Here is a 55,472-nt window from a genome sequence, read left to right on the forward strand (position 1 = left end):
GAGGAGGTCGATCCAGGCGACCGAGTAGCGGTAGTGGTGGTCGGTGGCGGTGAGCCGGGCCATCAGGTCGTCGAGGTCCGTGGCGCGTTCGGTGTCGACGGACATCAGCGAGGTCTCGACGGGGAGCAGCCGCAGGGTCGCCGAGAGGATGACACCCGTCAGGCCCATGCCTCCGGTGGTGGCGTCGAAGAGGTCCGTGCCGGGGACGACGGTGTGGATCGCCCCGTCGGCGGTGAGGAGTTCGAGGGCGGCCACATGGCGGCCGAACGATCCGGAGACGTGGTGGTTCTTGCCGTGGATGTCGGCGCCGATCGCGCCGCCGACGGTGACGTACCTGGTCCCGGGGGTGACGGGGACGAACCAGCCGAGCGGGAGCAGCACCTCCATCAGCCGGTGCAGGCTGACGCCCGCGTCGCAGACGACGACCCCCGCGACGGCGTCGACCGAGCGGATCCGGTCGAGGCCGGTCATGTCGAGGACGGAGCCGCCGGCGTTCTGCGCGGCGTCGCCGTAGGCGCGGCCGAGACCGCGCGCGATGGAGCCGCGCGCACCGCAGGCGCGGACGACCTCCGCCGCCTCCTGGTAGCTGCGGGGGCGGTGCACGCGCGCGAGGGTGGGGGCGGTGCGGCCCCAGCCGGTGAGGGGCTCGGCATCGGTGTGGACAGCCATGAAGGTGACCGTATCGCCCGGTGTGCTGGTTATGTCGGGTTTGCTCTTCGGTTCGCCGAATGGGTGATTAAAGGAGTGTCAGGAAAGATTGCCGTGCGGTCGCCGCGCCGCCGGGTCAGAGTCACCCCTGGTCGACCAGCTGGACGGAGGAGTCGACCGGGATCCGGGGAGGCGGAGCGAATGCGAGACGCGGACGTGGCCGTGGCCGGGGCCGGGGTCGAGAGGAGACTCCTGGCCGTCCTGCGCGACTGCGGGCGCCACGCGCGCGTGGCGACGGCCGCCCGCGCGCTGTCCTTCGGCGGCGAGCACGGCGCGCTCTGGCTCGCCGCCGGACTCGCCGGCGCGGCGGTGGACCGGAACCGCCGGGCCGGCTGGCTGCGCGGTACGGCCCTGATCGCCGGGGCGCATCTGGCCAGCATGGGCGTCAAGCGGGTGGTGCGGCGGCCACGGCCGGCGGCGGTGGAGTACGAGCCGCTGGTCCGCACGGCGGGCCGGCACTCCTTCCCCAGCTCCCACGCGACCTCGGCCGCCGCGGCGGCCGTCGCCTTCGCCGCCCTCCGTCCGGCGGCCGGCCGCGTCGCCGTCCCGGCTTCTGCCGCGATGTGCGTCTCCCGGCTGATCGTCGGCGTCCACTACCCGACGGACGTGGCGGCGGGCGCGCTCCTGGGCGCCGTGACGGCCGCCCTGGGCCGCGCCTGGCTGCGAGCGCCTGGCCCCGCGCTCCCCGGTGGCCGCCGTGGCTGAGCGGACCGCGACCGGCCTCGCCGCCGTTCTCGGCGAGCCCCTCGTCGTACGGGAACGGCCGCAGCGGGCGCGCGCCGGCCGGCAGGCGGTCGCCGTCGGCGCCGGGCTCGTCAGGACCGCGCGGCCCCGGCAGTGGGTCAAGAACGTGCTCGTCGTCGCCGCGCCCGTCGCCGCCGGGCAGCTCGTCTCCTGGCACACGGCCGCCCGACTCGCCCTGGTCTTCGCCCTGTTCACGGCCGCCGCCTCCGCCGTCTACCTCGTCAACGACGCCCGTGACTCCGCCGCCGACCGCGCCCACCCGGTCAAGTGCCGCCGACCCGTCGCCGCCGGCCTCGTCCCCGTACCCCTCGCGTACGCCACCGGCGCCCTCCTCGCCCTCGGGGCCGCCACCGCGAGCGCGGTCCTGTGCAACCCGATGACCGCCGCGCTGCTCATCGCGTACCTCGTGATGCAGTTCGCGTACTGTCTGCGCCTCAAACAGGTCCTCGTCGTCGACCTGGCCGTCGTCACCACCGGCTTTCTGATGCGGGCCATGATCGGCGGGGTCGCGCTCGGGATCCCGCTCTCCCGCTGGTTCCTGATCACCACCGGCTTCGGCGCCCTCTTCATGGTCGCCGCCAAGCGCTACTCCGAGGCCGTCCAGATGGAGGGCGTGCAGGGCGCGACCCGGGCGCTGCTCACCCAGTACACGACCGGATATCTGCGCTTCGTCTGGCAGCTGGCGGCCGGCGTCGCCGTCCTCGGCTACTGCCTCTGGGCGCTGGAGAGCGGTGGCGTCGCCACCGGCTCGCTGCTGCCCTGGCGCCAGCTCTCCGTGATCGCGTTCATCCTCGCCGTCCTGCGGTACGCCGTCTTCGCCGACCGCGGCACCGCCGGCGCCCCCGAGGACGTCGTCCTGCGCGACCGCCCGCTCGCGGTCATCGGCCTGGCCTGGGCGGCGATGTACGGCATGGCGGTCGCGGACCTGTGAGTCCGTCGGAAGCACGCGATAGCGGCACGAGATCAAGGGGTACGGGTACGACATGGACTGGTTGACCAAGCTCCCCGTCATCGGCCCCTGGGTCACCAGGCTCATGAAGACGCATGCCTGGCGTTCGTACGAGACACTCGACGCCGCCCGCTGGACCCGGCTCGCCGCCGCCATCACCTTCATCAGCTTCCTGGCGCTGTTCCCGCTGATCGCCGTCGCCGCGGCGGTCGGCGCCGCGCTGCTCAGCAAGGAGCAGCTGGACAAGATCGAGGACAAGGTCTCCGAGCAGGTCCCCGGCATCTCCGACCAGCTCAACATCGGCGGGCTCGTGGACAACGCGGGCACGATCGGCCTCGTCGCCGGCGCGCTGCTGCTCTTCACCGGCATCGGGTGGATCGGCTCGATGCGGGACTGCCTGCGCGCGGTGTGGGGGCTCGACGACCAGGACGAGGGCAACCCCGTCGTGCGCAAGGGCAAGGACGCGCTCGTGCTGCTCGGGCTCGGCGGGGTCGGGCTCTGCTCGCTCGCCGCGTCCTGGCTCGGCTCCACCGCCGTCGGCTGGAGCGCCGACCGGGTGGGGATCTCCGGCGAAGGGGCCACCGGGATCCTGCTCCAGGTGGCCTCCGTCGCCGTCGCCGCCGTCGCGGGCTTCCTGGTCCTGCTGTACCTGCTGACGCTGCTTCCCGGCGTACACCCGCCGCGCCGCCGCCTGGTGGTGGCCGCGGTGATCGGCGCGATCGGCTTCGAGCTGCTGAAGCTGCTGATCGGCGGCTATATGCGGGAGGTCGCGGGGAAGTCGATGTACGGCGCGTTCGGCGTGCCGGTCGCGCTGCTGCTCTGGATCAACTTCACCGCGAAGCTGCTGCTGTTCTGCGCCGCCTGGACGGCTACGGGGTCGCGCTCCGATCCCGGGCGTCAGGAGAAGCAGGAGAGTCAGGAGAGTCGGGAAGGGTCTCCGGCTCCTGGGAGCCAGGGGAGTCAGGGGACTCCGGAGCCTCCGTCCGAGGGCCGCGCAGCGGCCAGCGGCGGTTGACGAGGAAGACGGCGCCCGCGAGCAGCAACAGCACACCGCCGATCACGGCGAGCGCGATCCCGATGCCACCGGACCGCTCCCCGGCGGCGACGTTCCTGGCGGCGTCCGCGCCCGGGGCGTTCTTGCCGGGCGCCGGCGTCGAGCCGTCGCTCCCGGTGCCGGGGTTCGTCCGGGCGGACTTCGGCGCGACCAGCTCGCCGACCGGCTTCACCTTCCCGGTCGAGGCGAAGCCCCAGTCGAGGAGCCGGGCGGTCTCCTTGTAGACCGCGTGCTGCTCCTTGGAGGACGGGTTCATCACCGTCACGAGCAGGACTTTGCCATTACGTTCCGCAACGCCGGTGAACGTGGAGCCGGCGTGCGTCGTGCTGCCGTTCTTGACGCCGGCGATGCCCTGGTACGGCGCGACGCCGAGGTCGCCGGTGAGCAGCCGGTTGGTGTTCTGGATGTCGAAGGTCTCGCGCTTCTTGCCCGGCTTCTGCTCGCCGGGGAAGGCGGCCCGGGCGGTCGCCGCGTACTCCCTGAAGTCCGCCTTCTGCATGCCGCTACGGGCGATCAGTGTGAGGTCGTACGCGGAGGAGACCTGGCCCGGGGCGTCGTAGCCGTCCGGCGAGACGACGTGCGTGTCGAGGGCCTGGAGCTCGTCGGCGCGGTCCTGCATGTCCCGTACGGTCTTCGGGATGCCCTGGTTCATCGCGGAGAGCACCCGCACGGCGTCGTTGCCGGAGCGAAGGAAGACACCGAGCCAGAGGTCGTGGACGGTGTAGGTCTGCTTCTCCTTGATCCCGACGAGACTGGAGCCCGCGCCCAGCCCCGCCAGGTCCTGCGCCGCGACGGTGTGGGTCGCCGTCCTCGGGAACTTGGGCAGCACCGTGTCCGCGAAGAGCATCTTGAGCGTGGAGGCGGGGGCGAGCGGCCAGTGCGAGTTGTGTGCGGCGAGCACCTGACCGGTCTCGGCGTCCGCGACGATCCACGACCGCGCGCTGACCTCCTTGGGCAGCACCGGCGCCCCGGGCCCGAGCTGGACCTGCGTACCTGGCCTGCTGAGCAGCGACCCTCCGACAGAGGACATGAGGGCGGGCGGCTTGGGTTGCTGGTCCTCCTTGTTGTCCACCTTGTCCGCGTGGGCGGGGGCGGCGGCGAGGAGGGGGAGCAGCGCGGCGGCGACGACCGTCCGAGCGGTCTTCTTCGAAGCAGACACGATCGAAAACGTACAGGTACCGCTCAACGAACCGAACCCCGGCGGGCTGTTCGGCCGAACGTGACCACTCGTACGTACTTTCGGGCGCTCGTGCGCGTCCCGGCCGTCCTGGCGGCCCCGATTCCCGGGCCGCCCCGGCGCCGGGGCCGCTGGGACGGGTGGTGATACTGGGGATATGAAGCTCAGCCGGCCGGTCTCCTGGTTCCTGCTCGCGTTCGGGGTGTGGAGCTGGTTCATCTGGATCACTTTCGTCAAGAACCTGTGGAACGACGGGAGCGGTCTCGCCTTCGACGACGCGGGCGGCCCGACGGCCTACTTCTGGGTTCATCTGCTGCTCGCCATCACGTCCTTTGTTCTGGGGACGGTGGTCGGCGTGATCGGGTTGCGTGGCGTGCGCGCATTGCGCCGCGAGCGCGGATAAGGGGTGGGGCGCGTGCTCGGCTTTCTTCTGGTGGCCGTCGTGGCCCTCGGTGTCCTGGGCGGGGTTCACTGGTATGTGTGGCGGCGCCTCGTGCGCGATGTCACCGCCCGGGGGAGCGTGTCGCGGCGGCTGGGGACCGGCGCCGCGTTCGTCCTGCCCGCGCTGTCGGTCGCCGCGCTCGTCTCGTCGCGGGCCGGCGCCCCGTTCTGGCTCCAGCAGGTCGTGGCCTGGCCGGGCTACCTCTGGCTGGCGCTGCTGCTGTACGTGACCCTCGCCCTGGTGGTCGGGGAGGCCGTCCGCCCGCTGCTGCGGCGCGTCCTGGAGCGCCGGGCGGCCGGGCAGGCCCCGGTCGCCGTACAGGCACCCTCCCCGGCCCCGGCCCCGGCGACCGTGCCAGCCACCGACAGCCCCGTCGCGAGCCCCGCAGAGACCCCGGCCGACAGTGCCCCGCAGAACCCCGCCGAGACCCCCGGCGCCGACTCCGGTGTCACCGCCGTCTCCCGGCGCCTCTTCGTGGCGCGCGTCGTCGGCGGCGCCGCGGCGGCCGCCGCCGTGGGGACCGTCGGCTACGGCACGTACGGCGTCCTGCGCGGCCCGCGCGTCAAGCGGGTCACCGTGCCGCTGGCGAAGATTCCGCGCGCGCTGCACGGGTACCGGATCGCCGTAGTCTCCGACATCCACCTCGGGCCCACCCTCGGCCGCGCCCACGCCCAGCGCATCGTCGACACCATCAACTCCACCCAGCCCGATCTGATCGCCGTCGTCGGCGACATGGTCGACGGCACCGTCGAGAACCTCGGCTCCGCCGCCGAGCCGCTCGCCCGGCTCAAGGCCCGGCACGGCTCGTTCTTCGTGACCGGCAACCACGAGTACTTCTCCGGTGCCGACGCCTGGGTCGACCACGTGCGCGAGCTCGGGATGCGCCCGCTGCGCAACGAACGCCTGGAGATCGCGGCCGGTTTCGACCTCGCCGGGGTCGACGACATCGCCGGCGAGAGCGAGGGCCAGGGCCCCGACTTCGCCGCCGCGCTCGGTGACCGCGACCGCGCGAAGGCCGCCGTCCTCCTCGCCCACCAGCCGATCGTCATCGACGACGCAGTCCGCCACGGCGTCGACCTCCAGCTCTCCGGTCACACCCACGGCGGTCAGCTCTGGCCCGGCAACTACCTCGCCGAGCTGGCCAATCCGACCGTCGCCGGTCTGGAGCGGTACGGCGACACCCAGCTCTACGTCTCCCGCGGCGCGGGCGCCTGGGGTCCCCCGGTCCGGGTCGGAGCGCCCTCCGACATCACCGTCGTCCAGCTGGCCTCGAAGCAGGCATGACAAGCAGGGAAGGCAGCGGGCAAACCGTCGCATAAGGGTCGGGTCGGCGGAACACGTCACTCATCTCGCAGGGGGCGATACGTACCGCTCGCGCCCGGGAAATCGCATCCCGGACATATGCCTGCACTGTGAAGGTTTCCTCTTCCGCTTGTGAAGCCCGTGTGATTGGGTGACGCCATCGCGGCATGGCTGGGCGCCGCCGCGGCAGGGGTGGGCTCGACTTAAAGGAAGCACGGCGATGCGGTCGACGGTCCGTCTTCGGATCCTCATCACATGTGGAGTTCTGGTGGCCGCCGGGGTGGGAGGCTGGCAGCTGCTGCCCTCCGACGACGTCCGGACCGACCCGATCACCATCGGCACGACGGACGAGGTGACCTCGCTCGATCCGGCCGGTGCGTGGGACGCCGGCTCCTGGGCGATGTACAGCAACGTCTACCAGACGCTGCTGACCTTCAAGCCCGGCGTCACGACTCCCGTTCCGGACGCGGCGAAGAGCTGCAAGTTCGTGGGCGCCAGGCTCACCACGTACGAGTGCGAGCTCCGGGACGACCTCACCTTCTCCAACGGCCGCAAGGTCACCGGCGAGGACGTCGAGCACTCCTTCGAGCGGATCCTGGACATCAAGGCGGACGCCGGTCCCGCGCCGCTCCTCCCGACCCTCAAGGACGTCGTCGCCGACGGTCAGAAGGTCACCTTCAACCTGAACAGCCGGGACGCGACCTTCCCGCTGAAGCTCACCACCGGCGCCGGTTCGATCGTCGACCGCAGCACGTACCCGGCCAAGAAGGTGCGCGAGGGCAGCACGGTCGACGGCTCGGGGCCGTACGTCATCAAGGAGTTCAAGCCGGGCGAGAGCGCCCGCCTGGAGCCCAACCCGAAGTACCGGGGCGCGGCCAAGTCCGGACCGGCGGTCGTCGTGCGGTACTTCACCGAGTCCGAGCAGCTGGCGACCGCCTGGAAGACCAAGCAGATCGACATCGCGCACCGGCAGATGCCGCCGGAGTTCCTCTCCACGGTGGGGAACGACAAGGACTCCGCCCGGATCACCGAGGCGCAGACCGCCGAGGTCCGCAATCTCTACTTCAACGTGAAGTCCGGCTCGCCGATGGCGAAGAAGGCGGTCCGGCAGGCCGTCGCCGCCGTCATCGACCGCCCGGCGATCGTCACCGGCGCGTACCACGGCACGGTCGAGCCGCTGTACTCCCTCATCCCGCAGGGCTACAACGGCCACAGCACCTCGTTCTACGACGCCTACCCCGAGCCGTCCAAGAAGAAGGCCAAGAGCCTGCTCAAGGACGCGGACGTCGAGACGCCCGTGAGCTTCACCCTCGGCTACCGCAGGGACGCCACGTACGCCGCCGAGGCGAAGGAGATGAAGCGCCAGCTGGAGGCGTCCGGCCTCTTCAAGGTGAAGCTCGTCGAGGCGGAGTGGCAGGAATTCCAGAAGGGGTACGCGAACGGCGAGTACGACGCGTACCCGGTTGGCTGGCTGCCCGACTTCCCGGACTCCGACAGCTTCACCGCCCCGCTGGTGGGCGCGGGCAACGCCATGCACAACGGCTTCTCCAGCAGCAAGATCGACTCGCTGATCGCGGCGACGCAGCAGTACAGCGACCGGGCGGCGGCGGCCAACGACTTCGAGGACATCCAGACGGAGGTCGTGAAGGAGGTCCCGCTGATCCCGCTCTGGCAGAAGAAGGACTACGTGCTCGCGACGACGGAGGTCGCGGGCTCGCAGTACCTGACCGACGGCACCGGCGTCTGGCGGCTCTGGGAGCTGGGCTGGATCTGACGGGATCCGACGCCCGTCCGCACATGAACGAGGGGCCCCGAGCCGTGCACCGGCTCGGGGCCCCTCGCTCGTTCGTCAGCTGTCCTTCGGGGCCTTCGCACGCTTGGGCTTGCCCGAGGCCGCCATGCCCGCCGCCGTCGGCATGAAGTCGGCGAGGAGGTCGTGGGTCTCGCGCACCAGGGGGCGCAGCAGCCGGAAGCGGGAGAGCGAGATCGCCCGGGCGGTGACGGGGGCGAGCCGCTCGACGAGCCGGCGGCTGTTGGCGCAGCCCTCGGAGCGGTCGTACACCCAGAACAGCACCAGGCCCATCTGCTGGAGCCAGAGCAACTGCGGGAGCGGCTCGGCCAGTTCGGGGTCGATCTTGACGTTCGCCCCGGCGATGACCCGGCGGTGGACCTCGATCGCGGCCTCCCGCGGGCCCTCCGACTCGGGGGAGAACGGGCTGAGCGGGCTGTCCGGGTCGGCGGCGTTCTTGAAGAACTGGGACGCGAACTCGTGGTACGGCTCGGCGATGTCGAGCCAGCCGAGCAGGACCCCGCGGATGCGTGCCGTGAGGTCCTTCTCGTCGCTGTCCAGGATGCCTTCGACGGCCGACTGGTGTTCCTCGGCGATCCGGTCGTAGAAGCCCTGGACGAGGTGTTCCTTGGAGGCGAAGTAGTAGTACGCGTTCCCGACGGAGACCCCGGCCTCCTGGGCGATGGCCCGCATGGTCGTCTTGTCGTAGCCGCGGTCCTTGAAGAGCCGGAGGGCGGTTTCGAGGATGACCGTGCGGGTCTGTTCGCTCTTCGCGGCCTTGGCCGGGGCCTTGGCCTGGGCCTGGGCCGGGGCATTGGCCGGGTCATTGGCCTCGGCGGCGGCCCCGGTGGGCTCGGACTCGGTGGGCTCGGGCTCGGCGGGCTGCACTTCCTTCACGTCCTTCACAGTCCCCGAGCCTAACCGGGCGCGCCCGGCACTCCGCAGTGCCCGTCCTCGCAGGCCGGGCCGGCCCCCTTGATCGCCTCCCGCCACCTGGCGGCGGCGAGGACGGTGGCCCGGGCGAAGGGCTGTCCGGCCGGCGTGGCCAGCCAGTGGGCCTTGGGGCGGTGCTCGGCCAGGGCCCAGAGGCAGACGATCCACGCGGAGGTGGCGCGGTAGACCTGCCCCCGGTCCCCGATCACGGTGATCTCCTTGAGGGTGGAGGCGTGGTCGAGGCCGGGGAAGCGGCGCACGGCCTCCTGGGAGGCGGCCGGGACGAGGTCGAGCGGTACGAGCTGACGCTGCCGCAGCAGCCAGGCCCGCAGGTGGACGCAGAGCGGGCAGTCGGCGTCGTACAGCACGGTGAGGCGGTGCACGGGGGTGACGGGCCGGCTCATCCGTCCCACCTCACGCTTCGGCGACGGGCGGAGCCCAGGGGCCCTTGGCCGCGGGGCCGGTCCAGCCCTGCGGGGGTACCGGCGGGACCTGCTCGCGCTCCATGACGCCGCGGCGGCGGATCTTGTTGAGGACGTAGACGTTGCCCAGGTGCATCACGCCGAGGACGAGGAGGACCACGCCGAGCTTGACCGACAGGGCCTCGAAGAGCGCCCGGGCGTCGACGACGGCCTCGTCCTGGCTGAGGTAGAGGGCGACGAAGCCGAAGTTGACGAGGTAGAAGCCGACCACCAGGAGGTGGTTCACGGCCTCGGCGAGCTTCTCGTTCCCGTGCAGGACGTCGGCGAGGAAGATCCTTCCGTTACGGCTGAGGGTGCGGGCGACCCAGATGGTCAGAGCCACGCTGATCAGCAGGTAGGCGATGTACGCGACGACAGTGAGGTCCATGCCCCACGCTCCCTTGAACGTGTTCAAAAGCTTCTTGGGAATGACTGTAGACCTCGACTTGAACATGTTCAAGTGGGAGTGGAGGCGATACGGAGCGAGGGTGAGGTCCGCGCGGAAAAGGGCACGCGGTCGTCACGCCCAGCCGCCTAGGGTGGCGCGTGATGCTCTCTCATGACCTGGCCGGTGAAGGCCCTTCGACCGTTGTCCTGCTCCACTCCGGCGTCTGCGACCGGAGGATGTGGGACGCGCAGTTCGCGGCGCTGGCCGCCGCCGGTGTCCGTGTGGTGCGCTGCGACCTCCGCGGCTTCGGCGAGACCCCCGTCGACCGCCCGCACACCCACTGCGACGACCTCGTGGAGCTCCTCGACGCCCTCGGCATCGAGCGGGCCGCCGTCGTCGGCTCCTCCTTCGGCGGCAAGGTCGCCCTGGAGGTCGCCGTCCGCCACCCGGGCCGGGTCTCCGCGCTCGTCCTGCTCTGCGCCGTCATGCCCGGATTCGCGGCGAGCGACGCGCTGCGCGCGTGGGGCCGCCGCGAGGACGACCTGATCGAGGCGGGCGACCTCGACGGCGCGGTCGCGCTCAACGTCGACACCTGGCTCGGCCCGGAGGCCGGGGCCGAGGCGCGCGAGCTGGTACGGGTGATGCAGCGGCGCGCCTTCGACGTACAGCTCGCCGCGCCGGAGGAGTTCGGCCCGGTGGACAGTGGCGTGACGGCGGGGGACTTGGCGGGCGTGGTGGTGCCGTGCCTGGTGGTCTCCGGGGCGCATGATGTGCCGGACTTCCGGGAGATGGCCCGCCGGCTGGCCGCGGTCCTGCCGGACACCCAGCACATCGACCTGGACTGGGCGGGGCACCTCCCGGCCCTGGAACGCCCGGAGGAGACGGGGGCGCTCATTGCGGAGTTCGTGACGGCGGTCGCGGGTACGGCCGCTGCCGCGTCAGGGGGCTGATCGGACGGGGGCGCCCCCGCCGCCCGCGTTGTGGGTGTGGCCCCGCTCGGGCGGTTCCCACCCCGGCTCCACCCGCCGCTCACACGGTGGTGGGCGGGTGCCGCTCACACGGTGGTGGGCGGGTGCGGGCGTCGGTTACGCGGTGGGTGGGGCGTCGTCGGCCTCGCGGAGGATCTGGGGGAAGGGCTGGCTGAGCTCCCGTGCGGTCGCCTCCGTCCGCCACTCGGCAAGGTCGTCGGCGTCGGCCCGTACCGGATGCCAGAGCCGTATCCGCGCGCCCTCGCCCACCGGCGTCGCCGTGCCGTCCGGGCCGGCCAGGGCCCAGCCGCCCCCGATGCGCTCCGGGAGACCGGCCGTCCACCGCTCGCCGTCCGTCGTGGCCTCCCACACCAGGGCGCGGGCGGCGGCGCCGGTGACCGGTTGGTCGATGTAGTACCGCTCCCAGTCCGCCCCGGACCAGGTGGTCCCGCCCGTCAACTGGTCCTCCAGGCGTGCCCGCTCGACCACCACCAGGGCGCGCAGCTCCCTCAGGGCCGCCCTCAGCTCGCCGAGCCGGTCGCCGTACGCCTCCCGTACGGCCTTGGGCGCCGACTTGAGCACCCGCCCCTGTGGCCCCCGGAACGACAGCGCCGGCACGCCCGGCTCGCGCAGCGACAGCACCCCCGTGTAGTCGCCGAGCGCCACCTCCCGTACCCCGCGCCCGTCCAGGCCGAGCGTCGGGACGCCGCGCTCGCGCAGCATGGCCGGGGTGAGCCCGGCCCGCCCGGCGACGGCCTCCAGGGCCTTCGCGATGCCCTTGGCCACCGTCCGGTTGCGCACCTTGCCCTGGAGGCGGCCGAGCCACGCCACGGCGTCGGCGGCCCGCTCCTCCTCGCACGCGCCGAGGAAGGCGACACCGGCCGAGGCGAGCTTGGCGCTGCGGCAGACCCCGCCCGAACCGCCCGTGCCCGTACCGGCGTTCAGTGCCACCGCACCCACGGCGGGCACCACCCAGGCACCGGTCAGGCCGGCCGCCGTCCACAGTGCCCCGCGCACCACCGCCGCATTGCGCTCGCCGACCAGGCCCCGCTCGCGGTGGACGCCCAGCGAGTGCGGCGCCACCACCAAGTGCTCGGCCTGTCCCGCGAGTCCGTCGAGCAGCGCCCGCACGAGCACGTCGCCGCGGTCCACAGCGGCCAGCAGCTCCCCGGCCGCGGCCTGCCACTTCCGGGTCGGCCGGGCCTTGTCGAGCGCCGCGCAGTGCGCCAGGAACGCCGGCACACCGTCCGCCGCGAGCAGCTCCGGGTGCTCGGCCCGCATCCGCGGCCCGTACGCGTCCTCGTCGTCGAGCAGCGACCACGGCAGCCCGGTGGCGTCGGGCACCTCCGGGCCGATCAGCCGGTCCAGGGCCTCCCGTATCGCGGCGTTCTCCGAGCCCTCCGCCTGGTCGCCCCAGGCCGACAGGGACGCCTTCCTGGCGGCCCGCAGCAGCGCCCGGTCGCAGGCGCCCGCCTCGCCGGCCGCGGCCTCGCGGACGGCGGCCAGCGGGAGACGCATCAACGGCCCGTACTCCTGGAGCAGTTGCAGGGGATCGACCAGCGCCATCACACCGACCAGTCGCTCAAGCAGCTCCTCCGCCTGGGAGAGCGACCACCCCAGCTCCTGCCCGGCCAGCCAGGACACGCTCCAGTCGGAGACCCGGTCCGCGCCGCCCCGGCACTGGTTCCGGTGTATCCACAGCGCGGCCCGGCGCAGCTCGTCGGGCGCGAGCCCGTGCAGCAGGTCCCGGACGGCCGTACCCCCCTGGGTCCGCTGCCGCACCCCCGCCTCGTACAGCCTGACTTCCAGCTTCGTCCCCACCATGCCCACGACGGTACGGGTTCGCACTGACAGCCGGGTCGTCATGAGGTCGTCAGCCGAACCTCCGCACCCCCGGCACAAGCGCCGTCCCCAGGCAGCAGCCGCCCACCAGGACCGCCGCGGCGATCAGCGGGACCTCCGGTCCCCAGGCGGAGGCCGCGAGGGGCGCGAGGGCGTAGCCGAGCGGCATGGCGGCCAGCGAGAGGAGCCAGTCGTAGGAGGTGACGCGGGCCAGGGCATGGGCCGGGACGGCCCGTTGGACGGCGGTCTCCCAGACGGGGGACAGGAAGCCGAGGCCCGCCTGCGCGACCCCGTACGCGGCGATGGTCACCGGCGCGGGCGCGGCGACCGCCAGGAGGACCAGGGGCAGGGCGTACGTGGCGAGGCCCAGGTTCGCCGTCAGGACCGGGCGGCTGGGGCGCAGCCGGTCGGCGAGCAGCGCACCGCCGAGGAAGCCCACCGCGCCGACCTGGAGGAACACCATCCACACGGTCGTGCCGCCCAGTCGGGTGAGCGCGATCCCCGGGCCGAGGGTCATCAGGACGGCCGCGGCGGCGTTCCAGGCGCTGTGGCCGACGAGGCTCGTCCAGTACCAGTCACGCGACCTGACCTCCCGCCAGCCCTCCTTGAGGTCGGCGAGCAGCGAGGCGCTCGGGATCCGCACCCGCTCCACCCGTACGGCGAGGAGCAGCGCGGCACTGGCCGCGAACGTCGCAGCGTCCAGGGCGAACGCCCAGCCCGCACCCACCGTGAGGACCAGCGCCCCGGCGAGGGCGGGCCCGGCGAGCCGGCTCGCGCTCACCGCGACGCCCATGGCCGCGTTGGCGCGCTGGAGCGCCTCGGGGGCCACCGTCCCCCTGATCAGCGGCGCGCTGGTGGGCATCGCGAAGGCGGCGGCCGCTCCGCCCGCGAACTCGGCGCCGGCGATGACCCCGAGGGACGGCGTCCCGCCCAACAGCTCGACGGCGACGAGGGCTTGGGCCGCGCACCGGACGAGATCGGTGACCAGCGCGACCGTACGGGCGTCGAACCGGTCCCCGACGACTCCGCCGACGGGCAGCAGGAGCAGCTTGGGCACCATCGCGCAGGCCAGCACGAGCGCGAGCGCGGAGCTCGATCCGGTGGCCTCCCAGACGGCGATGGCGAGCGCGGCGGGGACGAGGGCGTCACCGACGAGGGAGAGGGCGCGGCCGGTGAACAGGAGCCGGAAGGACCGGGTGCGCAGCGGGTGCGGGGCGGGCGCCTTCGGATACGGGGTCGCCGCGTCCGAGCCGACGGGGGCGATGGGCATGGAGGCGAGATTATTTCGGTACCGAATGATTCGTCAACGAAATATTCGACCCCGAAGAATCGCCGTCGGCGACGTACGATCGATCCATGGAGCCGACCGAGCCCACGCCGCGCGACTGGACCGACGAGCACGTGGAGCGTTGGCAGCCCGTCCTGCCCGGCCTCGACCCGGTCGTGGAGGGCGCCGTCACCCGGATGAAGAAGCTCTCCGTCCACCTACGGCGGGTACGCGAACAGTCCCTCGTCGACTTCGAACTCGAACGCCACGAGTTCGACACGCTCCACAAGCTCGCAGGCCGCGGCGGCAGCGCCGCCCCCTCCGAGCTGGCCCAGGACCTCGACCTCGCCCCCGCCTCGGTCACCGGCCGCCTCGACGCCCTGGAGCGGCGCGGCTTCGTCCGCCGTACACAGTCCACCACCGACCGCCGCCGGGTCGTCGTCGAACTCACCGCCACCGGCCGGGAGACCTGGCTCGGCGCGATGGACGTCCTCGGCCACGAGGAGGACCGGCTCCTCGGCGTCCTCGACGAGGACGAGCGCACTCTCCTCAACGACCTCCTCCGCCGGATCATGGTGCTGGCCGAGGAGGGCACGACCACCCCACCCTGGCACGGCTGAGCCTCTCGGCCGCCTCCGCTACACGCCCCCGGCCCCCCGCTCCCCGGCCACCTCCCCGTACCCCTTGAACGCCGCCCCCACGATCCGCAGGACCCGGTCCGTCTCCTGCGTGGCGTCCTTTCCTGTCGTGAGCGTGGAGTAGACGACGACACGGTCCGCGCCGGGCGTGGCGAACACCCCGCTCGTGTACCCCCGGTTGGTCCCCGTCTTGCCCCAGACCAGCGGGCCGCCACCCGGCGCGGGAGTGCGCATCAGCCCGCCGTAGCTGAAGTTCGCGCCCGGTATGGGCGGCACGGTGAACAGCGACGTCCGCTCGGCCGGGCGGTGCAGCCCGCCACGCATCAGCACGTTCATGAAGCGCCGCAGATCGCCGGCGGTGGAGACCAGACCGCCCTCGGCCCACGCCCAGTCGTCGGCGGGAAGAGAGGTGTGGCGCAGTCCGAGCGGCCGCACGACCCGGTCGCGCAGTTCCTCGCCGTACGACCGGCCGGTCACCTCCTCGATGACGAGTCCGGCGAGGAAGTAGTTGATCCCGTTGTACTGGACGGTCGCCCCGGGGGCCTTCGGCGTCCCGCACGACACCGCCGAGGTCACGACCTCGACCGGCGTCCCCGGCCGGGCGCACTCCGGCTTCTGCAGCCCACTGCTGTGGCTCAGCAGCTGCCCGACGGTGATCGGCGCGTAGGAACTCGGCAGCAGGCCCGGGAGGAGGTCCTGGACCGTGTCGTCCAGGGACAACCGGCCCTCGCCGACGAGTTGGAGCGCGATGGCGGCGGTGAACAGCTTCGTGACGCTGCCGACGGCGAACTGTCCGTCCACCGGAGCCGTCCACTCCCCGGCGGTCCCCGTCCACCGGCCGTCCCGTCCGGTGACCGTGACCATCGCCCCGCGTACGTACGGGTCGGGCAGCCCGCCGAGTGCGGCCCGCAGGGCGGCGGCGTCGATCCGGCCGTGCGCCGGGGCCGTGGCAGTCGTGGCCGAGCCAGTGGTGGCGGTGGTGGCCGTGGCAGTAGTGACGGTAACGGTGGCGGCGCTCGCCGGCGCGCTCGCCGCCACCAGGCCCACCATGCTCGCCAGTGCAGCACCCGTCGCCAGCGCCGCCGTCCAACGCGCCGTGCTCATCCGTGAGTTCGTCATGGATCAAGGTTCCCGCCCGCAGGCCCGCCCGGACCATCGGGGACACCCCTGGCCGGCCCCTGACGCGACCCGGACCCCAACCCCCGTGAACCCCTAAACCGCGCTCACATGCTCAGCGAGCGCGCGTAGTTCAGCTGGCCCATCACCCGGTGGATGGTGTCCGGACCCGTCGCCGGGATCATCGTGGAGTGGTGGCGGCCGCCGCTCGTCACGGTGACCTGGATGAAGCCTGTGGTCGTCTTCTCCTTCATCAGCAGGAACAGCAGACCCAGCAGGCAGAAGATGAAGAAGATGACCGCGAGCACGATCGCGACCGTGGGCATCTTCTCCTCGGTCCGCGACATGTCCATCGGGTTCCACACCGCGCCCTTGAGCGGCATCGCACCGGCCGGCGTGATGATCTGGTCCCCGACCACCGTGATGTCCCCGAGCGCCAGCAGCGGCGCGCCGCCGCCCTGGGCCACCGGCGGGTGCTGCGGCGGCACCGGCACGCCGGGCAGGGTCGGCTGGTACCCGGGCACGCCCGGGGAGCCCGCCTGCGGATACCCGTAACCGGGCGTCCCCGCCTGCGGATAGCCGTACGCCGGGGTTCCCCCCTGCTGCCCGGGCCCCCACTGGTACTCACCGTCCGCGTATGGGTTCGGCTCACTCATCTCTACCCCGTCCTCCACAACGAAAAGCCCGCTCCTGCACGCAGAGCGTACAGAAGCGGGCTTCCCCACTGTGACCAGCTGTCAGAAGACCGGAACTGTCAGAAGACCAGAACCGTCAGAAAACTAGAAGCGGCGCGTGATCAGCGCGCGCTTCACTTCCTGGATCGCCTTCGTGACCTCGATGCCACGCGGGCAGGCATCCGTGCAGTTGAACGTCGTACGGCAACGCCACACGCCGTCCTTGTCGTTCAGGATCTCCAGGCGCTGCTCGCCCGCCTCGTCACGCGAGTCGAAGATGAAACGGTGCGCGTTGACGATCGCGGCCGGGCCGAAGTACTGCCCGTCGTTCCAGAAGACCGGGCAGGACGACGTGCACGCGGCGCACAGGATGCACTTGGTGGTGTCGTCGAAGCGCTCGCGGTCCTCGGCCGACTGCAGACGCTCACGCGTCGGCTCGTTGCCCTTGGTGACCAGGAACGGCATGACGTCCCGGAACGCCTGGAAGAAGGGCTCCATGTCGACCACGAGGTCCTTCATCACCGTGAGGCCCTTGATGGCCTCCACCGTGATCGGCTTCTCGGGGTTGATGTCCTTGATCAGCGTCTTGCAGGCGAGCCTGTTCTTGCCGTTGATCCGCATCGCGTCCGAACCGCAGATGCCGTGCGCGCACGAGCGGCGGAAGGTCAGCGTGCCGTCGACGTCCCACTTGATCTTGTGAAGGGCGTCGAGCACACGCTCCTTCGGGTCGATCTCGATCTGGAAGTCCTCCCAGACCGACGCGTCCGACACCTCGGGGTTGAAGCGGCGGATCCGCATCGTGACCGTGATGTACGGGGAGGCGGCGGACTCCGCCTCGACCTTGTCCAGTACGGGGGTAGCCATCAGTACTTACGCTCCATCGGCTGGTAGCGGGTCTGGACGACCGGCTTGTAGTCGAGACGCACGGTCTCGGAGCCGTCCTCGCCGACCTCGCGGTACGCCATCGTGTGGCGCATGAAGTTGACGTCGTCGCGGTTCGGGTAGTCCTCGCGGTAGTGACCGCCGCGGGACTCCTTGCGCGCCAGGGCCGAGACGGCCATGACCTCGGCCAGTTCGAGCAGGTTGCCCAGCTCGACGGCCTCCAGCAGGTCCGTGTTGAAGCGCTTGCCCTTGTCCTGGATGGACACGTTCTCGTAGCGCTCGCGCAGTTCGGCGATCTTCTCGACGGCCGTCTTGATGGTCTGCTCCGTACGGAACACCATCACGTTGGCGTCCATCGTCTCCTGGAGCTCACGGCGGATGTCGGCCACCCGCTCGCTGCCCGTGGAGTTGCGCAGCTTCTCGATCTGCGCGACGACGAGGGACTCCGGGTTCTCCGGCAGCTCGACGTAGTCGTGCTTGGCGGAGTACTCGGCGGCGGCGATGCCGGAGCGCTTGCCGAAGACGTTGATGTCGAGCAGCGAGTTGGTGCCGAGGCGGTTGGCGCCGTGCACCGACACGCAGGCGACCTCGCCGGCCGCGTACAGACCCGGGACGACCGTGGTGTTGTCGCTGAGGACCTCACCCTGGACGTTGGTCGGGATGCCGCCCATGGCGTAGTGCGCGGTGGGCTGGATCGGGATCGGGTCCGTGTACGGCTCGATGCCGAGGTACGTACGGGCGAACTCGGTGATGTCCGGGAGCTTGGCGTCGAGCTGCTCCGGCGGAAGGTGCGTCAGGTCCAGGTAGACGTGGTCGCCCTCGGGACCGCAGCCGCGGCCCTCGCGGATCTCCGTGTAGATGGAGCGCGAGACGACGTCACGGGACGCGAGGTCCTTCATGACCGGCGCGTACTTCTCCATGAAGCGCTCGCCGTCCTTGTTGCGGAGGATGCCGCCCTCACCGCGGGCGCCCTCCGTCAGCAGGATGCCCATGCGCCAGATGCCCGTCGGGTGGAACTGGAAGAACTCCATGTCCTCCAGCGGCAGACCGCGCCGGTAGCAGGCCGCCTGGCCGTCACCGGTCAGGGTGTGCGCGTTGGAGGTCACCTTGAAGAACTTGCCCGTGCCGCCGGACGCGTAGATCACGGCCTTGGCCTGGAAGATGTGGATCTCGCCGGTGGCCAGCTCGTACGCGACCACACCGGCGGACTTCTTGACCCCGTCGACCTCGACGATGAGCTGGTCCAGGACGTAGAACTCGTTGAAGAACTCCACGCCCTCCTTGACGCAGTTCTGGTACAGCGTCTGGAGGATCATGTGGCCGGTGCGGTCCGCGGCGTAGCAGGACCGGCGGACCGGCGCCTCGCCGTGGTTGCGCGAGTGACCGCCGAAGCGGCGCTGGTCGATGGTGCCGTTCGGGGTCCGGTTGAACGGCAGGCCCATCTTCTCCAGGTCGAGGACGGCGTCGATGGCCTCCTTCGCCAGGATCTCGGCGGCGTCCTGGTCGACCAGGTAGTCACCGCCCTTGACCGTGTCGAAGGTGTGCCACTCCCAGTTGTCCTCCTCCACGTTGGCGAGCGCGGCGGCCATGCCGCCCTGCGCGGCGCCCGTGTGGGAGCGGGTGGGGTAGAGCTTCGTGAGCACGGCGGTGCGGCTGCGCTTCGTCGCCTCGATGGCGGCGCGCATGCCGGCGCCACCGGCGCCCACGATGACGGTGTCGTACTTGTGGATCTTCATGACGTGGATTACCTCAGCCCCGTGCCTAGCGGATGTTCGGGTCGAAGGTGAAGATCACCAGCGTGCCCAGAAGGATGGTGAACACCGTGGCGGTGTACAGCAGGCCCTTGAGCCACAGGCGCGTGTTGGCCCGCTCCGCGTAGTCGTTGATGACCGTGCGGAGGCCGTTGGCGCCGTGCAGCATGGCGAGCCAGAGCATCAGGAGGTCCCAGACCTGCCAGAACGGCGAGGCCCAGCGGCCGGCCACGAAGGCGAAGCCGATCTTGGAGACGCCGCCGTCGAGGAAGAGCTGGATCAGCAGGTGGCCGAGGACCAGGACGACGAGGACGATGCCCGAGAGGCGCATGAAGAGCCACGCGGCCATCTCGAAGTTGCCTCGCGTGGCCCGCGGCGTCTTGCCGGTGCGCTTGCGGGGGGCCTCGATGTACGGGGCCGGGTTCTCCACGTCGTAGTGGGCGGCGCCCTCGACGGGACCGATCGCGGAAGTGGTGTCAGCAGACATGTCTGGCGTCAGCTCCCGAACAGTTCACGTGCGGCGTGGCCGAGGACGGGGTAGATCGAACCCGCCATCAGCACGACCCAGATACCCACGACGGTCCAGAGCATCTGCTTCTGGTAGCGCGGGCCCTTGGACCAGAAGTCCACGGCGATGACCCGGAGGCCGTTCAGCGCGTGGAAGAGGATGGCGGCGACGAGGCCGTACTCGAGGAGTGCGACGATCGGCGTCTTGTACGTGGCGACCACTTCGTCGTAGGCCTCGGGGGAGACGCGGACGAGAGCGGTGTCCAGCACGTGTACGAACAGGAAGAAGAAGATGAGGACGCCGGTGACTCGATGAGCCACCCAGCTCCACATTCCTTCCCGGCCGCGGTACAGCGTTCCAGCCGGCACGGAAAAACCCTCCGGGAGCGGGGATCAGGGTCGGCCGGCTTCTCTGTCGGTCTGACCCGGCCGGGTACGGTCCACCGGCCCTGGTCATCGTAGCGACGAGTTGTCGGTTCGCTCGCGCGGGGTCCATCGGTGTGATCAAAGAGGCACAGAAGGACTACGGACGGCCTATGGGCAGGCTGTCATGACGGCCTGAATCACCGCATTCCGGACGGATGTGCGGGAGAACCGGCCACGCGGACGCGGTGGGCGAGTCGGGCGCGGGCCAGCCGGCGCAGCTCGTCGGCGGCGACCACCCGCTCCTCGTCCGGTTCGTTGCCGAGCCGCGACCGGATCCCCGCGAGCACCTGGTCGAGGCGCTCACCGGGGTGTACGCCGTCGAGGCTGATCACGAACGCGTGCCCGAAGCGGCTCTCGTACGCGGCGTGGGCGGCCCGCAGCGCGGTGTGCGCGGCGGGCGGGGCGTCGGGGTGCGGCACGGCCGAGGACTCGGCGGCCAGCGCCTTGTCGCGATCGGCGACGGACAGGTCGTAACCGGCCTCGTCGGCGGCGGCGAGCAGCGCGTCGAGCGTCGGGTACGGGCGGTGCGCGGTCACCCGTTCGGCCCAACGGTGACTGTGGCAGCAGGAGAGCAGCAGCTCCTGGGCGACGGCGGCCGGGAGCGCGTTGAAGCGCGCGAGGGGGTCGCCCTGCTGGGCAGGTATCGCCGGGGTCGCGGGGGTGGTGGCGGAGCCCAGGTTCCGGTTCCGGGAAGGGGCGCGGGTGTCGCTGGTCAGCGTGGACTCCGGGAAAGGTGGGGTGGGTGTGACGCAACGTTATCGACGGGGCGGGGGAACTGTCCGACGGATGCGCGAATTTCACCCGGAAGGGAGAGTTTCGGAACGTGTGAGTGACGTTCGGGATCGGAGTTCGGTTCCGGTGACGGCGTCGACGCAGGCTACGGTGCGGCTCCGGTCCCGGCTCCGGTACCGGCTCCGGTGCTCCGAATGGCCCCACCCCGTCCCCTGAGGGAGGATGCCGAGTGATGCGGTACGCCATACGAGGGCCCCACGCGGGCCTCAGCCGAAGGTCCCACGCGGGCCTCACCCTCGCGGCCGCGGTGGCGCTGGTCACCGTGACGGCCTGCTCGAACGGCTCGTCCGACGGCCCGGTGGGCCCGACGTCGGGCGCCGGTACGCCGTCCCCCGTCACCAGCGCGCCGGCGACCACACCCCCGCCGCCGAGCCCCACGCCCACCCGGACGTACCCCCTCTCCACCGCCCCGCTCACGGTCCCCGCCGTCCGCGCCCACGAGGCGGCCCGCGGACCGGGCTGGCGACCCGCGCCCGAGGCCGGTGTCGTCGTCGCGGCGGGCAGCGAGGGGCTCGCCGACGAGGGCCGACTGCTCGCGGGGGAGCTCAAGATCGCCTACCGGGGCGCCGTGGCCGCACGGGCCGGCGACGTCGAGCTGGCGCTCGGCGGGACGGGCGCCCCCGAGTCGTACACGCTCACCACCCGCGAGAACCGGGTCAGGATCACCGGCCCCGACCAGGCGGGCGTCTTCTACGGCACCCGGACCCTCAAGCAGTCGGTGAACGGCTCCGGTGCCATGCCCGAGGGAACGGTCACCGACGCGCCGGCGAAGCCGCAGCGCGGGCTGAACGTCGACATCGCGCGCAAGTTCTTCACGGCCGGGTGGATCGAGGCACGGCTCCGCGAGATGGCCGACCTCAAGCTCAACCAGTTCGGCCTGCACTTCTCCGACGACCAGGGCTTCCGCATCGAGTCGGACACCCACCCCGAGATCGTCTCGGCCCAGCACCTCACCAAGGCCGAGGTGCGCCGGATCCTCGCCCTCGCGCAGACCCTGCACATCACCGTCGTGCCCGAGATCGACTCGCCCGGACACCTCGGCGCCGTCCTGCGCGCCCACCCGGACCTCCAGCTGCGGAACGTCAACGGGGTTCCGCGGCAGGCCGCCATCGACATCTCCAAGCCCGCCTCGGCGGAGCTCATCGACGAGCTGCTGCGCGAGTACGCCGGGCTGTTCCCCGGCGGCTGGTTCCACGTCGGCGCCGACGAGTACCAGGCGCTGACCGTCAGCTCCCCCGCGGCCTCCTACCCGCAGCTGGCCACGGCGGCGCGCGAGAAGTACGGCCCGCAGGCCGGCGTCCAGGACCTGGCCGAGGGCTGGCTGAACGACCGGGCGGCCGTGGTGCGCGGCACGGGCAAGGTGGCGAAGGCCTGGAACGACGGCTTCTTCTCGGGCGGAGTCGTCAGCGCCGACCAGCGCATCGAGGTCGATTACTGGACCGGCAAGGAGATCGGGGCCCGGCCGCCGATCGAGTACCTCCAAGAGGGCCGCAAGGTCGTGAACCTCAACGACGAGTTCCTCTACTACGTCCTCGGTGAGCCGAACGAGTTCACGTACCCCACCGGCCGCCGCATCTACGAGCAGTGGACCCCGCGGGTGCTGCGCGGCACGACCCCGGTCCCGGCGCGGTACGACCCCCAGATCCTGGGCGGCCGGTTCGCGGTCTGGTGCGACCTCTCCCAGGCGCAGACGGCGACGCAGGTCGCCGACGGCATCCGGATGCCGCTGACGGCGACGTCCCAGAAGCTGTGGGACGCGCGGACGCCGACGATGAGCTGGGACCAGTTCAGGGCGCTCGCCGTGAACGTGCGCGGCTGACCAGCTGTTTCCCCATGGACGGCGGGGTTCCGTTCGCGTACGGTCGCTCCGCCGCGGCCGCTCGCCCGCGCCGGTGCCTCGGGGAGGGGCGCCGTTCATCCCTGGGGGGATCGCACCACGATGCTCATGCTCCGCAATCCGAACGGTTTGTCGTACGCCGTAGTGTGCCTGCTCGGCGGCAATATCGCCCTCGATGTCCTGCAGGCCCTGTTCGAAGTCCGCGCACTGGTCTCCGACGACGTCGCTGTCACCTACGACCCGGCCGTGTTCGGGGCGCTCGATCTCAACGTGGTCTACAGCGTGGCCTTCACGCTCTACGTGGCGACCGCGATCGTCTTCATCATCTGGTTCCACCGGTTGCGGGCCAACGCCGCAGTATGGGCCGGCGACCTGCAGAGCCGAGGCCCCGGCTGGGCCATCGGTGGCTGGTTCATCCCCATCGCCAACTTGTGGATCCCGCGCGGGATCGCCGCCGACATCTGGCGAGCCAGCCGCTGGGAGCCGTACGCCGCCGACGGGAAGCGGGAGCTGACGCTCCTCAACAGCTGGTGGACGCTCTGGGTCCTCGACGTGGTCGTGGACAGGGTCGCGGCGCAGCTGTACAAGCGGGCCGACAACGTCGACGCGTACGTCACCGCCGCGCAGGTGTCGCTCCTCGGCTACGTGCTCGACATCGCCGCCGCCGTCCTCGCCATCCTCTTCGTCCGCCGTCTGACCTCTATGCAGCACCGCAAGGCCACTGGCATGATTCCGGCCGCGTAGTGACGAAATCTCGCCAGGCGGCGCAGTAAGAGGCAGTGCCGCGACCGCGACGGGAGGCCTCGATGAGCCTGCTGGATCTGATCGACCGGGCCGACGAGCGGAGTCTCGCCGCCGCCGGGCTCGCCTGTCTGGACCGCTGTCTGCCGTTGCTCGCCCCCGAGGGCGGCGATGTGCTGCGGCCCGTCTGGGCGGCGGTCGCCCGGGGCGACGGCGAGGCCTGGGGCGAGGCGATCGCCAAGGCCCGCGTCGAGCTGGACGGTGCCGGTGCCGCCGGGGACGCCGCCGGGCTCGTACGCGAGATGCTCGGCGTCGCGCCCGCCGAGTGGGCCGACGCGCCGCTCCGGATGTGGGCCGCCGGATGTTCCGTCAGCGCGCTCGCCCTGCACGGCCGGTACGAGGCCGCCGAGGTCACCGACGAGCTGATCGAGCGGTGCCGCGCCGGGGACCCGGCCGGGGCCGGTCCGCTGCTCGCGGGCGAGCTGCGCCGGCAGCAGGCGGTCCTGGAGTCGGTCGCCCACGGGCCGACCGGTCTGCGCCGGGCCCGTGAACTCTCCACGGAGGGCGGCCGGGTGCTCCGCGCCGTCGTCTCCCGCCGGGCCCGTACGGCCTGAGGGGTACGAGGGGGCAGGAGCGCCCGGACCGCCCGGCCGGACGCCTGCCGTCACTCCGTCGGCTTCACCACGAGCTGTTCGAGCGTCGCCGCGATGTCCGACTCCGCCCGCGCCTTGTCGAGGCCGAGGCCCGTCAGGACCCCGTCGCCGTCCTCGAACTCCAGGAGCGCCAGCAGGATGTGCTCCGTGCCGACGTAGTTGTGGCCGAGGCGGAGCGCCTCGCGGAAGGTCAGTTCGAGCACCTTCTTCGCCGCCGCGTCGTACGGGATGAGCTCGGGCACCTCTTCGGCCGCCGGCGGCAGCGTCGGGGTGATCGCCTCGCGCAGCGCCTCGGCCGTCACGCCCTGGGAGGTGATCCAGTGCACCGCGAGCCCCTGGGGCTCGGCGAGCAGGCCGAGGGCCACGTGGCCGGTGCCGATCTCGGAGTTCCGGGCGGCCGAGGCCTCGTTCTGGGAGGCCACGACGACGTTCCTGGCCCGGGGCGTGAAGCGGCTGAACCCCGCGTTCGGGTCCATCTTCTCCGCGTCCGGGTCCTTGGGGACGAAGCGCTTCTGGGCCGCCTGGCGGGTGACGCCCATGCTCTTGCCGATGTCGGTCCAGGAGGCACCGGAGCGCCGGGCCTGGTCGACGAAGTGCCCGATCAGATGGTCGGCCACGTCGCCGAGGTGGTCTGCCGCGATCACCGCGTTCGACAGCTGGTCGAGCGCGTCGGGGTTGCTCTGCTTGATCACTTCGATGAGGTCGTCGAGCCGGACGGGGATGGTCATGCCGACTGGTTTCGTCATGAGTGCAACCCTAGGTTGACAGTCCATGGCTGTCAACCATCGGTTGACAGTTCGAGGGTGTGGCAGGGCGCGGGAAAGCCGCGGCCGAGGGCGTCGGGCGCGGTTCGCGAAGAGGGAGAGAAGAAGTGGGCACCTGAAACGGGCCGGGAAAGGAAGACGACCGGGGCCGCCACCCCCCACAGGAGAGGCCCCGGTCGTCGTCTACGGAGCCGCAGCACGGCCCCGTACTCCGTTCAGCGCCATACAAGCGTTTTCTGTCACACCACCGCTCATGTCCCAAGTTGGTTGCAGGTTGCACAAAGAGCGGACGAACGTGGACGGGGCGGCGGAGAAGGACGTAGCGTCTCCTGCGTGCCAGCCGGTGCGGCGGTGTGACCAGCCGTGATGAGCAACAGCCGTGATGACGAACAGGGTGGGGAGTGCTGGGGGAGGACGCGGAGCTGACAACCGCGGTGCTCGCTGCGCAGAACGGGGACGAGGACGCCTTCCGTACTGTGTACCGCACCGTGCATCCCCGGCTCCTCGGCTATCTGCGTTCGCTCGTCGGTGACGCCGACGCCGAGGACGTCGCCTCGGAGTCCTGGCTCCAGATAGCCCGTGACCTCGACCGCTTCAGCGGCGACGCCGACCGGTTCCGCGGCTGGGCCGCCCGGATCGCCCGCAACCGCGCGCTCGACCACATCCGGATGCGGGGCAGGCGCCCCGCCAGCAGCGGCGACGAGACCGAACTCACCGACAAGCCCGCCGCGTGCGACACCGCGGACGAGGCACTGGAAGCACTGGCCACCGGCGACACCATGCATCTCATCGCCCAACTCCCGCAGGACCAGGCCGAGGCCGTCGTCCTGCGCGTCGTGGTCGGCCTGGACGCCAAGAGCGCCGCCGACACCCTGGGGAAGCGCCCCGGCGCGGTACGGACGGCGGCCCATCGAGGCCTCAAGCGGCTCGCCGAACTCCTCGGCGTCGAGGGCGACGGCGGCGCGCCGCCCCTCGGGGGCGTACCGCCGCAGCGCGGTCGCAGACCGGGGGCTCCGGCCCCCGGTGGTGTGACGCAATCGCGCGCGCGTACGCAGAAGGACATGTGATGGCCGACGAGCGGTACCAGTGGCTCGACCAGGACGCCGCGGAGCGGTTGCTGCGCGGTGAGCCCGTCGACGCCGTCGACGATCACTCCCGTGCCGAGGCCGAACGCCTTGCCCAGGCCCTCGCCGCGGCCCGCCCGCACCCCGTCCTTCGGGCGGCGGACGCCGAACTCCCCGGCGAGGCGGCCGCCCTGGCCGCCTTCCGTAAGGCCGCAGCCGAACGCGGCCGGGCGGTGCGCCCCGCCGCGCACACCTCCCACGCCGTGGCCGAACTCGACGCGGTACGGATCACCCGGGCGCACGGCGCCCGGAGCTGGGGCCGCTCGTTGCGGTACGGCCTCGCCGCGGCGGTCGCCGCCGTGGCGGTCGGCGGAGTCGCCGTCGCCTCCGGCACCGGCATGCTGCCCTTCACCACGGACGGCCCGACTCCGGCCGGTTCCGTCTCGGCCGCGGACACCCCCGGCCCGATCGCCTCGAACAGCCCGGACTCCTCACCGTCCCCGGGCCCGCACGCCGACACGGGTACGCCCTCGGCGCCGCCGGCCGGTGACAGCGGCTCAGCCTCTCCCGAGACGTCGTCCACGCCCCCGGCCATAGCCGGTCCGGGCGGTACGGGCGCGTCGGAAGGCCCGGGCGGCAAGGGTGACGTCACCCCGGAACCGGGGACCAGCGGCGGACCGGCGGACCAGGGCGGCGACCCGTCCCGCGACAGGCTCGTCAAGGCGTGCAAGGACTTCCGCGCCGGACGCATCGACGACACCGCCAAGGACAGACTCGCGAAGTCGGCCCGTGACGGCGAGACCGTACGCCGCTTCTGCGACCGCCTCCTGGGCGGCAAGCCCACCAGTTCGGGCGGCAACGCCGGCGGTGAGGGTGACGAGGACTCCTCGGGCGAGGGTGATCGAACGGGCTCCGAGGGCCGCGGCGACGGCGAGAGCGGCCAGTGGGGCGACTGGCGGGACGACGCCCGCCGCACAAGCGCTCTGCGCGCTCCGGACCTCGCCCCCGACCGCGCCCGGGACCTGGTCGCGGTCGCCTCGATGAACACGGTGTGACACTTTTCGGCCCGTCGGCGCAGTACCTAGTGAGCCGACTGGTCATCGGCCGCGCGTGAGCCGGGGTTCCCCCCGTACCTTCGGCTCCGCGCACCCGGCGCGGGTGGGACACGTTCCCCCGGTCCCACCCGCGCCCCTTTCAACGACAGCCGCGCACGACTACCAGTGCACGACGACCTTGTCGCCGACCTTCACCTTGTCGAAGAGCGCCGCGATCTTCCCCTTGTCCCGGACGTTGACGCAGCCGTGCGAGGCCCCGTTGTAGCCCCGGGCCGCGAAGTCCGCCGAGTAGTGCACCGCCTGGCCCCGGCTGAAGTACATCGAGTACGGCATCGGCGTGTGGTACAGCTTCGACCAGTCGTTACGGACCTTCCGGTCGACCTGGAAGATGCCCTCGCGGGTCGGGGTGTTCTCCGAACCGAAGCGCACGTCCATCGACGAGACGACCTTGCCGTCGATCATCCAGGCCAGCGTCCGGGTCTCCGCGTATGACGGAAGAACGGCGCATCTGTGCCCCCCCGGGAATCAGCGTGTGTACCTATTGGATGCTTCCCGCGCGCCCTTGGTTGCGCACACCGCGGAAGCGCGGACCATGCTGTGACATAGCTGAGATCGACCTGGGAGACAGAGCGATGGCGCGCGAGTCGGAGTCGGGACTTCCCATCGAGCCGGTCTACGGACCGGACGCCCTGGCCGGGTGGGATGCCGCGGAGAAGCTGGGCGAGCCGGGCTCGTACCCCTTCACGCGCGGGGTGTACCCGACGATGTACACGGGCCGGCCCTGGACGATGCGGCAGTACGCGGGCTTCGGCACCGCCGTCGAGTCCAACGCCCGCTACCGGCAGCTGATCGCGCACGGCACGACGGGCCTGTCCGTCGCCTTCGACCTGCCGACCCAGATGGGGCACGACTCCGACGCGCCGCTCGCGCACGGCGAGGTCGGCAAGGTCGGCGTCGCCATCGACTCGATCGACGACATGCGCGTGCTGTTCGACGGGATCCCGCTGGACAGGGTCTCCACGTCGATGACCATCAACGCGCCCGCCGCGCTCCTCCTGCTCCTCTACCAACTGGTGGGCGAGGAGCAGGGCGTCCCGGCGGAGAAGCTGACCGGCACCGTCCAGAACGACGTGCTCAAGGAGTACATCGCGCGGGGCACGTACATCTTCCCGCCCAAGCCCTCGCTGCGGCTGATCGCCGACATCTTCAAGTACTGCGGGGCCGAGATCCCGAAGTGGAACACGATCTCGATCTCCGGCTACCACATGGCCGAGGCCGGGGCCACGCCCGCGCAGGAGATCGCGTTCACCCTCGCCGACGGCATCGAGTACGTCCGTACGGCGGTGGCGGCGGGGATGGACGTGGACGAGTTCGCTCCCCGGCTCTCCTTCTTCTTCGTGTCCCGTACGACGATCCTGGAGGAGGTCGCCAAGTTCCGGGCGGCCCGGCGGATCTGGGCGCGGGTGATGCGGGACGAGTTCGGCGCGCGGAACCCCAAGTCGCAGATGCTCCGCTTCCACACCCAGACCGCCGGGGTGCAGCTGACGGCGCAGCAGCCGGAGGTGAACCTGGTGCGGGTGGCCGTCCAGGGCCTGGCCGCCGTCCTGGGCGGTACGCAGTCGCTGCACACCAACTCCTTCGACGAGGCGATCGCGCTCCCGACGGACAAGTCGGCGCGGCTCGCACTGCGGACGCAGCAGGTCCTCGCGTACGAGACGGATGTGACGGCGACCGTGGACCCGTTCGCGGGTTCGTACGCGGTGGAGCGGATGACGGACGGGGTGGAGGCCGCCGCCGTGGAGCTGATGCGGAAGGTCGAGGAGCTCGGCGGCGCGGTCGGCGCGATCGAACGCGGCTTCCAGAAGGGCGAGATCGAGCGCTCCGCGTACCGGATCGCGCAGCAGACCGACAGCGGGGAGCGGGTCGTCGTCGGCGTCAACCGCTTCACCGTCGACGTGGAGGAGCCGTACGAGCCGCTGCGCGTCGACCCGGCGATCGAGGCCCAGCAGGCGGAGCGGCTCGCGCGGCTGCGGGCCGAGCGCGACGGGGCGGCGGTGGCCGCGGCGCTCGCGGCGCTGAAGCGGGCGGCGGAGGGCACGGCGAACGTCCTCCACCCGATGAAGGACGCCCTCAAGGCGCGGGCCACGGTGGGCGAGGTCTGCGGCGCGCTGCGCGAGGTCTGGGGCACGTACGTCCCGACCGACGCGTTCTGACCCCGTCCAGGCCTCTCCCGATCTTCCGCGATACGAAACAGGAGCGCGGACTGTCGTACCCACGTGCGAGACTCCGGACCATGCTGGGTGTCACCGATCTTCCGACCTATCTCGTGGGCCTCGTCCTCATCATCCTGCTCCCGGGGCCGAACTCGCTGTACGTGTTGTCCGTCGCCGCCCGCAAGGGCACGCGGACCGGGTACAAGGCCGCCGCCGGCGTCTTCACCGGCGACGCGGTCCTGATGACGCTGGCCGCGCTCGGCGCCGCCTCGCTGCTCCAGACCACGCCGCTGCTCTTCATGATCGTGAAGTACGCGGGCGCGGGCTATCTGGCGTGGATGGCGTACGGGATGATGCGGGCGGCCTGGGCGATGTGGCGCGACCGGAACGACGCGCACGACGAGGCGAGCGAGGCGACGCCGGCCGAGGCCGGGGAGAACCCGTACCGCCGGGCGCTGATCATCAGCCTCTTCAACCCCAAGGCGATCCTCTTCCTCATCTCGTTCTTCGTGCAGTTCGTGGACCCCACGTACGCCTACCCGGCGCTGTCCTTCCTGGTGCTCGGCACGCTCCTGGAGATCGGCAGCTTCCTCTACCTCACGATGCTGATATTCGGCGGGACGCGGCTCGCCGCCACGTTCCGCCGCCGCAGGCGCCTCTCGGCGGGCGCGACCTCCGCCGCGGGCGCGCTCTTCCTGGGCTTCGCCGCGAAGCTCTCCCTCAGCAGCGCCGCCTGACCCTGACACCGGACGCACCGACGCCCCGGGGCTCAGGCCCCGGGGCGTCGGTGTCGTCCGTCGTGCGTGCTCAGCTCACTTCGCGAGCGCGCGCTTCAGCTTCAGCGCGCGGCGCGCCAGGCGGCGGACCCGGGGGTGGCGGGGGACCGGGAGGCCGCCCGGGAGGCCCAGGACGGTGAGGCGGCGGCGCTTGAAGCAGTGCCGCGTCCGCTCCGCGAGCGGGCCCGCCAGGTGACGGACCGCCGCGCCCCGCAGATCCGGCCGGATCTTGGGCTGCATCGCGTAGCCGACCGCCGCGACCAGGCCCGCGAGGCCCTCCGCGTCCCAGGCCGGGGCGGCCGCCGAGCCGTCCTCCAGGTCGGGGACGAGCACGTCGACCAGGGTCGCCGGGATGCGGTTGCTGTTCTGGAACGGGGTCAGCCGCTCCAGGAGCATCCGGGTGCCGACCCGGGCCACCGGGATCCCGTAGAAGGCCTGCGCCGTCATCAGCGCCGTCGAGAAGCAGCCGACCACGAGCGCGGGGCGCTGCTCCCGGTACACCACCTCGGCGAGCACCGGCCGGTCGAGGACGGTCAGTTCGGCACCGAGCGCCGCCGCCTCCTGGGCGAGCCGCCGGGTCCAGGCGTCCGGCGCCGTGGGGTGCGGCTTGAAGACGAGCCGCCGGTGCCCGCGGGCGATCGCCCCGCGCACCATCCGTACGTGCAGCTCCTCCTCCTCGGCCGGCGTGAGCAGCGAGAGCGCCGCCAGGTACTGGCCGAGCAGCAGCGCCGGACCGTCCTCCTCCGCGGCCGGACCCGCGGTGTCCGCCAGCTCGGCGACCACCTTGGTGAAGGCCTCCGTAGGCACCACCTCGGCCGTCGGCCCGAACTCGCCGAGCAGCAGCGGCGCGAGCCCCGGCACCAGGTCGAGGTGGAGCAGCCGCCGGACCCGCTCGCCGACCAGCGGGTCGATCTTGTTACGGGTGGGGCCGTAGCTCATCAGGCCGTCGGCGTACACGTCGATCGCCGCCTCGGGGAACAGCCGGGCGATCGTCAGCGCCGGTGCCACCTGGATCGACTCCAGGGCGATCTCGAGCCGGTCGTCGCCGAGCTCCCACAGCCGCCGCAGATGACGTTCGAGCAGCGGGATGTCGTCGCCGCGCGGCGACCAGCCGGCCGGGTGGAGCGGCTCGATCGCGTCGTTCCAGGACAGCACGGCGTCGAACCTGCCACGCAGCTTCTCGAAGCCGGGCATCTGGTCGAGGGAGGGCGTGGTCTCCGGTACCGCCGCGTTGTTGCCGACGAGCAGCAGCCGCCGGTCGGCCGGGCCGAAGCAGCCGCTGTCCAGGGCGGCGGCCAGCGTCGTCGCGCCGTACAGGGTGGAGGCGTAGAAGATCTGGGTGGTCCTCACGCGGCGGCCCCCGAGCCCTGGGTCTGGGCGAGGGAGCCCGCGCGGCGCCGGCGCAGCTTGCGCAGCACGCCGGCCCGCTGCTCGTCCATCGAGGACAGGGCCTCGTCGAGCACGTCCTGCGGCATGCGCCGCAGCGCCGCCGCACTCATCGAGCGCAATTTCTTCGCCACCGCCGGTTCGAATCGTTCTATGGAGGAGACGTGGTGCGAAATGAGTGCGCAATACGTACGGACGGCTTTCGGAAGAAGCCGGTCCGCGTCCACGTCGTTCGCCGTTTCGTCGATCACCTGATCGAAGGCCCGGATGAAATCGAGTTGGCGAATGTCGCCGATCTGCGTGAGCGAGGTCGAGACCCCGCGCCGGTAGAAGATCCCGAGCGTGCTCACCGCGGCGAACGACTCCGCCTCCCGGTGCAGTTTCCAGATCCACGGCCGGTCCTCCGCCGTCCGCAGACCCGGCGTGAAGTGCAGCAGCCCGCGGTCGAGGAGTCGTCGGTGGTACATGCCCGCCCAGGCGTACGGATAGTCGACCGAGGTCGTCCGGTGGGCCGGCAGGATCGCGTCCCGCGGCCGCAGCACCTCGTTCCGGCGCCCGATGGGGGCCCGCTTCACCGACCGGGCCCGGCCCGTGTTCACCACGTGGTCGGTACGGAGGAAGTCGACGTCCAGCTCCTCCATCGCGGCGACGAGCCGCTCTAGGTGGCCGGGCGAGAGCCAGTCGTCACCGTCGAGGAAGGTGAGGTACTCGCCCCGGGCGGCGTCGAGGCCGGTGTTCCGCGCGGTCGCCAGCCCCTCGTTCTGCTCGTGTCGGAGCAGGACGGCCCCCGGGATCTCGCGCGCGGCCCGTTCGAGGATCTCCGGCGTCCCGTCCGTCGAGCAGTCGTCGACGAGCAGGAATTCGAAGTCCTCGCGGGCATTCGCGCGCAGGCTTGTCAGGGTGTCGGGGGCATATGTCTGCACGTTGAAGAACGGCACGACGACGGAGAGCTTGACCACCCGGCCGACGCTAGGCGCCGGTCCGGCCTTCGTTCTGACCGGCAGAGGGATGTTCGGTGAACACGAAGCGGCGGGCGCCTTAACCGCCCCCGATACTGACCGTTTTCAGCGTGCGGAGAGGCTCTGTTCACCGTTTGTTGTGTCTCAGTTGGGCCAGCGAACCCCGTGCCTAATTAGCGTCCTCGACGTGCCAGCAAGTACCCATGAACGAGTACGCGTCGCCGTACTCGCCGACTCCGACACCCGGTGGAAATGGGGCGCGCTCACCGCGCGCCGTATAGCGGCTTCCGAGCCCACCGGATTCGTTCTGCGAGGTCGGGCCACTCCCACCGCGCGCCAGCTCGCCGAGACCGGGGTGTCCGACACACCCCCGCGCGAGGTGACGGGCGCGGAGTTCCTTCGTGAGGTACGGGACGGAGAGTACGACCTCGTCGTGCTCGCTCTCGTCGGCGGCACGGTCCGCGCGGTCCTCCAGGGGATCGCCGACCTGGGCCTGGAACGCCGACCGGTCATCGCCACCGGCTATGTCGGAGTCGTCTACGAGAAGCTCGCCGACGGTCTCCTGCTGCGCCACGGCGCCGACGTCGTCCTCGCCAACTCCCGTCACGACGCGGAGCGTTTCCGCGCCGTGTACGAAGGAGTGGGCGCCGACGCCTCCTCGGTGGTCGAGGCCGCGCTGCCGTTCCTCGGCGGCGCGCCCTACGCACCCGAGGCCGGCCGGGACACCCTCGTCTTCGCCGCCCAGCCGTCCGTGCCGGTCACCCGGGCCGACCGCGCGTACCTGCTCCGCAGGCTCGTCGAGCACGCCCGGACGCACCCCGAGCGCGAGGTGCTGCTGAAGCTCCGCTCCAGGCCGGGCGAGCACACCACGCACCTGGAGGAACTGCCGTACCAGAAGCTGGTGCGCGACCTGGACACCCCGCCCAACTTCCGCCTGGTCTACGGGCACATGGGCGAGGTCCTGGACCGCACCGACCTGCTGGTCACGGTCTCCTCGACGGCCGCCCTCGAAGCGCTCCACCGGCGGATCCCCACGGCGATCCTCACCGACATGGGCGTCCGCGAGGTCCTCGGCAACCACCACTTCATCGGTTCGGGGCTGCTGACCTCCTTCGACCGGCTCGACGCCGACGTGCGCCCGGAGGCGGACGAGGAGTGGCTGTCCCGGCAGGGCGTCGCCTCCGACGGCGGCTACGAGAAGGCCTTCGACGCGGCTCGCGAGCGGGTCGCCGAGCTGCTCGCCGGCCCGGCGCTGCCCCCGATCAACCCCTACTACACAGCGGAGTCGGCCCCCGGGTACCTGCCCGGGATCCTCGCCCGCCACCGCCTGGACGTGACCGGTCCGGAGACCCGCGACAGCGGGCTGCGCCGGATCGTCCGGGAGGCGGCGCGGGGCGCGTACCGCCACGGCGTCCAGCGCGTGGCGCCCGTCATCCGCCGGCTTGGAGAACTCTGATGACCACGACCGTGCTTGCCGTCATCCCGGCGCGGGGCGGTTCCAAGGGCGTCCCCGCCAAGAACCTCGCCCCGGTGGCGGGCGTGCCGCTGGTCTCCCGCGCGGTCCGCGCCTGCCTCGGCGCCCGCCTGGTCACCGACGTCGTCGTCTCCACGGACGACGCGGCCATCGCCTCGGCGGCCCGCGCGGCCGGCGCGGAGGCGATCCACCGCCCGGCGGCGATCGCGGGCGACACCGCGACGAGCGAGTCGGCCGTCCTGCACGCGATGGACGCCTTCGAGGCGACGAACGGGCGCCGTGTGGACGTGGTCCTCCTCGTCCAGTGCACCAGCCCCTTCATCACGGCGGAGGAGGTCAACGGCACCGTCGAGAAGATCCTCACCGGCGGCGCCGACACGGCCTTCACGGCCGCCCCGACCCACGGCTTCCTGTGGCGGGAGACCCCCGAAGGCGCCACCGGCGTCAACCACGACAAGGCCTTCCGCCCCCGCCGCCAGGACCGGGAGCCCGAGTACCTGGAGACCGGCGCCGTCTACGCGATGGCCGCCGAGGGCTTCCGTACCCACAGCCACCGCTTCTTCGGCCACACCGCGCTGGTCGTCACCGACCCCGCCCGGGTCCAGGAGATCGACGACCCGCACGACCTGGCCCGCGCCCGCGCCCTCGCGCCGCTGCTCGACACCCCGATCGTCCCCGGCTTCGGCGACATCGACGCCGTGGTGCTCGACTTCGACGGCACGCAGACGGACGACCGCGTCCACCTCGACTCCGAGGGCCACGAGTTCGTCTCCGCGCACCGCGGCGACGGCCTCGGCATCTCGGCCCTGCGCCGCGCCGGCATGCCGGTCCTGATCCTCTCGACCGAGCAGAACGCCGTCGTCGCCGCCCGCGGCCGCAAGCTCCAGATCCCCGTCCTGCACGGCATCGACCGCAAGGACCTCGCGCTCAAGCAGTGGTGCGAGGAACAGGGCATCGACCCGCAGCGCGTCCTCTACGCCGGCAACGACGTCAACGACCTCCCGTGCTTCCACCTCGTCGGCTGGCCCGTCGCGGTGGCGAGCGCGCACGACTCCGTACGGGCCGCCGCCCGTGCGGTGACCCTCACCCCCGGTGGCTCCGGGGCCGTCCGCGAGATCGCGGCCTGGCTCCTCGGGCCCGAGCTCAACTCCCCCAACTCCTAAGGAACACCAGAACCATGAGCAACCGCCTCCGCACTTTCGGCAGCAAGACCGCGGGCCCCGGCCAGCCCGTCTACGTCACCGGTGAGATCGGCATCAACCACAACGGCGAGCTCGACAACGCGATCGCGCTCATCGACGTGGCCGCCGAGGCCGGCTGTGACGCGGTGAAGTTCCAGAAGCGCACCCCGGAAATCTGCACCCCGCGCGACCAGTGGGACATCGAGCGCGACACCCCCTGGGGCCGGATGACCTACATCGACTACCGCCACCGCGTGGAGTTCGGCGAGGACGAGTACCGCGCCATCGACGAGCACTGCAAGAAGCGCGGCATCGACTGGTTCGCCTCCCCGTGGGACACCGAGGCCGTCACCTTCCTGGAGAAGTTCGACGTCCCGGCCCACAAGGTCGCCTCCGCCTCGCTCACCGACGACGAGCTGCTGCGCTCGCTGCGTGAGACCGGCCGCACGGTCATCCTCTCCACGGGCATGTCCACCCCGAAGCAGATCCGCCACGCGGTCGAGGTCCTCGGCTCGGACAACATCCTGCTCTGCCACGCCACGTCGACGTACCCGGCCAAGGCCGAGGAGCTCAACCTGCGCGTGATCGACACGCTGAAGGAGGAGTACCCGAACGTCCCGATCGGCTACTCCGGCCACGAGACCGGCCTGCAGACCACGCTGGCCGCCGTCGCCCTCGGCGCCACCTTCGTCGAGCGTCACATCACCCTCGACCGCGCCATGTGGGGCTCCGACCAGGCCGCGTCCGTCGAGCCGCAGGGCCTGCAGCGCCTGGTCCGCGACATCCGCACGATCGAGACCGCGCTCGGTGACGGCGTCAAGAAGGTCTACGAGTCGGAGCTCGGCCCGATGAAGAAGCTCCGCCGGGTTCAGGGGTCTGTCGCCGTATGACCACCCAGCTGGCGTTCGTCGAGAGCCCCGTCCAGCTCCTGAACGTCCTGGAATGGGCTCACGCCCAGTCCGCGGGCGCCGGGGCCGCGATACACGTCAGCACGGGTGTGGGCAATCGTCCCGCAGGGCGGGACGGGGGCGCACACCCCGAAGACGGCGCCGCACCTTCGGGCGCCGCCGCCAGCACGGGGAGCGGGACGGAGGCCACCGCCCACGCGGCGGCCACCGCCCACGCGGCGGCCACCGCCCACGCGGCGGCCTCCGCCCCCGCCTCGCCCGTATCGGCCGGTGACGACACGGACGACGACGACAGCGCGGTCCCCGTGACCGTCGTGCCCGCTCGGACCGGGCTCACGCTCGTCGTGCTCTCGCCGACCGACCCGATGTCGCGCGGCCAGTTGCGCCGGATGGCGCAGCTGGCCCGCGACGACGGGTTCACCGTCCGCTGGCAGGACGCCCGCGGCGGACGCGGCTCGCTCGCGCAGACCCTGCGGGAGCTCGCCCCGCTGCTGCGCTCCGCGGAGCGGGTGATCGTCGGCGACCCGTTCTCCCGTTACGTCCAGCTCCTGCTGACCCTCTTCGCGCCCAAGCACCTCACCGTCGTCGACGACGGCACCGCCACCATGGAGTACGCCGCCCAACTGGCCCGTGGCGAACGCCTCGTGCGCTGGCACCGGCGCGGCAGCAGCCGCGGGCCGCGCGAGCTGGTGCTCGCCCCGGTCACCGCCGCCGCCCGCCGCAAGCTCGCCCCCAACCGGCGCCGTACGGTCGAGATCTTCACCTCGCTGCCGGTCGAGGCGCCGCCCGGCACGACCGTCACCCAGAACACCTTCGCCTGGACGCGGTCCCGCTTCGGCCCGCCCCGCATCACCAAGGGCGCCGACCTGGTCGGGACCTCGCTCGTCGAGACGGGCGTGGTCGACCCCGACCAGTACGCGCTCGCCGTCGCCGAGCTGGCCCGCACCCACGGCGCGACCCGCTACTTCGCGCACCGCCGCGAGGCCACCGAGAAGCTGCACCGGATCGCGGTGGAGACCGGTCTGGAGATCGTCCGGCCCGATCTGCCGCTGGAGCTGATCGCCCGGCGCGGCCCGATCGGCCGTACGGTGGTCAGTTTTCCCTCGACGGTCGTGCACACCCTGCCGCTGGCCCTGGTCGGCACGGGGGTCAAGGTCGCGGTCTGCGAGATCGCGCCGGAGTGGCTCAAGGAGAACGCCTCCCCGCGGGCCCAGGGCTTCCTGGCCGGCGTCACCGGTACGGCGGCTCACGAGGTCGACCGCCTGACCGCGCAGGCCCACTCCTCGTCCGCCGCACAACGGCTCGAATTCGGATGAGCTTACCCACAAGGGATGGTCGTCAAGCCTGCGGAACGGAGATTCTTTCCCCTATCGGGCTGAACTTTTCGTGATCAACGGGCAGTTGATCTCTGAAGGGGCCTACCCTTCAAAAGGTGAACCAGTTGAAGTCCCGTGAGCCCGGCTCCGTCGCCCTGCCCGGAACGCTGTCCGCGTCGCTGCGCGCCGAACTGATCGCCTTCCGCCGCGACTTGCACATGCACCCCGAGCTCGGCAACCAGGAGTTCCGTACGACCGCGGCCCTCAAGGCGCGCCTGGAGGCCGCGGGACTCGCGCCGAAGGTACTCGCGACGGGCACGGGACTCGTCTGTGACATCGGCACCTGGGACCGAAGCAGGCCCATGCTGGCGATCCGCGCCGACATCGACGCGCTGCCGATCCCGGACGTCAAGACCGTCCCGTACCGCTCCACCGTGCCCAACCGGGCCCACGCGTGTGGCCATGACGTCCACACCACCACCGTTCTCGGCGCCGGCCTCGTCCTCGCCGAGCTCGACCGGCAGGGGCTGCTGCCCAACGCCGTACGGCTGATCTTCCAGCCAGCCGAGGAGGTGCTGCCCGGCGGCGCCGCCGACGCCATCGAGTCCGGCGTACTGGACGGTGTCGGCCGGATCATCGCCGTGCACTGCGACCCGAAGGTGGACGCCGGCCGGATCGGGCTGCGCCCCGGGCCCATCACCTCCGCCTGCGACCGGCTCGAAGTCACCCTCGACGGCCCCGGCGGCCACACGGCCCGCCCGCACCTCACCACCGACCTGGTCACCGCCGCCGCCCGGATCGCCATCGACGTCCCCGCGCTGCTCGCCCGCCGCGTCGACGCCCGCTCCGGGCTCGCGGTCACCTGGGGCCGGATCGAGGCCGGCCACGCCTGCAACGTCATCCCGCAGCACGCCGAGCTCTCCGGCACGGTCCGCTGCCTCGACCTGCCCGGCTGGCGCGACGCCCCGGACCTGGTGCACGCGGCCATCGACGAGATCGCCACCCTGCACCGCGCCAAGTCGACCATCAACTACGTCCGCGGTGTCCCCCCGGTCGTCAACGACCCGGTCATCACCGAGCTGCTCCACGACGCGATGACCGCCCGCCGCGGCCCGTACGCGATCGAGGACACCGAGCAGAGCCTCGGCGGCGAGGACTTCTCCTGGTACCTGGAGCACGTCCCGGGTGCGATGGCCCGGCTCGGCGTCCGCGTCCCCGGCGACACGACACGCCGCGACCTGCACGCCGGTGACTTCGACGTGGACGAGGAAGCGATCGAGGTCGGGGTCGAACTCTTCACAGCGGCCGCCCTGATCGACTCCGCGCCGAAGCACTGACCGTCCGGCCCCACCCGGCCACCCGGACGGCCGAAACATGGTTCATCCGTTCGGCCCAATGGCCCGCGCGTCGTCGCGCGGGCCCGGCCCGAACCCCCGCACCGTCGTGTATAACCGGCGGTGCCCGGTCGGACGCCATACGTGGTCCTGCTGGCCGGTTCGCGACGATCCGATAACGACTCATGAACGGGTCTTTAACTGACATCTACGCGCGTTACGATCGCCGCGAAACCAGCGCCGGAAGAGGCGCTTTCGGTCAGTCTCGAAGGGACCCTCCTCTTGCGCCGGGTATCCAAGATCGTTTCCGCGTCCATCGCGACCGCGGCCCTCGCTCTCACCGCCACCGCTTGTGGCGAGTCGTCCACCGACTCTGGTTCCGACTCCGACACCATCAAGGTCGGTATGGCCTACGACGTCGGCGGCCGTGGCGACAACTCGTTCAACGACTCCGCCGCCCGTGGCCTCGACAAGGCCAAGGCCGACCTGGGTGTCGAGACCAAGGAGCTCACCGCCAAGACCGGTGAGACCCCGGCCGACCGTGAGCAGCGCCTCACGTCCCTCGCCGAGGGCGGCTTCAACCCCGTCATCGGCGTCGGCTTCGCCTACAAGGACGCGATCGACAAGGTCGCGGCCAAGTACCCGAAGGTCACCTTCGGTCTGGTCGACTCGGTCTCCGAGGAGAAGAACGTCGACTCGATCGTCTTCACCGAGGAGCAGGGCTCGTACCTCGCCGGTGTCGCGGCCGCGCTGAAGTCCAAGGACGGCAAGATCGGCTTCATCGGCGGTGTCGACACTCCGCTGATCAAGAAGTTCGCCGCCGGCTTCCAGCAGGGCGTCAAGGAGACCAAGCCGGACGCCTCGGTCACGATCCAGTACCTGTCCACCGGTACGGACTTCTCCGGCTTCGGCGCCCCGGACAAGGGCAAGGCCGCCGCCAAGGGCATGCTCGACAAGGGCATCGACGTCATCTACGCCGCCGCGGGCGGCTCGGGTGCCGGCGCCATCGAGGCCGTCGCCGCCAAGCCGGGCACCTGGGCGATCGGCGTCGACTCGGACCAGGCCAAGGACCCGGCCCTGTCCAAGTACGCCGGCTCGATCCTGACCTCGGTCGTCAAGAACGTCGACACCGGTGTCTTCGAGCTCATCAAGTCCGTCCAGGACGGCAAGCCGATGACCGGCACGCACACCTACTCGCTCGCCGAGAACGGTGTCTCGCTGACCACCACCGGTGGCCACACGGCTGACATCCAGGCCCAGATCGACGAGGCCAGGAAGAAGATCGTCGACGGCACGATCAAGGTCAAGACGACCCTCTGACAGCCGTCGGAGGGGGCCCGGAGAGTGGCTGCGGCCGACACTCCGGGCCCCCTTCACACGTACCCCCGTGGGCAGTTGAACGATTTTCCTGATGCTACGCGCGTAGCGCGCGGCCCACAGGGTATTTTTCGCCACCGACAGCGCCTGCGTTGCCCGCCTCATCCTCCTCACGCTCCCTGCCTAGGAGAGTGCGTCATCAAAGCCTCCAGCCCCAGCAGTCCGAACGCCGTAGAACTCCGCGGCATCACCAAGCGTTTCCCCGGAGTCGTGGCCAACCACGACATCGACATCACCGTGCGCCGCGGCACCGTGCACGCCCTCGTGGGCGAGAACGGCGCGGGCAAGTCGACCCTGATGAAGATCCTCTACGGCATGCAGAAGCCGGACGAGGGCACCATCACGGTCGACGGCGAGCTGGTGACGTTCCACAACCCCGGAGACGCCATCGCCCGCGGTGTCGGCATGGTGCACCAGCACTTCATGCTCGCGGACAACCTCACCGTCCTCGAGAACGTCGTCCTCGGCTCCGAGAAGCTGTACGGCATCGGGGACAGGGCGCGCGCGAAGATCAAGGAGATCTCCGACGCGTACGGCCTCGGCATCCGCCCGAACGCCCTCATGGAGGACCTCGGGGTCGCCGACCGCCAGCGCGTGGAGATCCTCAAGGTCCTCTACCGCGGCGCCCGCACCCTGATCCTCGACGAGCCGACCGCCGTGCTCGTCCCGCAGGAGGTCGACGCGCTCTTCGACAACCTGCGCGAGCTCAAGGCCGAGGGTCTGACCGTCATCTTCATCTCGCACAAGCTGGGCGAGGTCCTGTCGGTCGCCGACGAGATCACCGTCATCCGGCGCGGTACGACGGTCGGCACCGCCGACCCGAAGCACACCACCACCAAGCAGCTCGCCGAGCTGATGGTCGGCACGGAGCTGCCGTCGCCGGAGACCCGCGAGTCGACGGTCACGGACGTGCCGATGCTGACGGTCCAGGACCTGTCGCTGAGCGCCGTCGACCCCGACGGCGTGGTCCGCGCGGTCCTCGGCGGCATCACCTTCACCATCCACAAGGGTGAGGTGCTCGGCATCGCGGGCGTCGAGGGCAACGGCCAGTCCGAGCTCGTCGACACGATCATGGGCATGCGCAACGCCGACCGCGGTGTGGTGACCCTGGACGGCAAGGACATCTCCGCCGCCCCCACCCGCAAGCGGCGCGAGGACGGCATCGGCTGCATCCCCGAGGACCGCCACCGGCACGGTCTGCTCCTGGAGGCCCCCCTCTGGGAGAACCGCATCCTCGGCCACGTCACCGAGCGGCCCAACTCCAAGGGCGCCATCCTCGACCTCAAGGGCGCCCGCAGGGACACCGAGCGGATCGTCCGCGAGTACGACGTCCGTACCCCCGGTATCGACGTCACCGCGGCCTCCCTCTCCGGCGGAAACCAGCAGAAGCTGATCGTCGGCCGCGAGATGAGCCACGACCCCAAGCTGCTGATCGCCGCCCACCCCACCCGTGGCGTGGACGTCGGCGCGCAGGCGCAGATCTGGGACCAGATCCGTGCGGCGCGCCGGGAGGGCCTGGCGGTCCTGCTGATCTCCGCCGACCTGGACGAGCTGATCGGCCTCTCCGACACCCTGCGCGTCATGTACCGCGGGCGTCTGGTCGCCGACGCCGATCCGGCGACCATCACCCCGGAGGAGCTCGGCTCGGCCATGACCGGCGCCGCCGCCGGTCACCTTGAGCACGATGAGAGCCCTGAGGGCACCGACGGCCCGGAGGACGAGGCCCGATGAAGAAGTTCGACAAGGAGCGGGTGCTCCTCGGCGTCGCGGCACCACTGCTCGCGATCGTCGCCGCCTTCCTGATCACCGCCCTGGTGCTCGCGGTCACCGGCAAGGAGCCGTTCAGCGCCTTCGGGATCATGTTCGACTACGGCATCAAGTCGGACAGCCAGGTCTACATCATCAACAAGGCGACGACGTACTACCTGGCGGGCATCGCGGTGGCCATCGGCTTCCGCATGAACCTGTTCAACATCGGTGTCGACGGCCAGTACCGGCTCGCGGCCTTCTTCGCCGCCGCCGTCGGTGGCGCGCTGACCCTGCCGGGGATCGTCCAGATCCCGCTGATCATCGTCACCGCGATGATCGTCGGAGCCATGTGGGCGGGCATCGCCGGCATCCTGAAGACCACCCGCGGTGTCAGCGAGGTCGTCTCCACGATCATGCTGAACTTCATCGCGACCGCGATCATCGGCTATCTGCTCCAGCCCGGCCGTCTCGGCCACCTGGACGCGGCCGGTACGAAGGTGGCGACGACCCCCCTGCCGGAGTCCTCGCGCTTCTTCGACTTCCCGACCACGCCGACCCCGGTCTACGGCTTCGTCGTCGTCGCGGCCGTCGCGGGCATCGCGTACTGGTTCACGCTCTCCCGCACCCGCTTCGGCTTCGACCTGCGCACCGTCGGCCAGTCCGACACGGCCGCCGCGGCCAGCGGTGTCAACGTCAAGAAGATGGTCGTCACCTCCATGCTGATCTCCGGCGCCATGGCCGGTCTGATCGGTATGCCGACCCTGCTCAACGACTCGTACGAGTTCGGCGGCGACTTCCCCGTCGGCATCGGCTTCACCGGTATCGCCATCGCCCTGCTCGGCCGCAACCACCCGATCGGCATCGCGCTCGCCGCGATCCTCTGGGCCTTCCTGGAGCGCGGCGGACAGCAGCTGGAGTTCGAGGAGTACGACCGGGAGATCGTCGGCGTCATGCAGGGCGTCATCGTCCTCTGCGTCGTCATCGCCTACGAAGTCGTCCGCCGCTACGGCATCAGGCGCCAGCAGCGTCAGGTCGGCGAGAAGCTCGCGGCCCAGGCCCGTTCCAACAACACAACGGAGGTGTCGGCGTGACCGCCACGGCGACTTCCACCCCGCCGCCCGCCGCGCCCAAGGCGGCCGGCGGCAAGGGCGGCCGCACCCGCCTCTCCCTCCCCTGGATCCTGCTGATCGTCGCGGCCGGGCTCATCGCCCTCTCCGCCGTCCGCGCCATCACCGGGGCACAGGACCTCACCTCGGCCGGCCAGATCAGCGCCGCGCTCTCGCTCGCCGTGCCGATCGGCCTCGCCGGTCTCGGTGGTCTGTGGTCCGAGCGCGCGGGCGTGGTCAACATCGGCCTCGAAGGCATGATGATCCTCGGCACCTTCTTCGGTGCCTGGGCCGGCTGGCAGAGCAGCCCCTGGATCGGCATCCTCGCCGGCATCGTGGGCGGCATGTTCGGCGGCCTGCTGCACGCGCTCGCCACCGTCACCTTCGGCGTCGACCACATCATCTCCGGCATCGCGATCAACATCCTCGCGGTCGGCATCACCACCTACTTCGCCAAGCTGTGGTTCAACAGCGGCGAGGCGGCGGCCAAGGGCGGCAGCCCCAAGCAGTCCCCGCCGGCCGGCGACATCACCTCGGTCACCATCCCGGGCCTTTCCGACTGGCTGGCCGACATCGAGAAGCACCACTGGTTCCTGATCTCGGACATCGCCGGCATCCTCGGCGGCCTGGTCACCAACCTGTCGGTGGTCACGATCCTCGCCGTGGTGCTGGTGATCGGCACGTTCTTCGTGCTGTGGAAGACGTCGTTCGGTCTGCGCCTGCGCTCCTGCGGTGAGAACCCGATCGCCGCGGAGTCCCTCGGCGTCAACGTGTACAAGTACAAGTACATCGCCGTGATCGTCTCCGGCGGCCTCGCCGGTCTCGGCGGCGCCTTCCTGTCGCTGGTCACCTCGCACATCTACAACGAGGGCCAGACCGGTGGCCGCGGCTACATCGGCCTCGCGGCGATGATCTTCGGCAACTGGCGGCCGGGCGGCCTCGCCATGGGCGCGGGCCTGTTCGGCTTCGCCGACGCGCTCCAGCTGCGCAGCGGCGGCGAGTCCGTGCACGCGCTGCTCCTGCTGCTGTTCGCGGTCCTGGTGGCCATCGCGGCCTGGAAGGCGTACCAGAAGCGCTGGATCACCTCCTCGATCGCCGTCGTCATCGGTGTCGGCGTCTTCATCTGGTACCTCGGTACGGACACGGTCCCGGTCGAGTTCGTCAGCGCCACGCCGTACGTGGTCACGCTGCTCGTGCTCTCGCTCTCCGCGCAGCGCCTGCGGATGCCCAAGGCGGACGGCATGCGCTACCGCAAGGGCGAAGGCAAGTGACCACGCCCGTGACGGAGGCCGACTGGGAGGCTCTGCGGGAGGAGGCACGGGACGCCATGTCCCACGCCTACGCCCCGTACTCGGGCTACCCGGTCGGCGCGGCCGCCCGCGTCGACGACGGGCGCACGGTCTCCGGCTGCAACGTGGAGAACGCCTCGTACGGCCTGAGCCTGTGCGCCGAGTGCGGGCTCGTCTCGCAGCTCCACGCGACCGGCGGCGGCCGCCTGACGCACTTCGTCTGCGTGGACGGCCAGGGCGAACCCCTGGTGCCGTGCGGCCGGTGCCGGCAGCTCCTGTACGAGTTCGGCGGCCCCGCGCTCGTCCTGGAGACCCCGGCCGGGCGGATGACGCTGGACGAGATGCTTCCGCAGGCATTCGGCCCGGACCACCTCGCCAAGTAGCACCTAGGAGCGGCCCTTCCGGCACGATGGGGGGCCGCTCCTCCTTTTCCCCTCCCTCCCCTCTATGCGCGTAGAAAGAGGCACCACCATGGACGTCATCTCCGTCATCCGCACCAAGCGGGACAAGGGCGAGCTGAGCCCGGAGCAGATCGACTGGGTCATCGACGCCTACACCCGCGGCGTGGTCGCCGACGAGCAGATGTCCGCCCTGGCCATGGCCATCCTGCTCAACGGCATGAACCGCGCGGAGATCGCCCGCTGGACCGCCGCGATGATCGCGAGCGGCGAGCGCATGGACTTCTCCTCGCTCTCGCGTCCGACCTCGGACAAGCACTCCACCGGCGGCGTCGGCGACAAGATCACCCTGCCGCTGGCCCCGCTGGTCGCCGCCTGCGGCGCGGCCGTGCCGCAGCTGTCGGGCCGGGGCCTCGGCCACACCGGCGGCACGCTCGACAAGCTGGAGTCGATCCCGGGCTGGCGCGCGCTGCTCTCCAACGAGGAGATGCTGAACGTCCTGGACACCACCGGCGCGGTCATCTGCGCGGCGGGCGACGGCCTGGCGCCGGCGGACAAGAAGCTCTACGCGCTGCGCGACGTCACGGGCACGGTCGAGGCGATCCCGCTGATCGCGAGCTCGATCATGTCGAAGAAGATCGCGGAGGGCACCGGCTCGCTGGTCCTGGACGTGAAGGTCGGCTCGGGCGCGTTCATGAAGACGATCGAGGACGCGCGTGAGCTGGCTTCCACGATGGTGGGCCTGGGCACGGACAGCGGCGTGAAGACGGTCGCGCTCCTGACGGACATGTCGACCCCGCTGGGCCTGACGGCCGGCAACGCCCTGGAGGTCCGCGAGTCCGTCGAGGTCCTGGCGGGCGGCGGCCCGGCGGACGTGGTCGAGCTGACGATCGCGCTGGCGCGCGAGATGCTCGCGGCGGCGGGTCTGCCGGACGCGGACCCGGCGAAGGCGCTGGCGGACGGCTCGGCGATGGACGTCTGGCGCCGCATGATCGCGGCCCAGGGCGGCGACCCGGACGCGATGCTCCCGGTGGCGAAGGAGCAGCACGTGGTGACGGCCGCGTCCTCCGGTGTCCTGACCCGCCTGGACGCGTACGACATCGGCATCGCGGCCTGGCGCCTCGGTGCGGGCCGCGCCCGCAAGGAGGACCCGGTCCAGGCGGGCGCGGGCGTCGAACTCCACGCGAAGCCGGGCGACCGGGTGACGGCGGGCCAGCCGCTGCTGACCCTGCACACGGACACCCCGGAGAAGTTCGACTACGCCCTGAAGTCCCTGGACGCCTCGTGGGACATCGCCCCGGAGGGCACGTCGTTCACCGCGAACCCGATCGTCCTGGACCGCATCGCCTGAGGCATATACCCCTGACACGTTTGGGTGAACGGGACCGGTGGACCTCCACCGGTCCCTTTCGGCATGCTGGGATCGGTGACGCACCGATTGAGGAGACCGCCATGAGCGCACTCGCTGTCGAGCCCGAGCCCACCATGGGCGACGGTTGGGACGAATTGGTCCGGATCTGTGAGGAGACGGACGCCCCCGAGGGCTGCAAGGTGGAGATCATCGAGGGGATCGTCACCGTGTCACCGCCGCCGGCCAACCAGCACAACAGCATTGCCGCCAAGATTCATCGGCGTCTGATCCAGAGGATTCCCGAAGACTGGAACGTCTATCAGACACTTGGTCTCGCGCTGCCCGAACAGTCAGGCATGTACATCCCGGACCTGGCGGTCGTTCCCGAAGTGGCCGTCGACGAGGAACCCGGACACTTCGTTCCGGTTGCCGTGGTTGAACTCGTCGTGGAGATCACCTCGAAGTGGAATGCGAACCACGATCGGATCGAGAAGCTGCGCGGCTACGCGACCGCAGGCGTACCGCTCTACCTGCTCGTCGACCGCTGGCACTCCGGCCGCCCCACCGCGACCCTTTACGGCGAACCGAAGAATGGCCTGTACAGGGTCCTGGACGTCGTCGAGTTCGGCCGCGAGATCCGCATTCCCGCCCCCTTTGACCTCACCGTCGACACCTCCGAGTTCCCCGTCAACTGAGCCCCCGCCACGCCTCTTGGGCAGTCAACTCCCGTGCCAGGCCCCGCTGTTCGGCTTCCGTGGCTGGTCGCAGGCCGGACGGGAGGGCCACCCCCCAGGCCGGCCCACGTCCGGGCAGGGCGAGATCCCTCAGGCGTACACCGTCGCCGTCAGACCAGCGGCTCCCCGAGCAGCTTCGGCAGCTGGCTCATGTCGTCGAAGACCACCGTCCCCGCCCCCGTCAGCCGGTCCGCCCGGGTCAGGCCGCCGCAGTAGCCGAAGGCGCGCATTCCGGCCGAGCGGGCCGCCTGGACGCCGTACGGGCTGTCCTCGACCACCGCGCAGCGCTCGGGCGGGACGCCCATCGTGGCCGCGGCGTGGAGGAAGAGTTCCGGGGCCGGCTTGCCCCGCGCGACATCGCGGGCGCTGAAGATCCGGCCCTCGAAACGGTCCTGGAGGCCGACCCGCGTCAGGTTGCGGCGGATCGTGGCGTGGCTGCCGTTCGACGCCAGGCAGAAGGGGACCTCCAGATGGTCCAGCGCGTCCGTGACGCCCTTGACCACCGTCAGCTCCGCGTCCAGCGCCGCGTCGTACAGGTGCCTGTACGCCTGGTGCCAGCCGGGCTCCAGGGAGCGCCCGAGCCTCTCCTCCAGGATCGCCGTCAGCATCTCGCTCGACGAGCCGACGAACTGCTCGACCACCTCGGCCTCGGTGAACTCCGCGCCGAGCGAGGCGAAGACCTCGCGGTCCACCCGGCAGTAGATCCGCTCGCTGTCCACCAGGACGCCGTCACAGTCGAAGATCACCAGTTCCACCATGGGCCGCAGCCTAGGGGCTCCGATGAGTTCCGGCCGTGGCGCAGGTCTCCTTGGTGTGGACACCAGTCAACCGCTCGTACTGACCCTTGCCGCCCGGGCCACCCCCGAGGAGGTCGCGCGGCTGTGCGCACTGCTCGAAGGGGCGGCGCCCACCGACGTGATCTGCGACGTCAGTGGGCTGACGCACGCCGATCTCGCCGCCGTGGACGCCCTCGCCCGGCTGCGGCTCACCGCCGGGCGCCTCGGCCACCGGCTCACGTTCCGGGGCACAGGCGGGGAGCTGCGCATGCTCCTCGGCCTCGTCGGCCTCGCCGACACCGTCCTGTAAACGGCCGGGGCTACGCCTCCAGCCGCTCCGGGAGGTCGAAGAGCGGGAACCACCGCTTGGTGTCCAGGAAGAAGTCCATCCCGCCGACCTTGCCGTCCCGCAGCTCCAGGACGATCAGGGCCCACGGGCTGTAACCGCCCTCCGCGTCCGGGTGGTAGTGCGCGAACGCCGGCGAGCCGTTCGCCACGGTCGGTACCAGCTTCGAGCCCCGGCAGACGTCGCCGACGCCGAGCATCCAGCCCACGATGTCGTCGTGGCCGCGCAGCCACAGGTCGTACGGCGGCATGGACATCGTCGCGTCCTCGTGCAGGAGCGCGGTCAGGGCCTTCATGTCGTACCCCTCGAACGCCGCGACATAGCGCTCCAGGAGCTCCTTCTGCTCCTCGTCCAGCGGGTCCGCCGCGTCCGAGACCGCCGGTTCGTTCTCCGCGATCGTCGCGCGCGCCCGCTGGAGCGCGCTGTTGACGGAGGCGACCGAGGTGTCCAGCAGCTCGGCGACCTCGCTCGCCTTCCAGGCCAGCACCTCGCGCAGGATCAGCACCGCGCGCTGCTTCGGCGGCAGGTGCTGAAGGGCCGCGACGAAGGCGAGCCGCACGGTCTCCCGGGACACCGCCGTCTCCGCCGGGTCGGCCACCGACGGCAGCACCCGCCCGTCCGGGACCGGCTCCAGCCAGGTGATCTCCGGCCGGGCGTTCAGCTGCGCCTGGGCGACCGGCGTCGCGGCCGTCAGGTCCATCGGCCGGGCCCGCTTGTTCCCCGCGTTGAGCGAGTCCAGGCACACGTTCGTCGCGATGCGGTACAGCCAGGAGCGGAGCGAGGAGCGCCCCTCGAAGGAGTCGATGGACCGCCAGGCACGGACCATCGTGTCCTGCACGGCGTCCTCCGCCTCGAAGGACGAGCCGAGCATCCGGTAGCAGTAACCCGTCAGCTCCGTGCGGTACTTCTCCAGCTCGGAGTTCCGGTCCTCGGTCGCGGTAGCAAGATCACTCATGCAGGTCCACCCCACTCGCCCCTCACCGGCACCGGTGCTGTGCCGATGAGGGGAAGCTACCGCAGCCCACTGACAGCCGGGGTCAGGTTCCCGGCTTCCGGCCGTAGACGTGGACGTCGTCGCCGTTCTTCAGCAGGTTCCAGTAGGCCTTGGCGTCGGCCGTGCGCATGTTGACGCAGCCGCCCGAGCCCGGCGGGTTCCACATGGACTTCGTCGTGGAGTGGAAGGCGATTCCGCCGTCGAAGAACTGCGCGTACGGCATCGACACGTTGTAGATCGTCGACCAGTGGTTCTTGCTGCGCCAGTAGATCTTCTTGGCACCCGTACGGGTCTCGGTGCCGTCCTTGCCCGTACGGACCGGCACCGGGCCGTACTTCAGCTTCCTGCCGTCCTGGATCCAGGTCAGCTGCCGCGTCAGGTCGACGCAGGCGATCCGGCCCTTGTTGGTCGGGCACTTGCCAGCCTTGTTGGGGTTCTTGCCGGCCGCCTTCTGCTGGATCATCGTGTTCATCGTCCGCCAGGTCAGCGGACCGGCGTACCCCATGGTCGGGGTGATGCCGTGCGTGCGCTGGAAGGACTGGATGGCCTTGCAGTCGGCGAGCGACTGCTTCCCGTCCGCCTTCCGGCCCAGGAACTTCTCCACCTGCTTCTGGTACGGCCCGGTCGTCACGTTGCACGACGCGGCCTGCGCCGTCCCCGAACCGAGGGCGACCGTCAACGGCACCACCATCGAGGTGATGCCGAGGACGATTCCCGCCCGCTTCCGTATCCCGTTCATGATCACCAACTCCCCCTAGGGTCCTATGACTTAGGACGAGCGGAAGAGCGGTCCGGTTGTACGGATCCGGGACGGATTCAGTGCGCCGTACGGAGCGGGAGGCGGCGCGCCTCGACCCGGGCGCTGTGGCTGCCGTAGAGCGTGATCGACACGACGCCGAGCACCGCGACCAGGCCCAGCAGGACCGTACCCGCCCAGCCGCCCGAGTGGAACGCGATCGCGCCGAGCGTCCCGCCCACGCTGCTGCCGATGTAGTACGCCGACTGGTACAGCGCCGAGGCCTGCGCCCGGCCCGTCTTCGCGGTCCGGCTCACCGATGAGGAGGCGACGGCGTGCCCGGCGAAGAAGCCGGCCGTGATCAGGACCAGGCCGAGCAGGACGGCCGCGAGGTCGTCGGCGAGCGAGAGCAGCAGCCCGGCGGCGGTCGTGCCGACGGCCAGGTAGAGCGCCCCGCGCCGGCCGAGCCGGCCGACCAGCTTCCCGGCCGCGGCCGAGGAGACCGTACCGACGAGGTAGACCAGGAAGATCGAGCCGATCACGCCCTGGGGGAGCGAGAACGGGGCCTCGACCAGGCGGTAGCCGATCACCGTGTACACGGCGCCGAACACCGTCATGAACAGCGCGCCGATCGCGTACAGCCGCACCAGCAGCGGGTCCGCGAGGTGGGTGCGGACCGTCGCCGCGAGGGCCTTCGGGTTGAGCGAACCGGGCGTGAAGTGGCGGGCCTTGGGGAGCAGGATCCGGAAGGCGACCGCGCAGACCGCCGCCATCAGGCCGACCGCGAGGAGCCCGGCGCGCCAGCCCCACACCTGGGACACCCAGCCGGTGACGATGCGGCCGCTCATCCCGCCGATCGAGTTGCCCGCGACGAACAGCCCGATCGCGGCGATCAGCGCCTTGGGCCGTACCTCCTCGGCCAGGAACGCCATCGCGGAGGCCGGCAGGCCCGCGAGCGCCGCGCCCTGGACGGCGCGCAGGGCGACCAGCCACTCCAGGCTCGGGGCGAAGGGGACGAGCAGTCCGACGGCGACCGCGACCGCGAGCGAGACGGTCATCAGCCGGCGGCGGCCGAAGCGCTCGGACAGGGCGCTCATGGGGAGGACGAGGAGGGCGAGGGCGCCGGTCGCGGCGGAGACCGTCCAGGAGGCGGCGGAGGCGGTGGCGCCGAACTCCGCGGAGATCGCGGGGAGGAGGGCCTGGGTGGAGTAGAGGAGCGCGAAGGCGGCGAGACCGGCGGCGAAGAGCGCGAAGCTCATCCGGCGGTAGCCGGGGGCTCCGGGGGTCAGACGGGTGTCGACGGCGGCCGTGCGGGTGGCGGCCGCCTTGGTACTGGCGGAAGGCATGTATCGAACGTAGGACGATCCGTTTCATGCGTCCAATGCATGGAACTGCTGTAATCGTTCCCATGGTGCATGAGTACAGGTCACAGGGTCGGCTGTCACCGAGTAGTTACGAAGAAGACATGGGGCTGCTGCTCGCGCCTCGGCTCGCGTACTTCGCGGCGGTGGCCCGGCACGAGCACGTGACACGGGCGGCGGCGGAGATCGGCGTCCCCCAGTCCACGCTCTCCCGGGCGATGGTGAGACTCGAACAGGACCTGGGGGTGGCTCTGTTCGCCCGTAGGGGCCGGACGGTCTCGCTGACCCCCGCGGGCCGCACGTTCCTCGCCTCGGCCGAGCGGGCGCTCGCGGAGGTGGAGCGGGCGGCGGACTCGGTACGGGCGGACGCGGACCCGACGGCGGGGCGGGTCGCGTTCGGCTTCCTGCACACGATGGGCTCGGAGACAGTCCCCGCCCTGATCCGCGCCTTCCGTGTCGACCATCCCCGGGTCCGCTTCACCCTGGTCCAGAACTACGGCGAGGCGATGATCGAGCGGCTACGGGCCGGGGACCTGGACCTGTGCCTGACGTCGCCGGTCCCGGACGCCCCGGACCTGGTCTCCCGCCGCCTCGACGAGCAGCGCCTGCGCCTGGTGGTCCCGGACGACCACCGGCTGGCCACCCGCAAGCGGGTGCGCCTCGCGGAGGCGGCCGACGAGACCTTCGTGACCCTGGAGCCCGGCTACGGGCTGCGGCGCATCACGGACGACCTGTGCGCCGAGGCGGGCTTCAAGCCGCGCGTCGCCTTCGAGGGCGAGGAGGCGGAGACCCTTAGGGGCCTCGTCGCGGCGGGCCTCGGCGTAGCCCTCCTCCCGCCCCCGGCGGTCCCCCGCCCCGGCGTCGTAGAACTCACGGTGACGGCCCCCCGGGCGGTCCGCGAGATCGGCGTAGCCTGGCTCGACGGCCACCCGGACACGGCCCCGGTAACGGCCTTCAAGAAGTTCCTCCTGAGCAGACGGGGCCACCTCCTCCCGGAGTAGCCCCCGGCGGCTACCGCCGCAGCGCCCGCCCGAAACCCGCCGCCAGCGGCATCCGCAGGCCCAGTGGCGGCGGAGCCGCCAGCGCGTCGGCGACCGGGCGGGCGTACGGGCGCGCGAAGAGGGAGCCGAGGACGAAGTCGGCGGCCAGGGCGCGGATCTCCGCGTCGTACTGGCGCAGCGCGTGCCCGTCCGAGTGCACCTCGAACCGGCACGTGTCCCGGTTCGCCTTCTTGGCCCGCTCCGCCAGCCGGTACGACAGCTCCGGATCCGTCCGCGCGTCGTTCGTGCCGTGCACGATCAGGATCCGCCGCCCCACCAACTGCCGTACGGGCTCCGGCTCCGCCGCCACGTCGTCCTCCGGCAGCCACGGCGCGAGCGCGAGGACCGCGTCGACCGCCGGGTGCCCCGCCGCCCGCAACGCCGCCCGGCCGCCCATCCCGTGGCCGGCCAGACAGACCGGGACGTCGCCGTACCGGCGTACCGCCTCCGCCACCGCCCACGCCGCGTCCGAGGCCAACTGGGCGTCCGTACCGTTCCAGCCGCGCCCCCGGTACCGCACCACGTGCGCCACCAGGCCCTCCCCGCGCCCCGCCCTGACCAGATGCCGGCCCAGCGGCAGCAGCGCCGCGTGTGCCCTGAGCGAGGCGGACCGCGCGGACGCGACCTCGCCGTCCGGAAGGAGCAGGACCACACCGCCCACCGCCGTACCGGGGTGCGATGCGCCGACGGGCCGTCCGAGCCGGGGTGTCCGGCCGCCTGCGGTCCCTACGAGTGCGGAGTGCGCCATGGCAGAACAGTCTCAGAAGCCGAGGTGTACGCCATCCGTACGCGCGGTCACTGTTACGTATCGACAAGCGAGTTGAGGAGGGGCGCTCTACGCGCGTAGGGGCTAGAGTGCGGCAATGACGAGCCAGACCCACAGCGTCCCCACCGCGGACCAGATCCGCCGCGCCCCGAAGGTCCTCCTCCACGACCATCTCGACGGCGGGCTGCGCCCCGGCACGATCATCGAACTCGCCCTCGCGCAGGGCTACGAGAACCTCCCCGAGACGGAGCCCGACAAGCTCGGCATCTGGTTCCGCGAAGCCGCCGACTCCGGCTCCCTGGAGCGGTATCTGGAGACCTTCGCGCACACCTGTGCCGTCATGCAGACCCGCGAGGCCCTCTTCCGGGTCGCCGCCGAGTGCGCGGTCGACCTCGCCGAGGACGGTGTCGTCTACGCCGAGGTGCGGTACGCCCCCGAGCAGCATCTGGAGGCCGGGCTCACCCTGGAGGAGGTCGTCGAGGCCGTCAACGAGGGCTTCCGCGAGGGCGAGCGGCTGGCCAGGGCGAGCGGCCACCGCATCCGCGTCGGCGCCCTGCTGACCGCCATGCGGCACGCCGCCCGCGCCCTGGAGATCGCCGAACTGGCCAACCGCTACCGCGATTCCGGCGTCGTCGGCTTCGACATCGCGGGCGCCGAGGCCGGTTACCCGCCCACCCGCCACCTCGACGCCTTCGAGTACCTCAAGCGGGAGAACAACCACTTCACCATCCACGCCGGCGAGGCCTTCGGGCTGCCGTCGATCTGGCAGGCCCTCCAGTGGTGCGGCGCCGACCGGCTCGGCCACGGCGTCCGCATCATCGACGACATCGAGGTCGCCGAGGACGGCTCGGTGAAGCTCGGCCGGCTCGCCGCGTACGTACGGGACAAGCGCATCCCGCTGGAGATGTGCCCGACGTCCAACCTTCAGACCGGCGCGGCGGAATCCATCGCCGAGCACCCGATCGGCCTGCTGCGCCGGTTGCATTTCCGTACCACCGTCAATACCGACAATCGGCTGATGAGCGGTACGAGCATGAGCCGGGAATTCGAGCTGTTGATCGAGGCATTCGACTACACGCTCGACGACATGGCGTGGTTCACAGTCAATGCGATGAAATCAGCGTTCATTCCTTTCGATGAACGTCTCGCCATGATCAACGATGTCATCAAGCCCGGATATGCCGAGCTGAAGTCCGAATGGCTGTTCCAGCAGACCTCCACGACCAGCGAGTCTTCGGGCAAGACGGGCTGAGGGAGGGCTTCGGGGAAGCTGTGTGGCGGCCAGGGAACACATGCCCGGCCGCCTTTCGGTGTTTGCGGGAGCGTCATCCGGTGGCTAAGTTGCAAAGCCGCTCCGCATTCCCCGAATCACCTGCATTCCCGCTTTCCCCGAAGCTCCAAGATCCCCGAAATCCTCAAGGATGATTCTCTGATGAAGCAGTCTGCCGCCAAGACGCTCGGTGTCGCCGCTCTCGGTGCCGCTTTCGCCGCCGCCGCCGCGGGCACGGCCACCGCCGCCCCGGCGCTGCCCTCCGCCGACGGCGCGCTCGGCATGGTCACCTCGGTCGCGCCCCTGGGCGACGGCCTCACCCAGCTCCCTGACGGCGCCGCCGAGTCCCTCCTCTCCGGCGAGGCGTCTGTCGACCAGGGCGTCAAGACCCTCCCGGCCGCGGCCGGTACGGCGCTGGAGCAGGCCCCGCTCGACAGCGCAACCGGCGCGCTCGGCAACACCCCGGTCGGCGGCCTCCTCGGCGGCCTGCCGGTCGGCGGGCTGGCCGGCGGCCTGCCGCTCGGCTGATCACGCCGTACGTACGCCGATGGGGCGCTCACCCGGATCCGGGTGAGCGCCCCATCGGCGTACAGACGGCCTGCCCTACCAGGCGGTGCTCGCCGACTTCTCCGACGGCAGCAGCAGCCACAGCGCCAGGTACAGCAGGAACTGCGGGCCGGGCAGCAGGCAGGAGACGAGGAATATGACCCGCATGGTGGTGGCAGAGGTGCCGAAGCGCCGTGCCAGCGCTGCGCACACTCCGCCGATCATGCGTCCGTCACGGGGGCGGGCAAGTGCGGCCATGGTGGGCTCCTTCGGAGTGGTCTTCCGGAAGCCGCTCCGTCGGGCTTCCGATGACTCCATACTCGCTCCGGAGAGGGGGACAAAGCGTCGGTCTACGGGGCGATCCCGACCCTGGGAATCGTCGGGGTAGGCCCCTGAGAACCCTCGTCCCGCAGCAGGGTCGAACCCCGACCCGGCCTGGTACGCGAGGAGGACCGGCTCCTCCTCCGGTCCCGCCTGCGGCGGAGCCGCGCCCGCCCGGCGGGGACGACCAGCAGATGCGCGAGCGCCACCCCGGCGGTGTTCAGGAGCAGCGAGTCGATGTCCACGACCTGCCCGGGTACGGCGGTCTGCAGCAGCTCCACGGCGAGCGACACCAGCGCGCCGGCCGCGACCGTACGGGCCAGGGAGGCCCACGGCGCCACATGGAGCCGGCCGTCGGCCATCGGGAGCAGAACCCCGAGCGGAGCCAGGAGCAGCAGACCCTCGCCGATCCGCCGGGCCGCCTCGGCCGGGCCGAGCGCGAGATCCGCCTGGATCCCGGCGAGTGGGGTCAGGTTCGGCGCGGTCACCCAGGCCACGTCGCGTGGTCGGAGCGTCACCCAGGCGACGAGCAGCAGATGCGCGAGGAGGAGGGTGAACCCCACCACGCGTACGACCACGGCGGCACTGCCGCCCGAACCTTGACGCTGCACGCCCCCCAAGACGCCGACCGCCCAGGAATCGGTTCCGCCGCAGAGCGGAACGAATGATTCAGCCCCGCGCGGCCCGTTCTCCGACGGCCGCCGGCCCGCGCGGCCCGTCTCGGACGGCCACCGGGTCCAGGCGCTGCCGGGGACGGCGGGCGAGGCGGCCGGCTTCGGTGGCGTCCACGGCTTCCGCTCCCTGGAGGGCACTTACCGGCCCGCCTCGGACGGCCGCCGGT

General features: G+C 71.3%; 55 protein-coding genes and 1 pseudogene (1 of these 56 running past the window's edge). 31 read left to right on the forward strand and 25 right to left on the reverse strand.

All coding sequences use genetic code 11. The features are described from left to right. A protein-coding gene (locus Q5762_RS10360; RefSeq protein WP_315891709.1) for an FAD-binding oxidoreductase crosses the window boundary here: on the reverse strand, positions 1-669 show its 5' portion. Its footprint begins 696 nt before the window's first position; only the first 669 of its 1,365 coding nucleotides appear in the window; it begins with the start codon at positions 667-669; the stop codon falls past the left edge of the window. A 180-nt stretch (positions 670-849) separates the two neighbouring features. Between Q5762_RS10360 and Q5762_RS10365 the strand changes: the two genes are divergently transcribed. Genes Q5762_RS10365 through Q5762_RS10375 form a run of 3 tightly spaced genes read left to right on the forward strand, consistent with a single transcriptional unit; the run spans position 850 to position 3,416 of the window. Further along, entirely contained in the window at positions 850-1,413 is a 564-nt protein-coding gene (locus tag Q5762_RS10365; protein ID WP_315891710.1) for a phosphatase PAP2 family protein, read from the forward strand. Further along, the gene (locus tag Q5762_RS10370) at positions 1,406-2,383 is read left to right on the forward strand and encodes a decaprenyl-phosphate phosphoribosyltransferase (RefSeq protein WP_315891711.1); all 978 of its coding nucleotides are present in this window, start codon (positions 1,406-1,408) and stop codon (positions 2,381-2,383) included. Before Q5762_RS10365 ends, Q5762_RS10370 begins: the two co-directional genes overlap by 8 nt. A 52-nt stretch (positions 2,384-2,435) precedes the next feature. Beyond that, positions 2,436-3,416 carry a YihY/virulence factor BrkB family protein gene (locus tag Q5762_RS10375; protein WP_315891712.1) on the forward strand — a complete coding sequence of 327 codons (981 nt, stop codon included), beginning with the start codon at positions 2,436-2,438 and terminating at the stop codon, positions 3,414-3,416. 346 nt (positions 3,417-3,762) lie between these two features. Here the strand turns inward: Q5762_RS10375 and Q5762_RS10380 are convergent. After that, positions 3,763-4,851: pseudogene (locus Q5762_RS10380) on the reverse strand (D-alanyl-D-alanine carboxypeptidase); the annotation flags it as partial. Between Q5762_RS10380 and Q5762_RS10385 the strand changes: the two are divergent. The 3 genes from Q5762_RS10385 to Q5762_RS10395 all read left to right on the forward strand — a co-directional run bounded on the left by Q5762_RS10385 (position 4,790) and on the right by Q5762_RS10395 (position 8,150). After that, positions 4,790-5,035: an SCO4848 family membrane protein gene (locus Q5762_RS10385; RefSeq protein ID WP_315891713.1), complete on the forward strand. Its 246-nt coding sequence runs from the start codon at positions 4,790-4,792 to the stop codon at positions 5,033-5,035. The pseudogene Q5762_RS10380 and the gene Q5762_RS10385 sit on opposite strands and share 62 nt — an antisense overlap. Before the next feature lie 12 nt (positions 5,036-5,047). Then, the gene (locus tag Q5762_RS10390) at positions 5,048-6,358 is read left to right on the forward strand and encodes a metallophosphoesterase (protein ID WP_315891714.1); all 1,311 of its coding nucleotides are present in this window, start codon (positions 5,048-5,050) and stop codon (positions 6,356-6,358) included. Between the two features lie 238 nt (positions 6,359-6,596). Continuing rightward, positions 6,597-8,150 carry an ABC transporter substrate-binding protein gene (locus Q5762_RS10395; protein WP_315891715.1) on the forward strand — a complete coding sequence of 518 codons (1,554 nt, stop codon included), beginning with the start codon at positions 6,597-6,599 and terminating at the stop codon, positions 8,148-8,150. 75 nt (positions 8,151-8,225) lie between these two features. Here the strand turns inward: Q5762_RS10395 and Q5762_RS10400 are convergent, their stop codons facing one another. The 3 genes from Q5762_RS10400 to Q5762_RS10410 all read right to left on the reverse strand — a co-directional run bounded on the left by Q5762_RS10400 (position 8,226) and on the right by Q5762_RS10410 (position 9,947). Next, on the reverse strand, positions 8,226-8,912 hold the full coding sequence (locus Q5762_RS10400) for a TetR family transcriptional regulator (protein ID WP_315891806.1): 687 nt from the start codon (positions 8,910-8,912) through the stop codon (positions 8,226-8,228). Positions 8,913-9,082: 170 nt separating this feature from the next. After that, the gene (locus Q5762_RS10405) at positions 9,083-9,502 is read right to left on the reverse strand and encodes a DCC1-like thiol-disulfide oxidoreductase family protein (protein WP_315891716.1); all 420 of its coding nucleotides are present in this window, start codon (positions 9,500-9,502) and stop codon (positions 9,083-9,085) included. Positions 9,503-9,512: 10 nt separating this feature from the next. Continuing rightward, complete coding sequence (locus Q5762_RS10410) at positions 9,513-9,947, reverse strand: hypothetical protein (protein WP_315891717.1); 435 nt, start codon at positions 9,945-9,947, stop codon at positions 9,513-9,515. A 158-nt stretch (positions 9,948-10,105) separates the two neighbouring features. Between Q5762_RS10410 and Q5762_RS10415 the strand changes: the two genes are divergently transcribed. After that, positions 10,106-10,897: an alpha/beta hydrolase gene (locus tag Q5762_RS10415; RefSeq protein WP_315891718.1), complete on the forward strand. Its 792-nt coding sequence runs from the start codon at positions 10,106-10,108 to the stop codon at positions 10,895-10,897. 135 nt (positions 10,898-11,032) lie between these two features. Here Q5762_RS10415 and Q5762_RS10420 read toward each other — a convergent pair whose 3' ends face one another. Beyond that, positions 11,033-12,739, reverse strand: a complete 1,707-nt coding sequence (locus Q5762_RS10420; protein WP_315891719.1) for a DUF4132 domain-containing protein — start codon at positions 12,737-12,739, stop codon at positions 11,033-11,035. A gap of 49 nt (positions 12,740-12,788) precedes the next feature. Then, positions 12,789-14,027: an MFS transporter gene (locus tag Q5762_RS10425; RefSeq protein WP_315891720.1), complete on the reverse strand. Its 1,239-nt coding sequence runs from the start codon at positions 14,025-14,027 to the stop codon at positions 12,789-12,791. Positions 14,028-14,113: 86 nt separating this feature from the next. Between Q5762_RS10425 and Q5762_RS10430 the strand changes: the two genes are divergently transcribed. Further along, positions 14,114-14,644, forward strand: a complete 531-nt coding sequence (locus tag Q5762_RS10430; RefSeq protein ID WP_315891721.1) for a MarR family transcriptional regulator — start codon at positions 14,114-14,116, stop codon at positions 14,642-14,644. 18 nt (positions 14,645-14,662) lie between these two features. On the opposite strand, the gene Q5762_RS10435 is transcribed toward Q5762_RS10430, so the two are convergent. The 7 genes from Q5762_RS10435 to Q5762_RS10465 all read right to left on the reverse strand — a co-directional run bounded on the left by Q5762_RS10435 (position 14,663) and on the right by Q5762_RS10465 (position 20,695). Next, positions 14,663-15,766, reverse strand: a complete 1,104-nt coding sequence (locus Q5762_RS10435) for a serine hydrolase domain-containing protein (protein WP_315891722.1) — start codon at positions 15,764-15,766, stop codon at positions 14,663-14,665. A gap of 119 nt (positions 15,767-15,885) precedes the next feature. Beyond that, positions 15,886-16,434, reverse strand: a complete 549-nt coding sequence (locus Q5762_RS10440) for a hypothetical protein (protein ID WP_315891723.1) — start codon at positions 16,432-16,434, stop codon at positions 15,886-15,888. A gap of 123 nt (positions 16,435-16,557) precedes the next feature. Beyond that, on the reverse strand, positions 16,558-17,316 hold the full coding sequence (locus Q5762_RS10445; RefSeq protein ID WP_315891724.1) for a succinate dehydrogenase iron-sulfur subunit: 759 nt from the start codon (positions 17,314-17,316) through the stop codon (positions 16,558-16,560). Beyond that, on the reverse strand, positions 17,316-19,070 hold the full coding sequence (gene sdhA / locus Q5762_RS10450) for a succinate dehydrogenase flavoprotein subunit (RefSeq protein ID WP_315891725.1): 1,755 nt from the start codon (positions 19,068-19,070) through the stop codon (positions 17,316-17,318). Before sdhA ends, Q5762_RS10445 begins: the two co-directional genes overlap by 1 nt. Before the next feature lie 25 nt (positions 19,071-19,095). After that, entirely contained in the window at positions 19,096-19,572 is a 477-nt protein-coding gene (locus tag Q5762_RS10455) for a succinate dehydrogenase hydrophobic membrane anchor subunit (RefSeq protein WP_315891726.1), read from the reverse strand. 8 nt (positions 19,573-19,580) lie between these two features. Further along, the gene (sdhC, locus tag Q5762_RS10460) at positions 19,581-19,961 is read right to left on the reverse strand and encodes a succinate dehydrogenase, cytochrome b556 subunit (protein WP_189948009.1); all 381 of its coding nucleotides are present in this window, start codon (positions 19,959-19,961) and stop codon (positions 19,581-19,583) included. Between the two features lie 194 nt (positions 19,962-20,155). Continuing rightward, positions 20,156-20,695, reverse strand: coding sequence for a 2-oxo-4-hydroxy-4-carboxy-5-ureidoimidazoline decarboxylase (locus tag Q5762_RS10465; RefSeq protein WP_399494868.1), 540 nt, complete (start codon positions 20,693-20,695; stop codon positions 20,156-20,158). Positions 20,696-20,982: 287 nt separating this feature from the next. On the opposite strand from Q5762_RS10465, the gene Q5762_RS10470 reads away from it, so the two are divergent. The 3 genes from Q5762_RS10470 to Q5762_RS10480 all read left to right on the forward strand — a co-directional run bounded on the left by Q5762_RS10470 (position 20,983) and on the right by Q5762_RS10480 (position 24,002). Next, on the forward strand, positions 20,983-22,629 hold the full coding sequence (locus tag Q5762_RS10470; RefSeq protein ID WP_315891727.1) for a glycoside hydrolase family 20 protein: 1,647 nt from the start codon (positions 20,983-20,985) through the stop codon (positions 22,627-22,629). 126 nt (positions 22,630-22,755) lie between these two features. Then, on the forward strand, positions 22,756-23,391 hold the full coding sequence (locus tag Q5762_RS10475) for a DUF4328 domain-containing protein (protein WP_315891728.1): 636 nt from the start codon (positions 22,756-22,758) through the stop codon (positions 23,389-23,391). A 62-nt stretch (positions 23,392-23,453) separates the two neighbouring features. After that, entirely contained in the window at positions 23,454-24,002 is a 549-nt protein-coding gene (locus Q5762_RS10480; RefSeq protein WP_315891729.1) for a hypothetical protein, read from the forward strand. A gap of 50 nt (positions 24,003-24,052) precedes the next feature. On the opposite strand, the gene Q5762_RS10485 is transcribed toward Q5762_RS10480, so the two are convergent. Further along, positions 24,053-24,787, reverse strand: a complete 735-nt coding sequence (locus Q5762_RS10485) for a Clp protease N-terminal domain-containing protein (RefSeq protein ID WP_315891730.1) — start codon at positions 24,785-24,787, stop codon at positions 24,053-24,055. Positions 24,788-25,206: 419 nt separating this feature from the next. Here Q5762_RS10485 and Q5762_RS10490 point away from each other — a divergent pair, with 419 nt between their 5' ends. Together Q5762_RS10490 and Q5762_RS10495 are read left to right on the forward strand one after the other, a co-directional pair. After that, positions 25,207-25,872: an RNA polymerase sigma factor gene (locus Q5762_RS10490; RefSeq protein WP_315891731.1), complete on the forward strand. Its 666-nt coding sequence runs from the start codon at positions 25,207-25,209 to the stop codon at positions 25,870-25,872. Beyond that, positions 25,872-26,924, forward strand: a complete 1,053-nt coding sequence (locus Q5762_RS10495; RefSeq protein ID WP_315891732.1) for a hypothetical protein — start codon at positions 25,872-25,874, stop codon at positions 26,922-26,924. The genes Q5762_RS10490 and Q5762_RS10495 overlap by 1 nt, the downstream gene beginning before the upstream one ends. Before the next feature lie 159 nt (positions 26,925-27,083). Here Q5762_RS10495 and Q5762_RS10500 read toward each other — a convergent pair whose 3' ends face one another. Then, positions 27,084-27,395, reverse strand: a complete 312-nt coding sequence (locus Q5762_RS10500) for a L,D-transpeptidase (RefSeq protein WP_399494870.1) — start codon at positions 27,393-27,395, stop codon at positions 27,084-27,086. Positions 27,396-27,556: 161 nt separating this feature from the next. Between Q5762_RS10500 and Q5762_RS10505 the strand changes: the two genes are divergently transcribed. Beyond that, positions 27,557-29,137 (forward strand): methylmalonyl-CoA mutase family protein, encoded by a 1,581-nt coding sequence (locus Q5762_RS10505; protein WP_315891733.1) that lies wholly within the window; start codon positions 27,557-27,559, stop codon positions 29,135-29,137. An 80-nt stretch (positions 29,138-29,217) separates the two neighbouring features. After that, positions 29,218-29,874, forward strand: coding sequence for a leucine efflux protein LeuE (gene leuE, locus Q5762_RS10510; RefSeq protein WP_315891734.1), 657 nt, complete (start codon positions 29,218-29,220; stop codon positions 29,872-29,874). 75 nt (positions 29,875-29,949) lie between these two features. Here leuE and Q5762_RS10515 read toward each other — a convergent pair whose 3' ends face one another. Continuing rightward, complete coding sequence (locus Q5762_RS10515) at positions 29,950-31,263, reverse strand: polysialyltransferase family glycosyltransferase (RefSeq protein WP_315891735.1); 1,314 nt, start codon at positions 31,261-31,263, stop codon at positions 29,950-29,952. Then, on the reverse strand, positions 31,260-32,258 hold the full coding sequence (locus tag Q5762_RS10520) for a glycosyltransferase family 2 protein (RefSeq protein ID WP_315891736.1): 999 nt from the start codon (positions 32,256-32,258) through the stop codon (positions 31,260-31,262). The genes Q5762_RS10515 and Q5762_RS10520 overlap by 4 nt, the downstream gene beginning before the upstream one ends. A 187-nt stretch (positions 32,259-32,445) precedes the next feature. On the opposite strand from Q5762_RS10520, the gene Q5762_RS10525 reads away from it, so the two are divergent. From Q5762_RS10525 to Q5762_RS10580, 12 genes are all read left to right on the forward strand, one after another. Continuing rightward, positions 32,446-33,714, forward strand: coding sequence for a DUF6716 putative glycosyltransferase (locus tag Q5762_RS10525; RefSeq protein ID WP_315891737.1), 1,269 nt, complete (start codon positions 32,446-32,448; stop codon positions 33,712-33,714). Continuing rightward, positions 33,714-34,895 carry an acylneuraminate cytidylyltransferase gene (locus tag Q5762_RS10530; RefSeq protein WP_315891738.1) on the forward strand — a complete coding sequence of 394 codons (1,182 nt, stop codon included), beginning with the start codon at positions 33,714-33,716 and terminating at the stop codon, positions 34,893-34,895. The genes Q5762_RS10525 and Q5762_RS10530 overlap by 1 nt, the downstream gene beginning before the upstream one ends. A gap of 14 nt (positions 34,896-34,909) precedes the next feature. After that, entirely contained in the window at positions 34,910-35,803 is an 894-nt protein-coding gene (locus Q5762_RS10535; RefSeq protein WP_315891739.1) for an N-acetylneuraminate synthase family protein, read from the forward strand. Next, positions 35,800-37,137 carry a hypothetical protein gene (locus tag Q5762_RS10540; protein WP_315891740.1) on the forward strand — a complete coding sequence of 446 codons (1,338 nt, stop codon included), beginning with the start codon at positions 35,800-35,802 and terminating at the stop codon, positions 37,135-37,137. Before Q5762_RS10535 ends, Q5762_RS10540 begins: the two co-directional genes overlap by 4 nt. A gap of 116 nt (positions 37,138-37,253) precedes the next feature. Continuing rightward, positions 37,254-38,474 (forward strand): amidohydrolase, encoded by a 1,221-nt coding sequence (locus Q5762_RS10545; protein WP_315891741.1) that lies wholly within the window; start codon positions 37,254-37,256, stop codon positions 38,472-38,474. A 279-nt stretch (positions 38,475-38,753) separates the two neighbouring features. Then, on the forward strand, positions 38,754-39,791 hold the full coding sequence (locus Q5762_RS10550; RefSeq protein ID WP_315891742.1) for a BMP family ABC transporter substrate-binding protein: 1,038 nt from the start codon (positions 38,754-38,756) through the stop codon (positions 39,789-39,791). Positions 39,792-39,935: 144 nt separating this feature from the next. Beyond that, entirely contained in the window at positions 39,936-41,579 is a 1,644-nt protein-coding gene (locus Q5762_RS10555) for an ABC transporter ATP-binding protein (RefSeq protein WP_399494872.1), read from the forward strand. Beyond that, positions 41,576-42,688: an ABC transporter permease gene (locus tag Q5762_RS10560; RefSeq protein WP_315891743.1), complete on the forward strand. Its 1,113-nt coding sequence runs from the start codon at positions 41,576-41,578 to the stop codon at positions 42,686-42,688. Before Q5762_RS10555 ends, Q5762_RS10560 begins: the two co-directional genes overlap by 4 nt. Continuing rightward, positions 42,685-43,974, forward strand: a complete 1,290-nt coding sequence (locus tag Q5762_RS10565) for an ABC transporter permease (protein ID WP_315891744.1) — start codon at positions 42,685-42,687, stop codon at positions 43,972-43,974. Before Q5762_RS10560 ends, Q5762_RS10565 begins: the two co-directional genes overlap by 4 nt. After that, positions 43,971-44,375, forward strand: a complete 405-nt coding sequence (locus tag Q5762_RS10570; protein ID WP_315891745.1) for a cytidine deaminase — start codon at positions 43,971-43,973, stop codon at positions 44,373-44,375. The genes Q5762_RS10565 and Q5762_RS10570 overlap by 4 nt, the downstream gene beginning before the upstream one ends. Before the next feature lie 88 nt (positions 44,376-44,463). Then, complete coding sequence (locus tag Q5762_RS10575) at positions 44,464-45,741, forward strand: thymidine phosphorylase (protein WP_315891746.1); 1,278 nt, start codon at positions 44,464-44,466, stop codon at positions 45,739-45,741. A gap of 101 nt (positions 45,742-45,842) precedes the next feature. Next, entirely contained in the window at positions 45,843-46,436 is a 594-nt protein-coding gene (locus Q5762_RS10580; protein ID WP_315891747.1) for a Uma2 family endonuclease, read from the forward strand. Between the two features lie 149 nt (positions 46,437-46,585). Here the strand turns inward: Q5762_RS10580 and Q5762_RS10585 are convergent, their stop codons facing one another. Beyond that, the gene (locus Q5762_RS10585) at positions 46,586-47,233 is read right to left on the reverse strand and encodes an HAD family hydrolase (protein WP_315891748.1); all 648 of its coding nucleotides are present in this window, start codon (positions 47,231-47,233) and stop codon (positions 46,586-46,588) included. 55 nt (positions 47,234-47,288) lie between these two features. On the opposite strand from Q5762_RS10585, the gene Q5762_RS10590 reads away from it, so the two are divergent. After that, positions 47,289-47,561 carry an STAS domain-containing protein gene (locus Q5762_RS10590; protein WP_315891749.1) on the forward strand — a complete coding sequence of 91 codons (273 nt, stop codon included), beginning with the start codon at positions 47,289-47,291 and terminating at the stop codon, positions 47,559-47,561. A 10-nt stretch (positions 47,562-47,571) separates the two neighbouring features. Here the strand turns inward: Q5762_RS10590 and Q5762_RS10595 are convergent, their stop codons facing one another. The 3 genes from Q5762_RS10595 to Q5762_RS10605 all read right to left on the reverse strand — a co-directional run bounded on the left by Q5762_RS10595 (position 47,572) and on the right by Q5762_RS10605 (position 50,673). Next, positions 47,572-48,552, reverse strand: coding sequence for a sigma-70 family RNA polymerase sigma factor (locus Q5762_RS10595; protein WP_315891750.1), 981 nt, complete (start codon positions 48,550-48,552; stop codon positions 47,572-47,574). Between the two features lie 82 nt (positions 48,553-48,634). Next, positions 48,635-49,282 (reverse strand): L,D-transpeptidase, encoded by a 648-nt coding sequence (locus tag Q5762_RS10600; protein ID WP_315891809.1) that lies wholly within the window; start codon positions 49,280-49,282, stop codon positions 48,635-48,637. Positions 49,283-49,407: 125 nt separating this feature from the next. Continuing rightward, on the reverse strand, positions 49,408-50,673 hold the full coding sequence (locus Q5762_RS10605) for an MFS transporter (RefSeq protein WP_315891751.1): 1,266 nt from the start codon (positions 50,671-50,673) through the stop codon (positions 49,408-49,410). 62 nt (positions 50,674-50,735) lie between these two features. On the opposite strand from Q5762_RS10605, the gene Q5762_RS10610 reads away from it, so the two are divergent. Then, complete coding sequence (locus tag Q5762_RS10610; protein WP_315891752.1) at positions 50,736-51,689, forward strand: LysR family transcriptional regulator; 954 nt, start codon at positions 50,736-50,738, stop codon at positions 51,687-51,689. Positions 51,690-51,699: 10 nt separating this feature from the next. Here the strand turns inward: Q5762_RS10610 and Q5762_RS10615 are convergent, their stop codons facing one another. Next, positions 51,700-52,476 carry a dienelactone hydrolase family protein gene (locus Q5762_RS10615; RefSeq protein WP_315891753.1) on the reverse strand — a complete coding sequence of 259 codons (777 nt, stop codon included), beginning with the start codon at positions 52,474-52,476 and terminating at the stop codon, positions 51,700-51,702. A 115-nt stretch (positions 52,477-52,591) separates the two neighbouring features. On the opposite strand from Q5762_RS10615, the gene Q5762_RS10620 reads away from it, so the two are divergent. Continuing rightward, positions 52,592-53,746, forward strand: a complete 1,155-nt coding sequence (locus Q5762_RS10620; protein WP_315891754.1) for an adenosine deaminase — start codon at positions 52,592-52,594, stop codon at positions 53,744-53,746. Between the two features lie 180 nt (positions 53,747-53,926). Further along, positions 53,927-54,292, forward strand: a complete 366-nt coding sequence (locus Q5762_RS10625) for a hypothetical protein (protein WP_315891755.1) — start codon at positions 53,927-53,929, stop codon at positions 54,290-54,292. Positions 54,293-54,367: 75 nt separating this feature from the next. Here Q5762_RS10625 and Q5762_RS10630 read toward each other — a convergent pair whose 3' ends face one another. Beyond that, positions 54,368-54,568: a PspC domain-containing protein gene (locus Q5762_RS10630; RefSeq protein WP_315891756.1), complete on the reverse strand. Its 201-nt coding sequence runs from the start codon at positions 54,566-54,568 to the stop codon at positions 54,368-54,370. 92 nt (positions 54,569-54,660) lie between these two features. Continuing rightward, the gene (locus tag Q5762_RS10635; RefSeq protein WP_315891757.1) at positions 54,661-55,242 is read right to left on the reverse strand and encodes a VanZ family protein; all 582 of its coding nucleotides are present in this window, start codon (positions 55,240-55,242) and stop codon (positions 54,661-54,663) included. Between the last annotated feature and the right edge of the window lie 230 nt (positions 55,243-55,472).

The sequence above is a fragment of the Streptomyces sp. P9(2023) genome (assembly GCF_032436795.1).
GTDB lineage: Bacteria > Actinomycetota > Actinomycetes > Streptomycetales > Streptomycetaceae > Streptomyces.

Excerpts from the sequence above, each read along its gene's own strand:
- Q5762_RS10585 (WP_315891748.1), bottom strand. The coding sequence starts at position 47,233 with ATGGTGGAACTGGTGATCTTCGACTGTGACGGCGTCCTGGTGGACAGC.
- Q5762_RS10455 (WP_315891726.1), bottom strand. The coding sequence starts at position 19,572 with ATGTCTGCTGACACCACTTCCGCGATCGGTCCCGTCGAGGGCGCCGCC.
- Q5762_RS10485 (WP_315891730.1), bottom strand. The coding sequence starts at position 24,787 with ATGACGAAACCAGTCGGCATGACCATCCCCGTCCGGCTCGACGACCTC.
- leuE (WP_315891734.1), top strand. The coding sequence starts at position 29,218 with ATGCTGGGTGTCACCGATCTTCCGACCTATCTCGTGGGCCTCGTCCTC.
- Q5762_RS10420 (WP_315891719.1), bottom strand. The coding sequence starts at position 12,739 with ATGGTGGGGACGAAGCTGGAAGTCAGGCTGTACGAGGCGGGGGTGCGG.
- Q5762_RS10405 (WP_315891716.1), bottom strand. The coding sequence starts at position 9,502 with ATGAGCCGGCCCGTCACCCCCGTGCACCGCCTCACCGTGCTGTACGAC.
- Q5762_RS10580 (WP_315891747.1), top strand. The coding sequence starts at position 45,843 with ATGAGCGCACTCGCTGTCGAGCCCGAGCCCACCATGGGCGACGGTTGG.
- Q5762_RS10435 (WP_315891722.1), bottom strand. The coding sequence starts at position 15,766 with ATGAGCACGGCGCGTTGGACGGCGGCGCTGGCGACGGGTGCTGCACTG.
- Q5762_RS10475 (WP_315891728.1), top strand. The coding sequence starts at position 22,756 with ATGCTCCGCAATCCGAACGGTTTGTCGTACGCCGTAGTGTGCCTGCTC.
- Q5762_RS10365 (WP_315891710.1), top strand. The coding sequence starts at position 850 with ATGCGAGACGCGGACGTGGCCGTGGCCGGGGCCGGGGTCGAGAGGAGA.
- Q5762_RS10410 (WP_315891717.1), bottom strand. The coding sequence starts at position 9,947 with ATGGACCTCACTGTCGTCGCGTACATCGCCTACCTGCTGATCAGCGTG.
- Q5762_RS10495 (WP_315891732.1), top strand. The coding sequence starts at position 25,872 with ATGGCCGACGAGCGGTACCAGTGGCTCGACCAGGACGCCGCGGAGCGG.
- Q5762_RS10575 (WP_315891746.1), top strand. The coding sequence starts at position 44,464 with ATGGACGTCATCTCCGTCATCCGCACCAAGCGGGACAAGGGCGAGCTG.
- Q5762_RS10610 (WP_315891752.1), top strand. The coding sequence starts at position 50,736 with ATGGTGCATGAGTACAGGTCACAGGGTCGGCTGTCACCGAGTAGTTAC.
- Q5762_RS10470 (WP_315891727.1), top strand. The coding sequence starts at position 20,983 with ATGCGGTACGCCATACGAGGGCCCCACGCGGGCCTCAGCCGAAGGTCC.
- Q5762_RS10600 (WP_315891809.1), bottom strand. The coding sequence starts at position 49,282 with ATGGTGGTGCCGTTGACGGTCGCCCTCGGTTCGGGGACGGCGCAGGCC.
- Q5762_RS10505 (WP_315891733.1), top strand. The coding sequence starts at position 27,557 with ATGGCGCGCGAGTCGGAGTCGGGACTTCCCATCGAGCCGGTCTACGGA.
- Q5762_RS10540 (WP_315891740.1), top strand. The coding sequence starts at position 35,800 with ATGACCACCCAGCTGGCGTTCGTCGAGAGCCCCGTCCAGCTCCTGAAC.
- Q5762_RS10430 (WP_315891721.1), top strand. The coding sequence starts at position 14,114 with ATGGAGCCGACCGAGCCCACGCCGCGCGACTGGACCGACGAGCACGTG.
- Q5762_RS10630 (WP_315891756.1), bottom strand. The coding sequence starts at position 54,568 with ATGGCCGCACTTGCCCGCCCCCGTGACGGACGCATGATCGGCGGAGTG.
- Q5762_RS10480 (WP_315891729.1), top strand. The coding sequence starts at position 23,454 with ATGAGCCTGCTGGATCTGATCGACCGGGCCGACGAGCGGAGTCTCGCC.
- Q5762_RS10530 (WP_315891738.1), top strand. The coding sequence starts at position 33,714 with ATGACCACGACCGTGCTTGCCGTCATCCCGGCGCGGGGCGGTTCCAAG.
- Q5762_RS10615 (WP_315891753.1), bottom strand. The coding sequence starts at position 52,476 with ATGGCGCACTCCGCACTCGTAGGGACCGCAGGCGGCCGGACACCCCGG.
- Q5762_RS10445 (WP_315891724.1), bottom strand. The coding sequence starts at position 17,316 with ATGGCTACCCCCGTACTGGACAAGGTCGAGGCGGAGTCCGCCGCCTCC.
- Q5762_RS10385 (WP_315891713.1), top strand. The coding sequence starts at position 4,790 with ATGAAGCTCAGCCGGCCGGTCTCCTGGTTCCTGCTCGCGTTCGGGGTG.
- Q5762_RS10395 (WP_315891715.1), top strand. The coding sequence starts at position 6,597 with ATGCGGTCGACGGTCCGTCTTCGGATCCTCATCACATGTGGAGTTCTG.
- Q5762_RS10535 (WP_315891739.1), top strand. The coding sequence starts at position 34,910 with ATGAGCAACCGCCTCCGCACTTTCGGCAGCAAGACCGCGGGCCCCGGC.
- Q5762_RS10440 (WP_315891723.1), bottom strand. The coding sequence starts at position 16,434 with ATGAGTGAGCCGAACCCATACGCGGACGGTGAGTACCAGTGGGGGCCC.
- Q5762_RS10605 (WP_315891751.1), bottom strand. The coding sequence starts at position 50,673 with ATGCCTTCCGCCAGTACCAAGGCGGCCGCCACCCGCACGGCCGCCGTC.
- Q5762_RS10560 (WP_315891743.1), top strand. The coding sequence starts at position 41,576 with ATGAAGAAGTTCGACAAGGAGCGGGTGCTCCTCGGCGTCGCGGCACCA.
- Q5762_RS10625 (WP_315891755.1), top strand. The coding sequence starts at position 53,927 with ATGAAGCAGTCTGCCGCCAAGACGCTCGGTGTCGCCGCTCTCGGTGCC.
- Q5762_RS10375 (WP_315891712.1), top strand. The coding sequence starts at position 2,436 with ATGGACTGGTTGACCAAGCTCCCCGTCATCGGCCCCTGGGTCACCAGG.
- Q5762_RS10620 (WP_315891754.1), top strand. The coding sequence starts at position 52,592 with ATGACGAGCCAGACCCACAGCGTCCCCACCGCGGACCAGATCCGCCGC.
- sdhA (WP_315891725.1), bottom strand. The coding sequence starts at position 19,070 with ATGAAGATCCACAAGTACGACACCGTCATCGTGGGCGCCGGTGGCGCC.
- Q5762_RS10595 (WP_315891750.1), bottom strand. The coding sequence starts at position 48,552 with ATGAGTGATCTTGCTACCGCGACCGAGGACCGGAACTCCGAGCTGGAG.
- Q5762_RS10425 (WP_315891720.1), bottom strand. The coding sequence starts at position 14,027 with ATGCCCATCGCCCCCGTCGGCTCGGACGCGGCGACCCCGTATCCGAAG.